The organism is Microcoleus sp. SVA1B4 (genome assembly GCF_036700545.1).
GTDB lineage: Bacteria > Cyanobacteriota > Cyanobacteriia > Cyanobacteriales > Microcoleaceae > Microcoleus.
This window is the reverse complement of the sequence record NZ_JAUBPB010000018.1, coordinates 41,607-99,277: the sequence shown is the minus strand read 5'-3', so window position 1 is coordinate 99,277 and position 57,671 is coordinate 41,607. Positions and strand designations below refer to the sequence as shown.

Annotated in this window: 49 protein-coding genes (1 of these 49 only partly in view); 26 read left to right on the top strand and 23 right to left on the bottom strand. The window is 45.0% G+C overall.

The annotated features are described in order from the left end of the window. A protein-coding gene (locus QT987_RS11445) for an AAA family ATPase (RefSeq protein ID WP_333239883.1) crosses the window boundary here: on the bottom strand, nt 1-142 show its 5' portion. Its footprint begins 2,810 nt before the window's first position; only the first 142 of its 2,952 coding nucleotides appear in the window; the start codon lies at nt 140-142; the stop codon falls past the left edge of the window. Between the two features lie 405 nt (nt 143-547). Here QT987_RS11445 and QT987_RS11440 point away from each other — a divergent pair, with 405 nt between their 5' ends. From QT987_RS11440 to QT987_RS11430, 3 genes are all read left to right on the top strand, one after another. Further along, a complete protein-coding gene (locus tag QT987_RS11440) occupies nt 548-1,963 on the top strand; it encodes an MBOAT family O-acyltransferase (protein ID WP_333239881.1) in 1,416 nt (471 codons plus the stop codon). A 5-nt stretch (nt 1,964-1,968) separates the two neighbouring features. Then, a complete protein-coding gene (locus tag QT987_RS11435) occupies nt 1,969-2,958 on the top strand; it encodes a DUF459 domain-containing protein (protein WP_333239880.1) in 990 nt (329 codons plus the stop codon). A gap of 281 nt (nt 2,959-3,239) precedes the next feature. Then, complete coding sequence (locus QT987_RS11430) at nt 3,240-5,015, top strand: hypothetical protein (protein ID WP_333239878.1); 1,776 nt, start codon at nt 3,240-3,242, stop codon at nt 5,013-5,015. A 111-nt stretch (nt 5,016-5,126) separates the two neighbouring features. Here QT987_RS11430 and gloA read toward each other — a convergent pair whose 3' ends face one another. The 4 genes from gloA to QT987_RS11410 all read right to left on the bottom strand — a co-directional run bounded on the left by gloA (nt 5,127) and on the right by QT987_RS11410 (nt 8,684). Next, nucleotides 5,127-5,555: a lactoylglutathione lyase gene (gene gloA / locus QT987_RS11425; protein ID WP_333239876.1), complete on the bottom strand. Its 429-nt coding sequence runs from the start codon at nt 5,553-5,555 to the stop codon at nt 5,127-5,129. Nucleotides 5,556-5,665: 110 nt separating this feature from the next. After that, nucleotides 5,666-6,178 (bottom strand): cupredoxin domain-containing protein, encoded by a 513-nt coding sequence (locus tag QT987_RS11420; protein ID WP_333239874.1) that lies wholly within the window; start codon nt 6,176-6,178, stop codon nt 5,666-5,668. Nucleotides 6,179-6,197: 19 nt separating this feature from the next. Then, nucleotides 6,198-8,453 carry a heavy metal translocating P-type ATPase gene (locus QT987_RS11415; RefSeq protein WP_333239872.1) on the bottom strand — a complete coding sequence of 752 codons (2,256 nt, stop codon included), beginning with the start codon at nt 8,451-8,453 and terminating at the stop codon, nt 6,198-6,200. Nucleotides 8,454-8,489: 36 nt separating this feature from the next. Continuing rightward, nucleotides 8,490-8,684: a heavy-metal-associated domain-containing protein gene (locus tag QT987_RS11410; RefSeq protein WP_333072949.1), complete on the bottom strand. Its 195-nt coding sequence runs from the start codon at nt 8,682-8,684 to the stop codon at nt 8,490-8,492. Nucleotides 8,685-9,006: 322 nt separating this feature from the next. Between QT987_RS11410 and QT987_RS11405 the strand changes: the two genes are divergently transcribed. The 5 genes from QT987_RS11405 to QT987_RS11385 all read left to right on the top strand — a co-directional run bounded on the left by QT987_RS11405 (nt 9,007) and on the right by QT987_RS11385 (nt 16,085). Continuing rightward, nucleotides 9,007-9,738, top strand: a complete 732-nt coding sequence (locus QT987_RS11405) for a DUF305 domain-containing protein (RefSeq protein WP_333239870.1) — start codon at nt 9,007-9,009, stop codon at nt 9,736-9,738. Nucleotides 9,739-10,086: 348 nt separating this feature from the next. Then, complete coding sequence (locus QT987_RS11400; RefSeq protein ID WP_333239868.1) at nt 10,087-10,284, top strand: hypothetical protein; 198 nt, start codon at nt 10,087-10,089, stop codon at nt 10,282-10,284. Between the two features lie 193 nt (nt 10,285-10,477). After that, nucleotides 10,478-12,322, top strand: a complete 1,845-nt coding sequence (locus tag QT987_RS11395) for an efflux RND transporter periplasmic adaptor subunit (RefSeq protein ID WP_445300351.1) — start codon at nt 10,478-10,480, stop codon at nt 12,320-12,322. A 112-nt stretch (nt 12,323-12,434) separates the two neighbouring features. Further along, a complete protein-coding gene (locus QT987_RS11390) occupies nt 12,435-15,566 on the top strand; it encodes an efflux RND transporter permease subunit (protein ID WP_333239866.1) in 3,132 nt (1,043 codons plus the stop codon). A 39-nt stretch (nt 15,567-15,605) separates the two neighbouring features. Then, entirely contained in the window at nt 15,606-16,085 is a 480-nt protein-coding gene (locus QT987_RS11385) for a hypothetical protein (RefSeq protein WP_333239864.1), read from the top strand. A gap of 106 nt (nt 16,086-16,191) precedes the next feature. On the opposite strand, the gene QT987_RS11380 is transcribed toward QT987_RS11385, so the two are convergent. From QT987_RS11380 to QT987_RS11370, 3 genes are all read right to left on the bottom strand, one after another. Next, nucleotides 16,192-17,145 carry an FTR1 family protein gene (locus QT987_RS11380; RefSeq protein ID WP_333239862.1) on the bottom strand — a complete coding sequence of 318 codons (954 nt, stop codon included), beginning with the start codon at nt 17,143-17,145 and terminating at the stop codon, nt 16,192-16,194. Between the two features lie 87 nt (nt 17,146-17,232). Next, nucleotides 17,233-18,510, bottom strand: a complete 1,278-nt coding sequence (locus QT987_RS11375; protein ID WP_333239859.1) for a helix-hairpin-helix domain-containing protein — start codon at nt 18,508-18,510, stop codon at nt 17,233-17,235. Between the two features lie 160 nt (nt 18,511-18,670). Then, nucleotides 18,671-19,675 (bottom strand): multicopper oxidase domain-containing protein, encoded by a 1,005-nt coding sequence (locus QT987_RS11370; protein WP_333239857.1) that lies wholly within the window; start codon nt 19,673-19,675, stop codon nt 18,671-18,673. A 206-nt stretch (nt 19,676-19,881) separates the two neighbouring features. On the opposite strand from QT987_RS11370, the gene rppA reads away from it, so the two are divergent. From rppA to rpmB, 4 genes are all read left to right on the top strand, one after another. Next, nucleotides 19,882-20,571 carry a two-component system response regulator RppA gene (rppA, locus tag QT987_RS11365; protein ID WP_333239855.1) on the top strand — a complete coding sequence of 230 codons (690 nt, stop codon included), beginning with the start codon at nt 19,882-19,884 and terminating at the stop codon, nt 20,569-20,571. A 162-nt stretch (nt 20,572-20,733) separates the two neighbouring features. Beyond that, nucleotides 20,734-22,071 (top strand): two-component system sensor histidine kinase RppB, encoded by a 1,338-nt coding sequence (rppB, locus tag QT987_RS11360; protein ID WP_333239853.1) that lies wholly within the window; start codon nt 20,734-20,736, stop codon nt 22,069-22,071. Nucleotides 22,072-22,332: 261 nt separating this feature from the next. Then, nucleotides 22,333-24,321: a molecular chaperone HtpG gene (htpG, locus tag QT987_RS11355; RefSeq protein WP_333239851.1), complete on the top strand. Its 1,989-nt coding sequence runs from the start codon at nt 22,333-22,335 to the stop codon at nt 24,319-24,321. A 335-nt stretch (nt 24,322-24,656) separates the two neighbouring features. Then, entirely contained in the window at nt 24,657-24,893 is a 237-nt protein-coding gene (gene rpmB / locus QT987_RS11350) for a 50S ribosomal protein L28 (protein WP_333065932.1), read from the top strand. A gap of 76 nt (nt 24,894-24,969) precedes the next feature. Here the strand turns inward: rpmB and QT987_RS11345 are convergent, their stop codons facing one another. From QT987_RS11345 to proS, 3 genes are all read right to left on the bottom strand, one after another. Beyond that, a complete protein-coding gene (locus QT987_RS11345) occupies nt 24,970-27,033 on the bottom strand; it encodes an adenylate/guanylate cyclase domain-containing protein (RefSeq protein ID WP_333239849.1) in 2,064 nt (687 codons plus the stop codon). A gap of 139 nt (nt 27,034-27,172) precedes the next feature. Next, on the bottom strand, nt 27,173-30,145 hold the full coding sequence (locus QT987_RS11340) for an adenylate/guanylate cyclase domain-containing protein (protein ID WP_333239847.1): 2,973 nt from the start codon (nt 30,143-30,145) through the stop codon (nt 27,173-27,175). A gap of 321 nt (nt 30,146-30,466) precedes the next feature. After that, entirely contained in the window at nt 30,467-32,272 is a 1,806-nt protein-coding gene (proS, locus tag QT987_RS11335) for a proline--tRNA ligase (RefSeq protein WP_333239845.1), read from the bottom strand. 85 nt (nt 32,273-32,357) lie between these two features. Between proS and QT987_RS11330 the strand changes: the two genes are divergently transcribed. From QT987_RS11330 to QT987_RS11315, 4 genes are all read left to right on the top strand, one after another. Beyond that, nucleotides 32,358-32,663: a hypothetical protein gene (locus tag QT987_RS11330; protein WP_333239843.1), complete on the top strand. Its 306-nt coding sequence runs from the start codon at nt 32,358-32,360 to the stop codon at nt 32,661-32,663. Between the two features lie 299 nt (nt 32,664-32,962). After that, entirely contained in the window at nt 32,963-33,892 is a 930-nt protein-coding gene (locus QT987_RS11325) for a hypothetical protein (protein WP_333239841.1), read from the top strand. An 80-nt stretch (nt 33,893-33,972) separates the two neighbouring features. Beyond that, entirely contained in the window at nt 33,973-34,302 is a 330-nt protein-coding gene (locus QT987_RS11320) for a hypothetical protein (RefSeq protein WP_333239840.1), read from the top strand. A 368-nt stretch (nt 34,303-34,670) separates the two neighbouring features. Beyond that, nucleotides 34,671-37,802: an MFS transporter gene (locus QT987_RS11315; protein ID WP_333239838.1), complete on the top strand. Its 3,132-nt coding sequence runs from the start codon at nt 34,671-34,673 to the stop codon at nt 37,800-37,802. 86 nt (nt 37,803-37,888) lie between these two features. Here the strand turns inward: QT987_RS11315 and QT987_RS11310 are convergent, their stop codons facing one another. Beyond that, a complete protein-coding gene (locus QT987_RS11310) occupies nt 37,889-38,476 on the bottom strand; it encodes a Uma2 family endonuclease (protein WP_333239835.1) in 588 nt (195 codons plus the stop codon). 288 nt (nt 38,477-38,764) lie between these two features. On the opposite strand from QT987_RS11310, the gene QT987_RS11305 reads away from it, so the two are divergent. Then, nucleotides 38,765-39,244, top strand: coding sequence for an orange carotenoid protein N-terminal domain-containing protein (locus QT987_RS11305; protein ID WP_333239833.1), 480 nt, complete (start codon nt 38,765-38,767; stop codon nt 39,242-39,244). Nucleotides 39,245-39,571: 327 nt separating this feature from the next. Here QT987_RS11305 and QT987_RS11300 read toward each other — a convergent pair whose 3' ends face one another. The 4 genes from QT987_RS11300 to QT987_RS11285 all read right to left on the bottom strand — a co-directional run bounded on the left by QT987_RS11300 (nt 39,572) and on the right by QT987_RS11285 (nt 43,988). Further along, the gene (locus tag QT987_RS11300; protein ID WP_333239831.1) at nt 39,572-40,246 is read right to left on the bottom strand and encodes an acetoacetate decarboxylase family protein; all 675 of its coding nucleotides are present in this window, start codon (nt 40,244-40,246) and stop codon (nt 39,572-39,574) included. Nucleotides 40,247-40,664: 418 nt separating this feature from the next. Next, nucleotides 40,665-42,146: an S-layer homology domain-containing protein gene (locus QT987_RS11295; RefSeq protein ID WP_333239828.1), complete on the bottom strand. Its 1,482-nt coding sequence runs from the start codon at nt 42,144-42,146 to the stop codon at nt 40,665-40,667. A 161-nt stretch (nt 42,147-42,307) separates the two neighbouring features. After that, nucleotides 42,308-43,294, bottom strand: a complete 987-nt coding sequence (locus QT987_RS11290; RefSeq protein ID WP_333239826.1) for a DUF6263 family protein — start codon at nt 43,292-43,294, stop codon at nt 42,308-42,310. Between the two features lie 4 nt (nt 43,295-43,298). Then, the gene (locus QT987_RS11285; RefSeq protein ID WP_333239824.1) at nt 43,299-43,988 is read right to left on the bottom strand and encodes a polysaccharide deacetylase family protein; all 690 of its coding nucleotides are present in this window, start codon (nt 43,986-43,988) and stop codon (nt 43,299-43,301) included. 79 nt (nt 43,989-44,067) lie between these two features. Between QT987_RS11285 and QT987_RS11280 the strand changes: the two genes are divergently transcribed. The 7 genes from QT987_RS11280 (at nt 44,068) to QT987_RS11250 (ending at nt 49,176) form a co-directional block, all read left to right on the top strand. Next, the gene (locus QT987_RS11280) at nt 44,068-44,361 is read left to right on the top strand and encodes a DUF433 domain-containing protein (RefSeq protein WP_333239823.1); all 294 of its coding nucleotides are present in this window, start codon (nt 44,068-44,070) and stop codon (nt 44,359-44,361) included. Beyond that, the gene (locus QT987_RS11275) at nt 44,358-44,729 is read left to right on the top strand and encodes a DUF5615 family PIN-like protein (protein ID WP_333239821.1); all 372 of its coding nucleotides are present in this window, start codon (nt 44,358-44,360) and stop codon (nt 44,727-44,729) included. The genes QT987_RS11280 and QT987_RS11275 overlap by 4 nt, the downstream gene beginning before the upstream one ends. A 175-nt stretch (nt 44,730-44,904) precedes the next feature. After that, the gene (locus QT987_RS11270) at nt 44,905-45,672 is read left to right on the top strand and encodes a ChaB family protein (protein ID WP_333239819.1); all 768 of its coding nucleotides are present in this window, start codon (nt 44,905-44,907) and stop codon (nt 45,670-45,672) included. A 331-nt stretch (nt 45,673-46,003) separates the two neighbouring features. Continuing rightward, the gene (gene rd / locus QT987_RS11265) at nt 46,004-46,162 is read left to right on the top strand and encodes a rubredoxin (RefSeq protein WP_333223887.1); all 159 of its coding nucleotides are present in this window, start codon (nt 46,004-46,006) and stop codon (nt 46,160-46,162) included. Between the two features lie 25 nt (nt 46,163-46,187). Next, the gene (locus tag QT987_RS11260; RefSeq protein WP_333239889.1) at nt 46,188-47,444 is read left to right on the top strand and encodes an NAD(P)/FAD-dependent oxidoreductase; all 1,257 of its coding nucleotides are present in this window, start codon (nt 46,188-46,190) and stop codon (nt 47,442-47,444) included. 179 nt (nt 47,445-47,623) lie between these two features. Beyond that, a complete protein-coding gene (locus QT987_RS11255; protein WP_333239817.1) occupies nt 47,624-48,295 on the top strand; it encodes a hypothetical protein in 672 nt (223 codons plus the stop codon). A gap of 107 nt (nt 48,296-48,402) precedes the next feature. Beyond that, nucleotides 48,403-49,176 carry a class II aldolase/adducin family protein gene (locus QT987_RS11250; protein ID WP_333157165.1) on the top strand — a complete coding sequence of 258 codons (774 nt, stop codon included), beginning with the start codon at nt 48,403-48,405 and terminating at the stop codon, nt 49,174-49,176. Nucleotides 49,177-49,286: 110 nt separating this feature from the next. Here the strand turns inward: QT987_RS11250 and QT987_RS11245 are convergent, their stop codons facing one another. The 6 genes from QT987_RS11245 to QT987_RS11220 all read right to left on the bottom strand — a co-directional run bounded on the left by QT987_RS11245 (nt 49,287) and on the right by QT987_RS11220 (nt 54,228). Next, nucleotides 49,287-50,210, bottom strand: a complete 924-nt coding sequence (locus QT987_RS11245) for an Rpn family recombination-promoting nuclease/putative transposase (protein WP_333214018.1) — start codon at nt 50,208-50,210, stop codon at nt 49,287-49,289. Between the two features lie 41 nt (nt 50,211-50,251). Further along, nucleotides 50,252-50,998: a HEAT repeat domain-containing protein gene (locus tag QT987_RS11240; protein WP_333239815.1), complete on the bottom strand. Its 747-nt coding sequence runs from the start codon at nt 50,996-50,998 to the stop codon at nt 50,252-50,254. Between the two features lie 349 nt (nt 50,999-51,347). Next, nucleotides 51,348-51,671, bottom strand: a complete 324-nt coding sequence (locus QT987_RS11235) for a GNAT family N-acetyltransferase (RefSeq protein ID WP_333239813.1) — start codon at nt 51,669-51,671, stop codon at nt 51,348-51,350. Between the two features lie 42 nt (nt 51,672-51,713). Continuing rightward, the gene (locus QT987_RS11230) at nt 51,714-53,291 is read right to left on the bottom strand and encodes a reverse transcriptase domain-containing protein (protein WP_333239811.1); all 1,578 of its coding nucleotides are present in this window, start codon (nt 53,289-53,291) and stop codon (nt 51,714-51,716) included. A 507-nt stretch (nt 53,292-53,798) separates the two neighbouring features. Next, nucleotides 53,799-54,020 carry a hypothetical protein gene (locus QT987_RS11225; RefSeq protein WP_445299585.1) on the bottom strand — a complete coding sequence of 74 codons (222 nt, stop codon included), beginning with the start codon at nt 54,018-54,020 and terminating at the stop codon, nt 53,799-53,801. Between the two features lie 4 nt (nt 54,021-54,024). Next, nucleotides 54,025-54,228, bottom strand: a complete 204-nt coding sequence (locus QT987_RS11220) for a hypothetical protein (protein WP_333239809.1) — start codon at nt 54,226-54,228, stop codon at nt 54,025-54,027. A gap of 135 nt (nt 54,229-54,363) precedes the next feature. Here QT987_RS11220 and QT987_RS11215 point away from each other — a divergent pair, with 135 nt between their 5' ends. Together QT987_RS11215 and QT987_RS11210 are read left to right on the top strand one after the other, a co-directional pair. Then, nucleotides 54,364-55,725 (top strand): calcium-binding protein, encoded by a 1,362-nt coding sequence (locus QT987_RS11215; RefSeq protein WP_333239807.1) that lies wholly within the window; start codon nt 54,364-54,366, stop codon nt 55,723-55,725. A 213-nt stretch (nt 55,726-55,938) separates the two neighbouring features. Further along, a complete protein-coding gene (locus QT987_RS11210; protein ID WP_333239805.1) occupies nt 55,939-57,297 on the top strand; it encodes a calcium-binding protein in 1,359 nt (452 codons plus the stop codon). A 110-nt stretch (nt 57,298-57,407) separates the two neighbouring features. Here the strand turns inward: QT987_RS11210 and QT987_RS11205 are convergent. Further along, on the bottom strand, nt 57,408-57,671 hold a 264-nt coding region (locus QT987_RS11205), incomplete at its 5' end, for a hypothetical protein (protein WP_333239803.1).

Sequence of the window (57,671 nt, the reverse complement as noted above, 5' to 3'; positions counted from 1 at the left end):
CTAAGCCAAGCTGTTCGAGAAGGGCGATGGCTAAATGTTCAACCTCTAGCTGCTGATTGGCAAAGCGGCGGGCTACATCCTGGGATTTGACAATGGCTTCCCAGGCTTGATCTGTAAATTTGCTAGGGTCTGTTGGCTGCACGTTGGTTCCTCGCAATCAAGGGGATTCCTGTTGTTATCAGTTAATACATCGTCTCATAACCATCATAATCTTTAAACAGGATTATGAATTTATGAGTGCGGTTAACTAAGGCGGAAGTTGTGAAATAATTGACAAGATTGAAAAAGCTTACAGTCCGTAATCCACCCCGAAATTTGCTGCGGTGAGACTCACATCTTGCGCGATTCTCCAGAACGGGCAAGATGCCCGTTCCACAAAAGATAAATTTTCTTGTGGAACAGGCATCTTGCCTGTTCATAAAAGGCTAACTGACAATGGTGCAACATATGAGTTCAGACCGACTAGGGCGATTTCCTTCGGGATAGGTTCGCTGGCCGTACTTATAAAAATATTGCCAGAAACAAGATTTTTTATCGGCTGAGATTTATGCTATTTCCCACTTACCAATTTTTAGTATTTTTCCTAGTTATTTTTAGCCTGATCGTCTCTGTGAAACCCCAAGTCGATTTGTATAAAATTGTCTTGTTAGTTTCCAGTTTATTATTTTATTCCTTTTGGAGTTTTGACTTTCTCTTGCTCCTGATTTTCTCTACAGTCTACAATTATATCATTCTCCGGGTGCTCTGCAAGAGTAAATATAAAAAATTTGCTTTAATCTCCGGTCTAATTTTCAACATTGGCTATCTCGGCATCTTTAAATATTACAACTTCTTTGTAACTTCCTTATTTGAGGTACTGAATCAGCTACAAATTCCCGCCGACTTTCCAGTTTTGCAAATAATCGCCCCCGTCGGCGTGTCTTTCTACACTTTTAGAATAATTTCCCATTTAATCGACTGCTACCAGCAAAAAATCCCTTGTCCGAATTTTGTAGACTATGCCGCCTACATTACCTATTTTCCGCAAATTGCCTCCGGGCCAATCTCGCGAGCTCGCGAATTTTACTGGCAGCTAAATTCACCGGAAAAATACGACTATAAAATTGAAGAAGTTATAGTTTTGATTTTGTCTGGACTCTTCAAAAAATATACTTTATCGAGCTTTTTGTTTAACTTCACTGACTTGCCATTCAAAGTCCCGCAGCAGTACAGCAGCATCGATTTAATCCTCGCGGCAATTTCCTATTCCTGTTTGATTTACGTAGATTTCAGCGGCTACTCGGATTTAGCCAACGGCATCTCCTGTTTGCTGGGTTTCAAACCCATTGCCAATTTTAATATGCCATACCGATCGCTCAGCCTGCAAGAATTTTGGAAAAGGTGGCACATCAGTCTTTCCGAGTGGCTGAGGGATTACGTTTACTTTCCCTTTGGCGGCAACAAATACGGCAAGTTGAGGAAGTACGTAAATCTACTGATGACAATGGCGATCGGTGGATTGTGGCACGGCGCAGGTTTAAACTTTATTTTCTGGGGAGCAATTCACGGTTTAGGATTAATTGTCAACCATTTATGTAAAGATATCCCCCAAGCTATCCACTTTAAATTAGACTATGCCTTTCCCAGATTTGCTAAATTTTGCAGTTGGTTGTTAACATTTACTTTTGTTACTTGTAGCTGGGTATTTTTTGGCACTCCCAACTGGGAAACTGCGGTGAGCTTTTTTGAAGGAATTATCCATCCTGTCGTCGCAACTTTTCAATTTAACTTCTGGCAATTGTATTTAGTAATTGCAGTCATTGGCGCGCTCAACTTGTGGGGCGATCGCATCTCCCAACTATTGCAAACCGTATTGTCATTAAAAAACATTTTCTTCCGGGTTGTCTTAGTTTCGCTGCTCGTCTATACTATCTTGATGTTGGGGCCGAGTACCGTTCCGCCTTTTATTTACTTTAATTTCTAAGACATATGAAAGACCGGGAAATTTTGCTGATTGTTACTTCTGTAATTCTCACTTTAATCTTTTCAAACTTATCATTATTTCTCAAAAGCTTTGCTTCAACTCCTTTCGCAAGTCCAGAAATTAAACAAGCCGCGCGCCAGATAAAAATAGACGGTTTCCGAAAATCCGAACAAGATTTTTGGAGCAAAATTAAAGATATCAACTTCGATAACCTCCCCAAAGAATCAGAACTTCCTCCTGTCCAAACCGAAACAAAAACTGCCGTTCAACCCCCTAAGCCTGCCACTGCTAAAAAACCAACTCAAGGGAAAAAAACAACCCCAGCTAAACCCAAACTGACCATACCTTATCGCAGATTTTTATTTATTGGAGATTCCGTAATGTTCGACTTAGGAATTCAACTCCAGTACACTCTTAAGAAAAAATACAATATCGCCGATACCAAAATAGACTACAAGGTCTCGACTGGATTAAATCGGATAGATTATTATGACTGGTATGCCAGAACTAGACAAAATCTTAATAATTACCAGCCGGATGTAGTGATAGTTTTGTTTGGAGCCAATGACCGTCAAAATATTATAGATTCTCAAGGAAAAGCCCGGGCTGTTATGAGCAAAGAATGGCAAAAAACTTATCAAGAAAGAGTTGAAAAATATGCCAATTTACTGGATTCGTCATCCGTGAGAAAAGTGTATTGGGTCGGTCAATCGATGCCCAACAAATCTTCCTATCTCAAAGCTTTTCCCATCATGAACAATATTTATAAGACTGCCAGTAAATCTTCATCAAAAATCGAATTTATTTCTACTTGGGAGACATTTGGACAAGGCGGAAAATTTGTTCCAGTAGTTGCTAATAAATCGGGTAAGCGAGGCTATGTAAAAAATAATGACGGCTTGCACTTTACCTCCCACGGAGCTCAAATTATCAGCGACTTAATCGTTGACAAAATGGTGAGCGACAAAATCTTAAAAGCTCCGACCAAGAAATGACGAGAGTAGGTTGGTTTTTGTGACTCAACTCAACCAAATTTTTTGACATTTCACCGATTAATGCAAGATAATATATTTAGTTTGGGACGCACATTGGTCTCGATCAACTAGGTTTATAGGGAAAATCTAGGATTGAGTTATAATAAATTTACTCATGAAACCGGGTTTATAACTCCCTATGCGTCCAGGACTAATATTGACAAAAAGCCACAGTAAATGTAATGCTGAATTCAGCATCCAACAACGGCCTCCATATCTAGCAATTGTCATGGCGACAAATTATGACGAGCAATATGTGGAAACTCGATCGCACTAACATCCCTGAGTCAATGGGGTGCAGTGGCACAGCGCTAATCTTCACTCTCACTAAATATACTCAACCTTGGCAAAGAATAAACCTAGTTGAAAAAATCCTGCAACAGTGCGGCATCGAGCCTTTTGCTGAAGTTTTGGGCGTACCCAACAGCGGAATATTCAGAGAAAATATACCGGAATCCGTCAGAAAACCGCATCCGAATTTGCTGTTTCGCGCTTTGGCAATTCAAGCATTGGGGAAGGTGCGAGAGGGGCTGATATCAAGTGAGAGAACGGCTAGAGCAAGTAATTTTAACAAAAATCTGCTGGCGGCGTTAGAACAGGAAGCACGAGGGGGCTCGACTCCTTTAATTCGGTGGTCTGCTGCTGTTAGTATTAAGTCAATGTGGTTGGATGAAGTAGGCCAACAACAAGGCAAGGAAGGTGCTGTCAATTCCACAATCAATGCAGGGGAAATTGAGCGGCTGGTTGTAGAAGAGCAAATTCAACTATTAGCAAGCAACAAATTTGCTTTGGACGACAGCAGCAGAAATGACAGCGGTAAGGAATATGAGAATTGTCTCGATTTTTGGGTGTACGGCCCTAGCTGGCTGCTGCCGAGCCTGCCAATGGATTGCGAGGAATATCTGTTTTGGATCGATCGAGTATTTGCTGCGATCGCACTTAGGGGCCCGTACAAATTGAAGGCCGACAACGATGCAGCGGTAACAAACTTTTTGGAAGTTGCGGAAAAGAATTTTAATGACTTAGAATTCTCCCAAATAATTGCCAAAATTTTTGATTTCCTGCACCACCCGGAAGCGAAAGTCAAAAATCTAGCTGCCATTATTTTAGCACCCTACAAAGACAAGCTGGAGCAAAAATCGGCGCAGATTCTGACAGCGATCCTATATAAATTTCAGGTAAAATATAAGCCTTTACAATCCCTGACTCTTCCCGAAATTGAGGAGTACAAAGCGTCACTGTATTTCGGTAAAATGGAAATTGACGACTTGTATTGTGAGGCTTTGGCGCTGTGCGGCGAGCGGGATGTCGAACTCGCAAGTTTCTTGTCAGCTAAACAGAGGGAATACCAAAATACTGTAGATGAGCAGATCAACAATCTCAGCAAGTTAGTTAAGTCGATCGTAGATTGCCAGAGCTTGTTAGATGCAAATAGGGAACTTTTGTATTTGACTATAGAGCGGCTGCAAAAATGGGATTACACCCTAGGTCATAAACTGTCTGTGCACCGCAATAAACTCCAAAATCTCAGTTTTGACAAAAGCACATCCGAGCAGTGCATAAACCTCGACAACGAGCTAAATTCTCTCAGAGATTCTTTGCAATATACTTTGTATGAAGTCACATCCAAAATTAACAGCCTAATTAGAGATTTAGAACTTTCTGTGTCTAAAAATCACAAGACTGCAACAGATATCTTTAAATGGACATGGGTATTGTTCGGGGTGTGGTTTTCAGTAGGGCTGCTCTTGTATTTATCGGATTCAGTGATTAACTCGCTGTTTACCGTCAGCTACACAAGCGAATTTCTAGTTTGTTGGAATATTTTATTTAGTGTAATGCTGGTATTTTTGTTAGTATTAGCTATATTTTTTTCGGCGATCGCTGCTTTAGACAAGCGCCGAGAATCTAAATTAATTCCTAAATTTGATAGCTTAAGCCAAATAGGGAGCAGTTTTTCTGTCTTGTGGCAAAAAATATATTTGCAGCAGTTTGTACCGTCGGTGCGATCGCATTAAAAGTGTTAAAAACCCCCTAAATCCCCTCAGTAGGGTGCGTCAGAGAAAGAGTTTCAACTTAACTCAAAAAAATTGTTTCTGACGCACCCTACCAGGACTAGAGGACGAACTCTAAGATGCGGTTGTTGCTGCTACTTTCTGGGTGTTGCTACCTTGATTTTCCAGTTGAATTAATTCAACTTTATATCCATCTGGGTCTTGCACAAAAGCGATGACTGTTGAACCGTGCTTCATCGGGCCGGGTTCCCGACTAACTTTACCGCCACGAGCTTTGATTTCTTCGCAAGTACCGTAAATGTCGTCAACGCCGATCGCAATATGACCGTAAGCATCCCCTAAATTGTACTGTTCGACGCCCCAGTTGTATGTTAATTCCAAAACTGTAGTGTCGGATTCATCGCCGTAGCCCACAAAAGCCAGAGTAAATTTACCGTCTGGATAGTCCTTTTGCCGCAGCAATTTCATGCCCAGAACCTCAGTGTAAAATTTGAGGGACTCTTCCAGGTTGCCGACTCGGAGCATCGTGTGTAGTAGTTGCATTTAGCTCACTCCAAATTTTTTAAGCTTTAATCTATTTTAGCGATTTATTGCTGAAAAAACTCGCGCCTCAACCGTCGCAATTGCCGCAGGTTGACAACTGTCTATTTGATTTAGCTTTGTACTTCCACCACACCCCGAAACATATTCATGCCGCAAGTAAATAGGTATCGTCCAGGTTTTTGAGGGGTGAATTCAACAGCCGTTACCTGATTTAGAGGCAATTCTCGCACAATGTGAAAATCTGGTAACAACACTTTTTCAAGACAACTGTTGGGGTCGCGCCTCAAGAAATTGAGCCTGACTAATTGACCTGCTTTCACAACTACAGTGGCAGGATCATAACCCCCGTCTACAGTAATATTCAACTCTTGTATACCCTGAATAGATTCAGCTTGCTGCCCTTTAGATTTACTGAACAAAAACCACCACAATTCTAAACCTATTAATGTCAAACCACCTATTGTGACGCCAACTTTTAAACCTAGTGGCTGTTCAATGCTGCGGAATTGAGTCGTTGAAGTAGAATGCTGGACGGACATTTCTGAAGCTTGAACTCCCGATGCAATTCCTATCACAAGTCCTAAACTCGCGAGACTTCCCCAAATTTGACTAGGCTGTAACATTTTTCTAATTCCTCCAAATTTATGCACTAGATTTGGCGTGAAAATTCCGCAATCGCAAAGCATTAGTAACTACAGAGACTGAACTGAAAGCCATTGCTGCACCGGCGATAATTGGATTTAGCAGCCAGCCAAAAATGGGGTACAAAATGCCCGCCGCGATCGGGATTCCAGCGATGTTGTAAATAAACGCAAAAAACAGATTTTCGCGGATGTTCCGCATGGTGGCGCGGGAAAGTTTAATTGCTGTAACTATGCCTTGCAAATCGCCTGAAATTAAGGTAATGTCGCTGGCGGCGATCGCCACATCGGTGCCGGTGCCGATCGCAATTCCCACGTCTGCTAAGGCCAAAGCTGGTGCATCGTTAATCCCGTCTCCCACCATCGCGACAATTTTTCCTCCCCGTTGCAGGGCTTGAATTTGAGCTGCTTTTTGGTCGGGTCTAACTTCGGCAAAAACGCGAGTAATGCCCACGGATTGGGCGATCGACTCCGCAGTCGCGCGATTATCCCCAGTCAACATCGCCACCTCTAAACCGAGTTTTTGAAGTGCTTTAACCGCCTGCGCGGACGATGGTTTGAGGGCATCAGCAATGCCCAGAATTGCCTCTATTTTGCCTGCTACAGCCATCCAAACAACCGTTTTGCTCGCAGCTTCCAAAGCTCTCGCGCGCAGTTCCAGATATTCAGTATCGCAGCCTAGTTCCTGCATCCACCTCAGCGTTCCCAGGGCGATCGACTTTCCGCCTACAACCCCGCGAACACCACTCCCCGCGATCGCCTCAAAATCCTTAACATCCGTCAAATTAACCTCTTGAGATTGAGCATACCTCACAACAGCTTCCCCCAAAGGATGCTCCGAATTTCGCTCTACAGACGCCGCCAATTGCAGCAACTTTAACTCATTGCTGTTCGCCGTTCCTTTAATTGTCACAAAATCAGTTACAGTCGGCTTGCCTTCTGTGAGAGTTCCTGTTTTATCTAATACGATAATTTGGATTTTATGAGCCAATTCTAAACTCTCGGCTCCTTTAATTAAAATCCCATTTTCTGCACCTTTCCCAGTTCCCACCATCACAGCAGTCGGAGTCGCCAAACCCAAAGCGCAGGGACAGGCAATAATCAGCACTTCCACCATTGTCACTGTGGCTAGAGTGAAGTTTCCCGTCGCGTTAAACCAGATAATGAAAGTAGCTAAAGCGACGGCAATTACTACAGGAACAAACCAACCAGTCACTTGGTCTGCTAACTTTTGGATCGGTGCTTTTGACCCCTGTGCGTCCTGCACCATCTTGACAATTTGAGCTAAAAATGTATCTTTGCCAACTCTTGTCGCCCGAAACTTGAAGCTGCCAGTTTTATTAATTGTGGCTCCGATAACTTCGTCGCCAAGCTGCTTTTTGACAGCCAAACTTTCTCCCGTAACCATTGCTTCGTCTACCGTCGAAGCACCCTCAGTTACCTCTCCATCTACGGGGATTTGCTCGCCCGGCCGCACCTGCACGACATCGCCAATTTCCACTTGGGCGATCGGCACTTCCAACTCTTCCCCGTTGCGAATTATTCGAGCAGTTTTTGCTTGCAAACCCATGAGTTTGCGAATGGCTTCGGAAGTCTCTCCCTTCGCCCGATTTTCTATGGTTTTCCCCAACAAAATTAAGGCAATAACGCTGGCGGCAACTTCGTAGTAAACGCCAGAATTTAAACCTTGGGCTGTGAATAAACCTGGGAAAAATGTCACAAATACAGAATAAAAGTAAGCAGCACTTGTACCCAAGGCAATCAGAGTATCCATTGTCGCCACCCGCCGTTTTAGGGATTTCCAAGCTCCCACATAAAACGATTTCCCGCACCAAAATTGTACGGGGGATGTCAGGACTAATTGCAGCCAATAATTGTGCAGCCATGCGGGAATAAATGGCAGGTGCAAGCCGGTCATCGCTGGAATAGAACCCACCACTAGCAGGATGCTGATGATACCTGCTGTCCAGAGTTTCTGCTGCAAGGTTTGAGATTCAGATTTGCGATCGGCTTGTTCGGAATCATCCTCTGGTCCCGCCATTTCTTGAAGCGGCAAAGCTTCGTATCCCGCATCATCAACAGCAGATTGAATTGTTTCTAAGTCGGTTTGCTTGGAGTCGTATTGGATGGTTGCTTGTTCCATCCCAAAATTGACATGACACTCAATTACGCCGGGAACAGATTGGATTGCTTGTTCGATAGATGAAGCACAAGAAGCACAACTCATGCCCCGCAATTTAAGTGTGAGATTGTCCATAGATGCCCTCCTCAATGAGACATTTACCCTTTGTCTTTAAATAGTTGGATAGCCAGCAGATGCGATCGCTTTCCTAACTTCACTTTCTGACTTAGCGGTTTGAATCGTGACCAATTTTGTCTTGAGATCGGCCTCAACCGTTGAGGCTGAGTCAATAGCTTGGACTGCTTTTGTGATTGTAGTCGCACAAGCAGAACAAGCCATCTTAGGAACTTTTAGCTGTAAAGTCATAATTTGAACCTCAGCAGAAACTATTCTGCTCAATAAATGAATTAACTCCATTGTAAAGTCTCCAGTACACTGGAGAGTCAAGGGGAATTGCAAAATAAATCAGGAATTATGAAAAAAGTGGTTTGACACCCTACCCATAGGGGTAAGGCGCGGACTGTGTACCCTACATAATTAGGTTCAAGTGAGTTCTGTAAATCTTAACTTTGAGTGCGATCGACGGCACAGAAATAATTCTTTACAAGTTTGCAGCAAAAATTTCATCCTAATTTCATTTATATGTGAAAAACTGAAGAGAAATGGCCAGTTTAAGGATATAAGCTCTATGAAACCAATTTCATTGAAAACAGGCTTTGCAGCGCTGACGTTGACCGCCACAGCCGCTTTAACCAGTGGAGTGCTTGCAGCTTGTTCAAATGCCCCTTCCAGTGAAACTCCCGCCCCAAATGTTACGGCTGCAACCGAAGCAAACAACAAGCAAGACGTGGTACAAGGCGGTGGGATGGGTGGCATGAATCATGGCATGAATCATGGCATGAATCACGATATGTCAATGGATTTAGGCCCTGCTGATGCCGACTACGATTTGCGATTTATTGATGGCATGACAGTACACCATCAAGGTGCTGTAAACATGGCTCAAGATGTGCTTAAACAATCCAAACGCCCGGAAATGAAAAAACTTGCCACTGATATAATTGCTGCTCAAAACCGCGAAATAAATCAAATGAAAGAGTGGCGAAAAACTTGGTATCCCAAAGCCAGCAGTACGCCGATGGCTTATCACGCTCCCATGGGTCACATGATGGCAATGACTCCCGAACAAATGCAAAGCATGATGATGAGCATGGATTTAGGGGCCGCTGACGACCAATTTGACTTGCGATTTATCAATGCGATGATTCCTCACCACGAAGGAGCTTTAGTGATGGCTGAAGATGTTTTGAAGAAGTCGAAACGGCCGGAAATGAAGAAATTAGCTCAAGAAATTCTGACTTCGCAAAAGCAAGAAATTGAGCAAATGAAACAGTGGCGGCAAGCTTGGTACAAACAGTAATTTAGCTCACATCAACAAAACGTGACCCAACTCCAGAAAATGAGTGACATTAATCACAGTAGCTCAAGAGTTCCGAAAATACTTGCTTCACAAAAGCAAGTAATTGAACAAAGGAAAAAGTGGCGACAACCTTGGTAGACAAAGTAATATAGCTCGACTGTGGCTGTCAGCATTTGTCTGACTCCACCTCAGTTTCTTGAGAGTACCTACACATACTGTAGATAATGGAGCCGCCCTACCTCTAAAGTAGTAGAAACTTACGTAAGAATACTGTAGACAATTGCTCATCTCTACCTCTAAAGTAGTAGGTAAGTCAGTAAAAAGCTATATGGATAGAGAGGGTAGTGTATGATATTGAATAGCTTGGAATTAAACACCACTTATAAGTCAAATGCAGCCGTAGATGAGCTACTGAGCGCATTGACAAAAGAAATTGCAGCGCCAGCAGAGATAAAAAAACCTGAAAAAAATCTACAGCATAATCGCTTGTCATTAGGCAAAACTTATCTTCATATTTTAGAATCTGGTGGGCATCTGGGCTGCTGAGGCGAAATTTCATCCTAATTTCATTTGACCCTGAAATACTAGGTTGAGTAGAGCATTTCTAGCTCTTGGTCATTGCTTAGCGGTCGCTTCTTGGAAAATGCTAATAAGTAACTTTACTTAATGGGTATCACTTACTTACCTTGGCAAAATACCAACTGCTAAACCTGTGGCACTCAACCTGATTTCAAGGACAATGCCAACGATGATATTTCACAAATATGCTCAATCTCCGGCCATTATTAGCAGCTTTTCTGGAATTTTGTTCAGCCTAATTTTGCTAAGTTCTCCGGCTGTCGTTTTGGCACACGCGGGACACGGAGATGAATTTCACCAAAGCGGCGAAACAACTCAAACTCCTGCTGCTATTTCTGTCGATGCGGAAACATCGAAGCGGATCGGAATTAAAGTTGAGTCAGTGAAAGCTCAGCGATTGGCTGTGGGCATTAAAACTACCGGACAAATTGAGACTTTACCCAACCAAAAAGTTGAAGTTCGGGCTCCCGTCAGCGGCACAGCGGTTGAGTTGCTAGTCAAACCGGGTGACAAAGTATCAAAAGGTCAACCTGTTGCTGTTTTATCGAGTGCGGAATTAGGGCAATTGCGCGTGGAATCGATCGCAAAACGAGCTGAAGCAGAAGGCGATTTGCAGCAGGCGCAGGCTGACTTTAAGTTAGCTCAAGAAAATTACGATCGCCAAAGTCAAATATCCGCAGCAGAAATCGCCCAAGCCCAAACCCAATTGGCAGCGGTAACTAAGCAGTACCAGCAAGAACAAGAATTAGTAAATAATCGTTCCGTGGTGCAAGCCGCTCAAGAAAACTATCAGCGTCAAGTTGAAATAGCGCAAGCAGAAATAGCGCGGGCAGAAACTGAACTGACAGTGGCTAAAGAACAGTTCGATCGCGACAAAGAATTAGTGGCATCAGGGGCGATCGCGCGGCGCACAATGCTGGAATCGCAAGCCCACTTCGCCGAAGCACAAGCCGCTCTTGCTAAGGCAAAAAGCCGTCCTGAAGTTATCAAAGCCCAAACCGAAATTAAACAAGCCGAAGTAGACCTGCCGATGCGGGAATTGCGGGAATCTCAAGGCAGAGTAGCAGACGCAAAAGCTCAACTTACCAGAGCTCTGAGTCGCCGGGAAGTCCTAGAAGCCGAGAACCAACTCAAACGCGGCAAAACTGCCGTCGAAGTCGCTCAGTCGCGCATTCGCTTGGCTGATGCAGCCTATCAAGCGCGACTGCAACAATTAGGAACTGTTGCCAACGATCGAGGACTCGTTACCGTAGTTGCTCCGATTTCGGGGACGGTAGCCGATCGCGAAATCACCCCCGGAGAATCAGTAAACTCGGCGGAAAAACCGCTGATGAGTATCTTAAACGACAGCAGCGTTTTTGCCACAGCAAATATTTACGAAAAAGACCTGAATCAAATCCAGTCAGGTCAAAAAGTAATGGTAAAAATTGCTAGTTTCCCTAACCGCACTTTCACCGGAATAATTAACTTAATTGGCTCTGTGGTAGAAGGTGAAAACCGGGCTATTCCTGTCAAAGCGGAAATTGATAATAGTGATGGTGTCCTCAAACCGAATATGTTTGCCGAATTAGAAATATTAACCAGTCGAACTACAACACCAGTTCTGGCAATTCCTACCTCAGCCATTGTAGAAGCTAATGGGAAGCAGTTGGTTTACCTGCAAAATGGCAATGCTTTTCAAGCAGTTGAAGTTACTTTAGGTAATACTTCCGCGGATTTAATAGAGGTTAAAAGTGGTTTATTTGAGGGAGATTTAATAGTGACTCAACGCGCTCCTCAACTTTATGCTCAATCTTTGCGAGGTGATAGTAAACATTCAGAATCGGAGGAAAAAACGGCATTAACTCCAAATGGAATAGAGGCTAGTTTTAATAGTTTTCCAATGCCTCTATGGTTGGCGGGAGTAGCAGGAGGAACAATCTTATGTACTGTAGCTTTCTTAGTTGGGGTTGTGGCTGGTCGCCGCAAGAGCGATCGGAAAGTGGTGGGAACTAATAAAGTGTGACCATTAGCCTTAACTTTAATAAACATAGTTTCGGCGAATAATCCGCTTTTGATCCTAATTTTATATTCTGATTTCAAAGTAGCTCAAATAATAATTACCACTATTTCACTTCATGCTCAACTCAATCCTCAAATGGTCGATCGCTCAACGTTGGCTAGTTGTAATCGCTGCAATAATAGTCACTTTTTTGGGTAGTTATAATTTAACTATAATGCCCCTTGATGTTTTTCCTAATTTTGCCCCGCCTCAAGTAGAAATTCAAACAGAAGCTTCTGGATTGGCCCCTGAAGAAGTAGAGTCTTTAATCACTTTACCAATTGAGAGCGCAGTCAATGGAACTCCGGGGGTAGAAACCGTGCGCTCCTCTTCGGCGGTAGGTATTTCAGTTGTTCGAGTAATTTTCAAAGCCGATACAGATATTTATCAAGCGAGACAATTAGTTGCTGAACGTTTACAGCAAACCCGATCCAAGTTGCCTCAAGGTGTTGAAGAACCACAAATCTCTCCTGTATCTTCTCCGATTGCCACAATTTTAATGTATGCCTTCACCCTAAAAGCAGAAGGAAAGGAGCCAAATACTGATTTAATGGAAGTGCGACGGTTAGTCGATCGAGATGTCACTAACAGATTACTTGCTGTGCAGGGAATATCACAAGTCATTGCCTATGGAGGTGATGTTAGAGAGTATCAAGTTTTAGTCGATCCAGTCAAATTAACTGCATTTAATATCTCTTTAGAAGATGTGACCAAAGCGGCACAGCAATCAAATACCAATGCGTCTGGGGGATTTTTGATTACACCCGATCGCGAAGAAATTATTCGTGGCGTAGGTCGGATTGAAACCATTGAAGAATTGGCAGAATCAGTAGTAATATCTAGGGATGGAAAACCCATCAAATTACGCGATGTGGCAGAGGTAAAATTAGGAGCAGCACTAGCTAGAGGAGATGGTAGTGTTAATGGTGAGAGAGGAGTGGTTTTACTGGTAAACAAGCAGCCTCAAATTGATACTCCAACTGTGACCAGAGCAGTTGAAAAAGCAATGGAGGAAGTGCAAGCCGGATTACCCCAGGATGTGAAAGTACAAGTAACTTTTCGCCAAGAAAGTTTTATTGATTCTGCTATTGAAAATGTGCGCGATTCCCTACGAGATGGCATCATTATTGTTTCAATAATCATGCTGATGTTTTTGATGAATTGGCGCACAACTCTCATCACTCTCAGCGCCATTCCCTTGTCGGTGCTGATAGGAATGTTGATTTTATCATGGTTTGGGGAAGGCATAAATACTATGACTCTTGGGGGATTGGCAGTAGCAATTGGTTCAGTTGTGGATGACTCAATTGTGGATATGGAAAACTGCTATCGGGGATTGCAGAAAAATCAAGTAGATGGCAAGCCTAAAGATGATTTTGAAATAGTTTATAGCACTTCGGTAGAGGTTCGCACCAGTGTAATTTTCTCTACCGTAATTATTGTTATTGTATTTGCGCCAATTTTTTCTTTAACAGGAGTAGAAGGGCGAATATTTACCCCAATGGGAGTGGCTTATTTAGTTTCTATTATGGCCTCTACTTTTGTAGCAATGACTCTTTCCCCTGCTCTTTGCGCTATCTTATTAGCAAATCGTCAATTGCCATCGGATGATACTTGGGTGTCGGCATTTAGCCAACGGCTTTATCGTCCTGCTTTGAATATGGCAATTAATCGTCCGAAATTCATCTTATTGCCAGCCATCGCTGCTTTTATTGCTTCATTAATTGTGCTTCCCTCACTAGGAAGAGTATTTTTACCGGAATTTCAAGAGCGATCTTTAGTTAATACAATGTTACTTTATCCTGGGAGTTCCCTGTCTGCTACTAATGATATGGGACTTTCAATGCAGAATGCTCTCAAAGATGACCCTCGATTTACAGCAGTACAATTGCGATCGGGACGTGCGCCCGGTGATGCTGATGCCGGAGGGGTAAATTTAGGACATTTGGATGTAGAACTGAGCGATATTGGCATTAAAAAGCGAGAAGAAAGTATTGCCAAAATTCGAGAGGAATTTAATAAATTACCGGGTGTGGCTACCAGCGTGGGAGGCTTTATTTCGCATCGTATGGATGAAGTGCTTTCAGGAGTGAGAAGTGCGATCGCAGTGAAAGTTTTTGGGCCTGATTTGACAGAATTAAGAGCGATTGGGAAGGAAGTGGAAACAGCTATGGGCGAGGTAAAAGGTATTGTTGATTTGCAGTTAGAACAACAAATTCCCATTCGTCAGTTACAGATTAAATTTGAGCGAGCTTCGGCTGCACGTTACGGACTTACCATTGGAAGTCTTACAGAAACTATAGAAACTGCCTTGAATGGGAAAGTAGTATCTCAAGTCCTTAAAGAACAGCAGTTATTTGATTTATTGGTGTGGTTGAAACCGGAAAGTCGCAGTAATCTTGATACTATTCGTAACTTATTAGTTGATACTCCTTCTGGGCAGAAGATCCCACTCGCACAAGTCGCAAAAATTGAATACGGTACTGGCCCTAATACCATCAACCGTGAAAATGTTTCCCGTTTATTGGTTGTGGCTGCGAATGTGTCAGGACGAGATTTACGCTCAGTTGTTAATGAAATTAAGACCAACGTACAACAGCAGGTAATCTTGCCTTCAGGTTATTTTATTCAGTATGGTGGACAATTTGAATCAGAAGAACGAGCTACCCAAAATATAATCCTATTTGGTAGCTTAGGAACAGTCATTATTGCGGTGCTGATGTACTTTGCTGTCCATTCTTTTGCAGGTGCGGTGATGATTATGATTAACTTACCCCTGGCATTAGTAGGAGGAATTTTCTCGATTGCGATCGGTGGTGGCATTATTTCTGTAGCTTCACTTGTGGGTTTTATCACCTTATTTGGTGTAGCGGTTCGTAACGGTTTGCTTTTGGTGGATAATTTCAATCAAAAACTAAGCAAGGGAATGCCTTTCAAGCAAGTAATTAAAGAAGGTGCGATGGAAAGATTGGTGGCGATTTTGATGACAGCTTTTACCTCTGCTTTAGGCATGGTTCCCCTGGTAGTTGGTACAGGCGCAGGCAAAGAAATTTTGCAACCTCTGGCGGTTGTGGTGTTGGGTGGATTGTTTACTTCTACAGCCTTAACTTTGTTAGTTTTGCCAGCTTTGTATGCTCAATTTGGGCATTTTTTACGACCTCAAAAACCTCAGCCCGTTATTGAAGACGGGAAGGTAGCTAATGTGTGATATTTTCTAATTATTGTCAGTCAGCAAGGAGTCAAACAAATGAAATCGCTTAAGTCAAATTTAATTGTTCTAGGTAGTGTCGGATTGCTGTTTTTGGGAGCTTGCAGTAACGATAACCAAGCAAGCGATCCAAATACCACTCCAGCATCCCCTCCTGTCGCCTCTCAACCTGCGTCTTCGCCTCCCGCCACTGCTCCTGGAAAAGCAACTCAAGGGGGGCAAGTTGTGGAGTCTGGAGCTTACCATTTAGAGTTTGTACCTTACAAAGAAGCTACCGGAACTCATTTAGATGTTTTTTTGCAAAAAGGAGAGAAAAAGGAACCAGTTGCTAACGCGAAAGTGACGGCTCAAGTGCAGTTGCCGAGTGGAAAGCAGCAAACCCTAGCTCTCAAGTATGATGCTGAGGGCAAACATTACGCTGTGTTGTTTCCCGGCAATGAACCCGGTCAGTATCCAGTGAAAGTGACTGCGGATATTAACGGAGAAAAAGTTGACGGTCGTTTTACCTTCAATCAATAGATGGCTGATTTCCTAATGCGCTCTAACTTATGGGCGCATTAATTATTAGCAACAAACAACTGCCTCTTGCATTTCCGCTAAAAAGCCGATCGCGTTTCGATCGCACTTAATTTCCTATTTCGTTACCTGAGTTTTTTTTTAACGGGAAAAACACTCGACCTGTCAGACTTTGGAAGTAGATGCCACCGACGGTAATTAAAAAGACGAAATAGGCGATCGCCTGCACGACATAGAGCTTCTCCGTGTAGCCAAACAACGCACTCAACAGCAAACCGGGAAACTTGTCTTCTGGAACCAGTTTCGAGGTATTCCAGACCATTGGGCCGAGAATGCAAGAGTGGATTTTAGTAAATCTTTCGTAATAGAAACACAGCGCGGCTGACTCGCGATTTGTTTGCGATAAAATATTCACCGCGCTGTCAAAAAGTCCCAATGTAGATACCACTAAACCCGCTACAATAAATAGCAAAAAAATACCCATATATTTGAAAAACAGGCGGATATTAATTTTGATTCCCCATTTAAACAGCAGGACACCCAGTGCGGTGGCTGAGAGAATGCCCGCCAAAGCCCCGATCGCCGGAATAATGCCTTGTTGAAACTTGGCGACGACAAACAAAACAGTTTCAAACCCTTCGCGTAAAACGGCAATCAAAACTAAACTAAATACGCCCCAACCGGCATGAGAATTTTGCGTTAAGGCAGCACTCACAGCACCTTCAACTTCGGCTTTCATAAATCGCGCTTGCTTAGTCATCCAAATCAGCATCCAGCTCAGCATTGCGATCGCTAAAACTCCAAAGGTTGCCTCTAGCAGCGACTCCATAATCGGTGCAAAAGGCTGATTGGATGCGGACAAAATTTGAATTGTCCAGCCGAACATTACACCTATCAAAGCGCTGGCAATAATTCCCACGCCAACTCCGCCGAAAACCCAAGGACTTAAATAACTTTGTCCTGATTTTTTGAGGCAAGCGAGAACGATGCCGACAACTAAGGCGGCTTCGACTCCTTCGCGGAGAGTAATTACAAAGGTGGGCAATGCTTCGCCAAAATTCATTTTTTCATGGTGGGAATGGGACTGGTTAAGGAGCGAGGTAATTGGCAGATTATTTACCAATTACCGCTCTTGATGAGAGTGATATTTTTAAGATGCGGGTTTGAGAACTTTTTGGCTGTCGCTTTCGATCTTTTTAACTAGCTGGTTGACTTGTTCGGTTGTTTTAACTGGGGCGGGGGGTGCGATCGCAGTTGGCCAATTTGTCTTAAGTTCATTCATGTTGGCAACAATTGCTTTGTCAATTTCGGGGCTAGTTTTAGCCACTTGCTCGGCAATATCTTTGTACAGCATTTCCGCGTACATGACAAAACCCCGCGAATCTTGGTATTCAATAATTGCGGAAATTTTGCCGTTAGCAACTGCGGCTCCGTATTCGGAATTAGCTGTATCTAGCAAGCCGTTAATCACTTGCAGCACGAATTTCGGATCTTTGCGCTGCGTTTCGGGAAGGGCGGCAATTGCTCCGTCAACTGCTTGCATTGATGTGTCAAATTCCGCCTTCACTTGAGCCGGATCTTTTGCACCCGCTTTAACTAAATCCTGCAATTTAATTAAAGTAGTCTTAAATTCGGGAATTTTACGCTCGTTTAGCTGATCTTCCACATCGGCATAAATTTCTTCGACTGGATGGCCGATGTGCGGTTCGGCTTGGTCGGGTTTGCCTTGATCCAAGAGTTCTTTTGCTACGATAAGATGCCCTTTCATCAAGCCGAGTTTAGTCATGTAGTCTACATCTCTGGGTTCGCCCGTCAGCACCACATTTTCAATAGTTACCAAGTCTTTGATTTGGTCGAATTGGGCTTGAGTAATGACATTTTTTGAAACCAATTCTTCGACTTTTCCGTAAGGGCGGCTGGCTTGAATCTTGTTAGAAAGTGCCGGTACTCCTAACTTGGCTTCGAGTTTATCTAACTCTGAAAGAATGGCTGTATTGATGTTGATGCCGCCTTGGCCGCCGTGATTCCCGCTGTGACCGCTTGTGGAGGCGGGACTGGCTGTGGCAACGGGTGAGACTGTGCTGTCGGTGTTGCTGGCTGTGGGGGAAGCGCAACCAGCGAGAGCAACGAGGATGGCTGTAGCCGTGGCTGTGGGTAATAAACGATATCTTGCAACATTGGCAACAACCCTGCTACGGGCGGGCGAGACGCCCACCCCACAAGAAAAGTCATTGTTTGTGGAACAGGCATCTTGCCTGTTCTTGGGGACGCCCACCCCACAAGAAAAGTCATTGTTTGTGGAACAGGCACCTTGCCTGTTCTTGGGGACGCCCACCCCACAAGAAAAGTCATTGTTTGTGGAACAGGCATCTTGCCTGTTCTTAAGAATGGTGCAAGATGTGAGTAATAAACGAAATGTTGATAACATGGCTGTTGCTAATTTTTACGTTATGTGCATTTGGACTCACAAGTTATTAAGAAAGATTCTCAATTATTTGCGAGCTATTCATTCTACCTATTTGCGATCGAGCTTGTCAAATAATTTCATACTTTATTTGAATCGGCGCACCGTGGTAGCAGGATTTGGTTTAAGTGATGACTTCAAATACCCCCATGCAGCCTGCTTCGGCGATATCATCTTGATGGGGATGAAACATAAATTTTCCAGCGTAGCCGTAGGTAAATTCTAAAATATGTCTTTCAGCTACTCCCATTGTGATTACATCGGTTCTTTCACTGGGAGTCAAAGTCATTCCCGTGCGATATACGTCAAAAAAGTTGGCGTGCAGGTGAAAAGTCACTGCCGCTTCGTACTCAATTATGTTGAGAACGTAAAGCCGGATTAGCTGATTTCGGTAAATAGGGATCGGGTTGTTCATGTAATAATTGGGCAACCCGTTAAAAGCGTATAGTTCGTTTCTTTTGTCGTCGTTTACATCGTATCCTCCCATGATTAACAAGATTTCATCGGCGGGAGGGCGGGGTTTTGGCGGATCGATGATGAACATTCCATAGAGTCCTTTACCTATATGGCGAGTTACGGGCTCAATATGGCAGTGATATAGATGCACTCCGTAGGGATTGGCATCGAATTCATAAATAAATACCGAACCGTGTTTCACTGGTTTAACGCCATCCATTTCGCTGGTATGAACGCCGTGAAAGTGCAGCGAATGAGAATCTGCGGCTTTGTTATAAAAAATGACGCGGATACGATCGCCCTCAGTTGCCCTCAATGTCGGCCCCGGCACGCGATTGTTCACGTTCCAGGTGTTGAAAGCGACGGCGCTGTTAAGTTGGACGACCGAAGTATTAGCTTCTAGGCGAAATTCGCGTACCGTGCGCCCGTTTTCGCGCGTCACCGTGCCGTAATCAAAATCCCGCGCAATTTGCATCGGGTTGATATTGCTGACGGTGACTGCATCTGCGGGCATGGGCGGTATTCTCGCGACTGATGTCGGTTTGCGAGTCAAGTGTTGAAGTGCGATCGCGCCCCCCGCTACCCCAGCACCAGCTATTCCTAGCTGTAGCAGTTGGCGGCGACTCCAGCGCCCCGGCTTTTTCATGGCGGGACGATCGGATAAATCTGTCATAGTTATTGAAAAATATTCTCAAAAATTTGATTGCGTTTGAGTATAAGACATTTCCCGCTTGTTGTCAATAATTGTCAACAGTCATTTTTTTCTGCGAAATTAGAAAATTTCATGCTGATTTCATCTCAGTATGTGATGTTAGATGTTGGGGTAGATGCTGCCGATCGCTAACAATGTATAAAGATTTACCGCTATAAATTAGAGTTATGAGAGTTTTGCTAGTTGAAGATGAGCCCGATTTAGGGAAAGCGATCGAGCGAACCTTAAAGCAGGAAAAATATATAGTTGATTGGGCCCTCGATGGCAGTGAAGCTTGGGAATATTTAGACAGCCAGTGGACGCAATACACCCTCGCTATTTTTGACTGGTTGCTACCAGGATTGTCAGGATTGGAACTGCTGCGGAGATTGCGTGCTAAACATAGCGCCCTGCCCGTATTGATGCTGACAGCAAAAGACCGAATGGAAGATAAAGTTGCGGGACTAGATGCCGGGGCTGACGATTATTTAGTCAAGCCGTTTGGGATGGCGGAACTGTTAGCAAGATTGCGGGCTTTGCAAAGGCGATCGCCCCAAATTCAACCACAACAGAGACAGGTAGGGAATCTCGTTCTCGACTGCGGAAATCGCACTGCTTGTCATGTCGATACCCACGGCAAAAATCAGATAATTTCACTGACAAACAAAGAATTTCAACTGCTAGAATACTTTATGAAACATCCCAACCAAATTATCACCACTGACCAAATTCGGAATCAGCTATGGGAAGCGAGTGCAGATACCTTTAGCAATGTGGTAGCAGCTCAAGTGCGCTTGCTGCGACGCAAACTTGAGTCGGTTGGCGGCACGAATTTAATTGAAACTGTACACGGCGTCGGATACCGCATGAGAAATTAAAGTAAAACCGATAGTCCGGCAGGGAATGAATTCCCGGCCTCAAAGCTAAAGTCCTCTAAAGAGGACTAATGAGTTCTTTAGTCCTCTTTAGAGGACTTTAACTATTAGCCAGGGAATTCATTCCCTGGCGGACTGTTTGACTGACAGCTTAAGTTATGAAAAATGAATCAAAATAAACTATTTAACCGAACTCGCTGGCAATTAGCCATTTCCTATGCAGCAGTAATGGGTTTGATTTTAAGCTTGTTGGGATTTGGCGTATACAAGGCGATCGCCCACGCTCACTGGGTAGCCATAGACCGCGAATTAGAATCAGTAGCGGGGACGCTACACGACAGCCTAGAAACAAAATTGCAGCAGCCCGGACGCCTAGAACCAATAGTCAATGATCTTTTGCCCAACCTCCGCGTAATTGGAGTTAACGGCATTAAAGATAAACAACAGTTGCCCGATCGCCATATTTTAAGCGCTATAAACCAAAGCTTTTACTATATCCGTTTATTTGACAATTCAGGAAATTTGATTGCTACAGCAGGCGCTTATCCCGAAGAATTGCCACCGACATTTAACTCACAACATTGGCAAACAATCACTGACAGCCAAGGCAATATTTATCACCAAATTTCTGTATTGCTGCACACCAATAATCAGGAAGATTGGGGATATTTTCAAGTTGGGCGGAGCCTGCAAGACTTCAATGATTATCTCAGTACAGTGAAATGGGTTTTGAAATTAGGATTGCCTACAGCATTGATTTTGATAGGCTTTGCTAGTTGGTGGCTGGCAGGATTAGCCATGAAACCGATTTATGCTTCCTACCGACAAATCCAACAGTTTACAGCGGATGCTGCTCACGAATTGCGGACGCCTTTAGCGGCTTCGCAGGCGACTGTAGAATCGGCGCTGTTGACGCCTCAATTAGATGAAAAAGAAGCGCAGGAAATTTTGCGGACGATCGATCGCCAAAACCGACGACTGACTCAGTTAGTGGCTGATTTGCTGCTACTGGCTCGCATGGATAATCAAGTGATACGCGATCGCCCTCAATTGTGTTGTTTGAATGACCTTGTTAGCGATTTAGTAGAGGAATTGGCAGCTTTGGCGATCGCTTCTAAGGTAGCGCTAACATCCGAAGTGCGAGTGCAGCAGCAATTAAATGTTGTCGGCAATTCCGACCAACTTTATCGCCTAGTTGCTAATTTAATTGTTAATGCCATTCAATACACTCCGGCGGGCGGGAAAGTAACAGTTATTTTAGATTGCAATCACATCGAGGCGATCGTTCAGGTTCAAGATACCGGTATTGGGATAGCGGCGGCAGATTTAGAGCGAATATTCGATCGATTTTACCGAGTTAACAGCGATCGATCGCGCCATACAGGCGGTTCGGGACTGGGATTGGCGATCGCCCAAACCATTGCCCGGGCACATCGTGGCAGCCTCAGCGCCAGCAGCGAATTGGGGCAGGGCGCTACTTTCCTGCTGCGGTTGCCTTTGTAAGCTACTATGTGAGGGAAACTGACATCTTGCACCATGCTCAAGAACAGGCAAGATGCCTGTTCCACAAAGAGTGATTATTGTTGTGGGGAGTAGGGGTTGGGCATCCTGCCCGCCCGTCAAAGGCTGATTGAGAATTGTGCAAGATGTGGGGAAAACCGAATCATCTTTTTGTGGTAATCCCTTTTGCAGAAGAGAGCACGATCGCCGAAAATCATTAAATAGCTATTTCTCAGCAATTAGCAGTCATCACAGAGAAAAATTATGACAGTTTTAGAACAGGGAACAATCTCAATCCATACCGAAAATATTTTCCCGATTATCAAGAAGTCGCTATACACTGACCACGAAGTCTTCTTGCGGGAACTAATTTCTAACGCCGTCGATGCCATTGCCAAACTCAAAATGGTTTCTCGTTCCGGCGAATACAGCGGCGAGGTGGGCGAACCGCAAATCAACATAGCGATCGACAAAGAAAACAAAACCCTCTCAATTTCCGATAACGGCATCGGCATGACCGCCGACGAGGTAAAAAAATACATCAACCAAGTCGCTTTCTCCAGCGCAGAAGAATTTATTGAAAAATACCAAGGCAGCGGCGAAGACGCAATTATCGGTCACTTCGGTCTGGGTTTCTACTCTTCTTTCATGGTGGCGAAGAAAGTAGACATTGATACTCTTTCTTACCAGGAAGGCGCGCAAGCCGTACACTGGTCTTGCGACGGTTCTCCGGCTTTTGAACTATCAGAATCTTCCCGCACCGAACGCGGCACTACTATTACTCTTACTCTCCAAGATGAAGAACAAGAATATGTAGAACCCAGTCGCATTAAGCAGTTAATCAAAACTTACTGCGATTTCATGCCCGTTCCCATCAAATTTGAGGGAGAGGAACTCAACAAGCACAAAGCAATTTGGCGGGAATCAGCCAGCAATTTGCAAAAAGAAGATTACTTAGAACTGTACCGTTACCTTTACCCGTACCAAGACGAGCCTCTGCTGTGGGTACACCTGAATACAGATTATCCTTTTATTGTCAACGGGATTCTTTTCTTTCCCAAACTGCGGCCGGATGTCGATGTTACCCAAGGCAATATTAAGCTATTCTGCAACCAGGTTTTTGTCAGCGACCACTGCGAAGAAATTATCCCGAAATTCTTGATGCCGCTGCGGGGAGTTATTGACAGTACCGACATTCCCCTGAACGTTTCTCGCAGTTCTTTGCAAAGCAATCGCACTGTGCGGAGAATCGCTGATTATATTGCGAAAAAAGTGGGAGATCGCCTGAAAGAACTCTACCGCGACGACCGCAACGAATACATCCGCTGCTGGCAAGATATCGGCACTTTTGTCAAGTTTGGAACTCTCAACGATGACAAGTTCAAAAAGCAAGTCGAAGATATTTTAATCTACCGCAGCACCTACGAACCAACAGCGGACAAGCCAGAAACTGTAACGCCCGAAGTTCAGGTGCAAACTGAGGAAGGAGATTTGTGGCAAGATGTAACTCCGAAGTCGGAAAATTCGGCTTCAACGCAGCCTTACACGACGCTGAAAGAGTATTTGGAACGCAATCAAAAACGCCACGAAAATCGGGTGTTTTATTGTACAGATCCGGCGTCTCAAGCAACTTACGTTGCTATGCACAAAAGCCAAGGTTTAGAAGTGCTGTTTATGGATTCTTTCATAGACACGCACTTTATCAGCTTCTTGGAACGAGAACACTCAGATGTCAAATTCTCGCGGGTTGATTCCGACATCGATGAAACGCTAATTGACAAAGAGAAAGAAGCGGAAATTGTCGATCCGGCGACGAATAAAACTCGCAGCGAACAAGTTAAAGAAATGTTCCAAAAAGCTCTCAATAAGCCGAAAGTGAACATTCGCACAGAAGCTTTGAAGTCTGACTCTGCGGAGGCGACGCCACCTGCGATCGTACTTTTGCCGGAAGCTTTGCGCCGGATGCGCGACATGACGGCGCTGTTGCAGCAGCAAGCGGCCGAATTCCCCGAAGACCACGTTTTGCTGGTGAATACGTCTCACCCGCTGATTCAAAATCTGGCGAGTTTGAGTCAGGGTGCGATTATTCAAGGTGGCGGCGAGTCTCCGTCGGCTGAGTTGGCGAGTATGATTTGTCACCACGTTTACGACTTGGCTTTGATGGCCCAGAAGGGTTTCGATGCTGAAGGGATGAAGGATTTTGTCGAGCGATCGAATCAAGTCTTGACAAAATTGACTGAACGTGCCATGTAATTACCCCCCCCAACCCCCCCTTGCTAAGGGGGGGAGTAAGAGTTTATTTCCCTTGCTGAGCCGGCGATCGGGTGTTTTTTGTCCCCCCCTTAACAAGGGGGGCTAGGGGGGTTCTGCGCTGTTGCTATATAATGAAGCGATCGAATCAAGTCTTGACAAAATTGACTGAACGTGCCATGTAATTACCCCCCCAACCCCCCCTTGCTAAAGGGGGGAGCAAGAGTCTATTTCTATGGGTAAAGGGATAAGTCAAGCCTTCTTCCTTCTTTCTTCTTCCTTCTTCCTTGGGCTATAATGAAATGCTGCACGCAAAAAACGGTAATCTGGAGGGAAGTATGTCACGGAAATGTCAGCTAACGGGGAAGAAGGCGAATAACGGTTTTGCAGTTTCTCACTCGCACCACCGCACTCACAAGTTGCAAGAGGCAAATTTGCAGTGGAAGCGGGTTTGGTGGCCGCAGGAGAAGCGCTGGGTAAGATTGCACCTTTCTACAAAAGCGATTAAAACCTTGCAAAACAAGGGTTTGGAAATCATGGCGAAGGAAGCTGGAATTAACCTGTACAAGCTTTAAAAAACTTGGCTAATTGAGAAAAGGGCGATCGCACATTTGAGAGTGCGATCGCCCTTATTTTAGAGAAAAACCTTTACTAAAGCCACTTTCTGCATTTGAGTAAATAAGTAGTCATCTCGCCTTTGCCTTTAACTTCGATCGCGCCGCGACTTTCAAAGGAATACTTTTCTCGCAACTGCTGATAAGTTGTCTCTGTTACCTGAATACACCCCGGCAAGCCGTGAGATTCCATGCGGGAAGCGGTGTTAACGGTGTCTCCCCACAAATCGTAAATAAATTTTTTAATACCGATGACTCCGGCGACAACCGGGCCGCTGTTGATGCCGATTCTGATGCTGAAATCTTGATTGTGGATATTGCTGAAGTCAGTAATTGCCTGCTGCATATCGATGGCCATTTCTGCGATCGCTTCTGCGTGATCCGGGCGAGGAATGGGCAGGCCTCCAACTACCATGTAAGCGTCGCCAATCGTCTTAATTTTTTCCAAACCGTGCCTTTCTGCTAGGTTGTCAAATGTCGAAAAGATGTCATTCAGCAAGGCTACTAATTGCGTTGGAGAAACTCGCGAGCTCAATTGAGTAAAGCCTACTATGTCCGCAAACAAGACAGTAACGTCAGCAAAGGTGTCTGCGATCGTACTGTCTCCTCGCTTCAACCGATTTGCTATTTCTTCAGGCAAAATATTCAACAACAAGCGTTCTGATTGTTCCTGTTGAACTCGCAGTGCACTTAAAGTATCATTCAGAGCATTAGTTCGTTCTTTCACTCGAAATTCTAACTCTTCATTCAGCTTGTAAAGCGCCATTTCAGCCCGCCTGCGGTCTGTGATATCCGTACCGATTGCCAGCATTCCCGCGAACTTTCCTGCCGCGTCAAACAGCGGTTTATTTGCCCAGGATACCCAAACGCGATCGCCGCTGCGCCGGATACTTTCATTTTCATTTCGCGTATATTGTTCTGGGTTTTGCAAAATATCTCTCAACTTTGCTGCCAAATCATTTCCTGTTGTATCTGTCTTGGGAATAATTGTTCCCACGGCGTTTTTGCCAATTATCTCTTTTTCATCGTAACCAAAAAACTTCTGTGCAAATTCGTTAAAAAAAGTAATATTTCCTGCCCTATCTATTTTTAAAATAATGCTGTTAGCATTTTCCACTAATTCCCGATACTTAATTTCGCTTTGCCGCAGCGAATCCTCTGCTGAGGCGCGTTCGGCTACTGTCGCCGCCAACAGCAGCGATGTAACTACAATTACGCTCATAAAAGCCTGCAAAAATAAGATTGCCTGATTGATATTTTCCGCTTTGGCAATAAAAGGCCCGCCTCCCTGAGAACCGCCCCAAATGGCGATACTGGATACAATAAAAGATGCTAAAACCGCCCCTACCTGACCGAATTGAATGGTTGCCCAAATTACTAAGGGAAATGGCAAGTATTCGAGGGGATAACCGGAGAGATTACTTTCACTTTTTGAGTTGTAGATTAGCCAACTGACTGTTACTAATAACAGCAGGCATATTCCGGCACCGATGCGATTGAGAATTGTTTGAGAAGCTGTATTTGGTGAAGGGCGGGGCGCTGGTTTGTGGTTGTATATAATCAACAGCAGGGGAGTAAAAATTAACACTCCTAATGTATCTCCGAGATACCAATTCCATCGAATATGCCAATATTCGCTCCAGTCAACTAAACCCGTTAAACACAGGCGTAACGTGCCGAGAGTGCAGTTAATTTGAGTCGCAACTAGAGCGCCGCCCCAGACTAAATTGACTACATCTATGAGCCGAGATAGTGATGAGCGAAAGTTGAGTTTTCGCAACAAAGCAAATGCAAAAAAAGCTTGCAAGCAAGCACTGAACGCAGCTAACAATGCACTAAAAAATGACATTTTGTTGATAGTCTCGAACAAAAATACGCCTAAAGCTATTCCCGGCCAAACTCGCCGACCCAATAATAAAAGTGCAGCTTGTGCAATTCCTGCCGGCGGCCAGACGCAGCTAGCTAATGTATTGACGCCTGGGATTGAAATTGCTATTTTTCCTCCCAAAGCGTAAGTAAAAGCAATGGCAGCTACTTTTGCTAAGTATTGCGAATTTCTAGATTGAGTAAATCGCAGAAACTGATTTTTGTTGGGGTTCATACTGAGTATTATATGTTTAACTAACTATAGCAACCGCGACCGAATATTAGGACGTTCTTAATTGCTGAAACATGAGTTGTTATATTGCTTCTTCCTTCTTTTTCTGCTGAGCGAAGTCGAAGGGCTTTTTTCCTTACTGCTATAACTTGATGCCTGTAAGAAAGTAAGTGTTCATCTCGCCTTTGCCTTTAACTTCGATCGCGCCGCGACTTTCAAATACATACTTGTCCTGCAATATATCATAAATTGCAGACGTGACTTGAATGCACCCCGGCAAGCCGTGGGATTCCATGCGGGAAGCGGTGTTAACGGTGTCTCCCCACAAATCGTAAATAAATTTTTTAATACCGATTACTCCGGCGACAACCGGGCCGGTGTTAATGCCAATTCTGATGCTAAAATCTTGATTGTGCAGATTGCTGAAGTCAGTAATTGCCTGCTGCATATCGAGGGCCATTTCTGCGATCGCCTCTGCATGATCGCTGCGGGGCATGGGCAGCCCTCCTACTACCATGTAAGCGTCGCCAATCGTCTTAATTTTTTCCAATCCGTGCTTTTCTGCTAGGCGATCGAAGGTGGAAAAAATATCGTTAAGCAAGGAAACTAATTCCGGGGGAGAAATTTGGGAACTAATTTGGGTAAAACCGACTATATCTGCAAACAATACTGTTACTTCGGAAAAAGTATCGGCGATGATGCTTTGGTCTTGTTTTAATCTATCGGCGATCGCTTGCGGTAAAACATTGAGCAGGAGACGGTCAGATTTTTCTTGTTCTAAGCGCAAAGCTGCCTCAGCTTGTTTGCGAGTTGTGATATCTTGAACAGTACCTTCGTAATAAAGCAAATTTCCATGCCTGTCGCAGACAGTATAAGCATTCTCCGCAATCCAAATTATACTGCCATCTTGGCGGTAAACTTGAGATTCAAAATCTGATACTTTGCCGTTTTTTCGCATTAAATTAATGACTTCGGCGCGGCGTTCTGGGCATACATATAGCTGGCGGTTAATATTAGTTAAAGTCCCCTTCAACTCTTCAAAGGAACTATAACCGTAAATACGAATTAAAGCAGGGTTGACGCTGAGATATTCCCCATCTGGAGTAGTTTGAAAGATGCCGACGATCGCATTTTCAAAAATGCTGCGGTATTTTGCCTCAGCTTGTCGCAGCGCTTCTTCAGCGCGCTGGCGTTCTCGCGCTTCCATTGCGAAAGTTACAGAGTCTGCTAGAGAAACAGCGAAACTTTGTTCTTCAATAGTCCAACGGCGGGGCATTCCTACGTGTTCTAAACAGAGAACTCCGGCTGTTTCTCCGCCTATTTGAATCGGCGTATCTAGCATGGAAGTGATGCCGAACGGAATTAGGTAAGATTCCGCAAATTCTCTAGTTCTAAAATCGTTTTGCGCGTCAAAGGCAGCAATCGCGCGTTCTTCTCGCAGTGCTTGGAAATAGACAGGATAGTCTGCTTCTGCTAATTGCAAACCGTCTGAGTGCTGGTTGACAGCGTGATCGAACAAATCCAGGCACTCGATCTTGGATTTAGTGCGATCGTACAGCCATACGCTCGATCGGGTAACTTCCAGAGTACGGCTAGCAGTTTCAGTTATTTCTTGAAGCGCTTTTGTTAAGTCGCCTTGATTCAGCGCTTTATTTTTGGCTAAATCAATTAATGCCGATTTCTGTTTCTGTAGCTGAAGTTCGCTTTGTTTCAGGGCATTTGTCCGCTCTTCAACTCGGATTTCCAGCTTTTCATTGAGCTTTTGCAGGGCTATTTCAGCTTTTCGGCGAGCGGTGATATCTGTGCCGATGCAGAGGATGCCCAGGATTTCTCCCGCTGAATTAACCAGCGGTTTATTTGCCCAAGATACCCAAACGCGATCGCCACGGCGTCGGAGGTTTTCATTTTCATAGCTGGTAAAGCGATCGGGATTTTGTAAAATTTCATTATAAACCAACTGTAAGTTATTCCCTTCGATGTCTGTCTGCGGAAGAATTGTTCCCATTGCATTTTTACCAATGACTTCTTCCTGAGTGTAGCCAAAGAATATTTCAGCAAATTCGTTAAAAAAAGTAATATTGCCGTCAGCATCCAATTTCAGAATAATGCTGCTTGCATTTTCCACCAATTCTCGATATTTAATTTCGCTTTCTCGCAGCGAATTTTCTGCCTCGGCGCGTTCAGCTACCGTCGCTGCCAATAACAGCGATGTAATTGTCACTACAGCCATAAAAGCTTGCAAAAATAAGATAGCCTGAGTGATATTTTCGGCTTTGGCTATGAACGGCCCCCCTCCCTGAGAACTGCCCATAATTGCGATGCTTGAGACAATGAACGATGCTAGGACAGCGGCTCGTTGACCGAATTGGAGCGCCGACCAAATTATGAAAGGAAACGGCAAATATTCCAGGGGATAACTAGAAATAGAAGCTTCTGTTTTCGACACAAAGACCAGCCAGCTCACCCCAATTAATAATAATAACCATACTGCCCGCCAAATTAAATATCTTTGCTGGCTGCCTGTTTGTCTTTTTAAACGATCTGCGGTTACTTTAGGGCGAAAAAATATTAGGATTAAGGGAGTTAAAATTAAAACTCCCATTGTGTCTCCCAACCACCAATCCCACCGAACCGACAAATATTCTGTCCAATCTACTTTGCCCGCTAAATATAGGGAAAACGCGCCAATCGTGCAACTGATTTGAGTAGAAATTAGACCGCCAAACAAGATTAAATTAACTACATCTTTCAAGCGATCGAGAGATGGACGAAACCCCATCCAGCGCAGGGCAGTTACTGCAAAAACAGCTTGCAGAATTGCCCCGGCGTTTCCTCCCAGCCAAACCGCAAATATCTGTTCATTTGGGTTAACAAAATTTAGCAGGAATGTACCCAAAACTATGGCAGGCCAGACTTTACTCCCAAACAACAAAAGTCCAGCTTGTGCAATTCCTGCGGGTGGCCACACCGAGGCAGCAAAGGGACTAACACCTTGAATTGAAATTGCTAGCCTCGCCCCCACGGCGTAAGCGACAGCAACGACAGTTACTTGGGCTAAGTACCGCCCAATTCGGGATTGAGGGAATCGCAGAAACTGATTTAGGTTCAGATTCATACCGAGTTTTAAGTTTTAGGGGATTTCACATCAGAAGGAAGAGGGAAGTTCGGCAACGAGCAATGTACGGGATGTAACGGATGTAATATCAATTCCGGTTGTATCGGAATGAGGAAACCGCAGAGGACACAGAGGATACAGAGAAAGGGAAGAGAGAGATGAATAATTCTGATGCCAACGGATTTGATATAACGGATGTAACGGATGTCAGGAAGAGGGAATAAGGAAGAGAAAGAGGGGAGCTAATGTAGGGTGTACACCGGGCACATTGCGAGCCTAAATGTAGGTGCGCGGTGCGCGCACCTTACCAATTATAAAGGCTTAGTTGATGGCGGCTTCAATCCACTGTTTTAAAGTAGAATTTACTTCATCAATGAGAATTTCATGTGATTGGTGATTTGCTCTTTCCACGACTTCAACTTTGCCTGCTTTCAGCGAACGGCCCGGAACAATGCGATAGGGAATGCCGATTAAATCAGCATCTTTGAATTTAACTCCGGCTCGTTCGTCGCGGTCATCTAGCAAGGTTTCAATGCCAGATTGGTTGAGTTCTGCGTAGAGTTTTTCGGCGACTTCTACTTGTTGGGCGTCGGAAATATTGGGGATGCTAATGATGGCGTGATACGGCGCGATCGCCACTGGCCAAATTATCCCGTCTTTGTCGTAGGATTGTTCTACGGCCGATTGAGCTAGCCGCGACACGCCGACGCCGTAGCAGCCCATCACAAAGGGCATTTCTTCGCCTTGTTCGCTGGTGTAGGTGGCGCCCATTGCTTGGGAGTATTTTGTGCCTAATTGGAAGATGTGGCCGACTTCGATGCCTCTGGCGCTTTGCAAGGTTTGTTCGGGGTTGTGCACGGCCCGATCGCCCTTTTTGGCTGTTCTGACGCCTACAACCGTTGCTGGTAGAGGAAATTCTTTATCCCAATTAGCCCCGACAACGTGGTATCCTGATTCGTTTGAACCAGTGACAAAGTTTGTCAGCTCAACTGCGGTGCGATCGACCAAACGCAAAAACTTAGAGTTTACCTCCTTACTCCCAGCGATATAATCATCAGCAACATCGGGAGCCATATAACCGAGAGGTAAAGATTTAGCCGCCCATTTCCGCTGAGCTTCGGCATCGGGAACAGTCAAAAATAAAACAGTTTTAGCTTGATAATTGCCCGCTAACTTCGTCAACTCATTCAGCAACTTTACCTGATTCACATCTTGGTCGCCGCGAATGCTTACCAATACCAAAACAGTCATGCCATTGTCGTAAACTGCCTGGTAAAGCACATTTTTGACAACTTGCGTCGGAGAACATTTCAAAAACTTGCAAAGTTTATCAATTGTTTCAGTTCCCGGCGTTTCCCGCTTTTCAAAGGTTGCAAAGGGCGACGGTTCGGCATCAGCAGGCATCGATACAGCCTTTTCCACATTAGCTGCATACTGACCATCTTCAGTATAAAGAACTTCATCTTCTCCCGCTTCTGCCAGCACCATAAACTCTTGAGAACCAGAGCCACCAATTGCTCCAGAATCAGCATCTACTGCTCGGAATTGCAAGCCCGATCGGCGCAGCATATTGCTATAAGCTTGAGCCATATCCTGATAAGTTTTTTTCAAACTTTCTTCGTTTGTATGGAAAGAATAGCCATCTTTCATAATGAATTCGCGACCGCGCATCAACCCAAAACGCGGGCGAATTTCATCGCGAAACTTAGTTTGAATTTGATAAAGATGTAAAGGCAATTGCCGATAGGAACGAATCATATCTTTAGCAATTGTAGTAATTACTTCTTCGTGAGTTGGGCCCAGTCCCAATTCTCGCTGCTGCCTATCTGTCATGGCAAACATAATACCTTCAGCTTGAGTGTAGGTGTCCCAGCGGCCGGATTCCCGCCACAAATCGGCCGGTTGCAATTGCGGGAGGAGGCATTCTTGAGCGCCGGTAGCGTCCATTTCTTCGCGCACAATTTGAGATACTTTTTTGAGAACTCGCCACATTAAAGGTAGATAAGCGTAAATTCCGCTACCGATGCGCCGGATGTATCCGGCACGGAGTAATAGTTTGTGGCTGGGAATTTCTGCTTCTGCCGGGTCTTCGCGCAGGGTAACAAAAAGCATTTGAGAGAGTCGCATAGCTGATTTCCTTAAAATACCGGATGAGTGTAATTTTAGATCAACTTCTGATATTATCAGAACTAAGCCCGATTTGATTAAATATATGAATAAAATTTGGCAAAACTACGAAAAAGGTATGGCAGTCTTTGATAATTGTCACTCTCCTACTGTGCAATCTCAGTGGCTTGCCTTAAAAGATGAAATAGGAGAATTTGTTCGAGAACCTAATTTAAGTGAAATTTGGGATATTGTTCATGCTGCTGGTCGATTGCTTTACAAAATAATCGGAATTCCCTTATATTTACTGGCCTATCCTACTGTTCGCAAACACAGTCAACGTTTCGAGGAGTACGGATGTATTCGCAGCATTCGCAACTGTGAGGGTAAATGCTGCGGCAAAAAATCGTAGGGTACGCTGCGGCGCACCTGATATCATGTTTGTTGAATGACCCGCAATTACATTCTAATGACCCCACAGATAAATCTGGGAGCTTGAACTAGGGTCTAAAAAGTTTATTTTCCACGACTCCTGTACGTGGCAGCGTATCCGTTTTGGGCTGGGTCCATGCTTCAATTCTAAAATCTAAAATCTAAAATCTAAAATCGATTGACCTGATTCAAAAAACAATGCAACTTGAGGCAAGTGCCAAACCCCTATCCAGTAACTAATTCCCAATCTAAAATCTAAAATCTAAAATCTAAAATCGCATGACCAGATTTATTCACGACCAATTTGCCAAACAGTATCTGAAAGAACTATTAACCCCTCTCGGTAATGTAGAAACCAGCCGGGATGTCGCTGGAGAAGTAAGGCAGGTTGACGTTTTATTTTCCCCGAAAGCAGAACCGGAAGTTGAAGCAACAGCCCTCGGCATTCTGGGTCAAATCGCAGCAAAACCCGCTGTATTTGAACCCTTCCGCAGCCCAGTCCAAATCGGAGAAATTCGCAGTTGTCTGGGCAAACTCTTCGATATCCACGGCGAATTTGAACGCGCCGCAGTTAGAGAAAATACCCGGATTGCAGAGGCAGACTTGCCCCAACTCTGGATACTGTCGCCGACTGTTTCCGACACGATATTAGCTGGATTTCGAGCCCTTCCCGAACCGGAAAATTGGGTAAATGGAGTTTATTTTCTGGGCCCATCTCTGAAAGCAGCGATTATTGCCATTCACCAACTGCCCCGCACTCCAGAAACGCTGTGGCTGAGAGTTTTGGGGAAGGGAAACGTGCAGAAGCAAGCGGTTGCCGAATTGAGAGAATTACCCTCAGATAATGTCTTTCGGTTGAATGCGTTAGAATTGTTGTACAACTTGCGAACTATTTTAGAAGTCCGCCAAGACATAGATCGAGAAGATCGGGAGTTAATTATGGAACTGTCACCCCTCTACTTGCAACGGCTGGAAGATGCAACTCAGCGCGGTATCCAGCAAGGTATTCAGCAAGGTATGCAGCGCGCTCAACGCCTGATGGTTGAGAATCTGCTACAAGTAAAATTTAGTGAGATTGATGAAGAATTAGCCCAAATAATCGAGCCTTTGATTCAACTAGATCCCCTCGATCGCACGCGGCTGATTATGCTGCTCGATCGCTCTGAATTGCTAGCTCATTTTGAACAAAAAAATCAACCGGAATCCTGAGTCAGCAGCGCACTCTACAATCGGTAGGGTGCGCTAAATATCACTTTACTATTTATTATCGAGAAAATCGGGAGTTAATTATGGAACTATCACCCCTCTATTTACAACGGCTTGAAGAAGCAATTCAGCGAGGTATCGAGCAAGGTATTCCGCTAGGTATTCAGCAAGGTATTCAGCTAGGTATCGAGCAATGTATTCAGCAAGGTATCGAGCAAGGTATTCAGCAAAGTAAACGCGAGATTGTTGAGAGTATGTTACAAGTGTATTTTGGCGAGATTGATCAAGAATTATCCCAACTAATCGAGCCTTTGATTCAACTAGAACCCATCGAGATCGCGCGACTGATTATGCAGCTCGATCGATCGCAATTACTCGCTCGTTTTGAGCCTGAAAATCCAACGGAATCCTAACTCGCTAGCGCACTCTACGATATGTAGACTGCATCACATCGCCCTTTACTACTATTGATAATTGGTGGGGATCGCCCCAGCCTCAAACTTGCTATTTTTATGCGAACTCTGCTGCTACCAATCGCTTAAAAAGTAATTTCTGACTTTAGACGGATTTATTTTTTAGCTTCCAGAGCCATAATAAGCAGTAAGGATGAGATCACTATAGAACTGATTTACCACTCATCCCAATTTCACTAATAAGGGCTTCCGTAAGATAAAGCCGAACCCAAACAAAACCTCATCTAAAGATTACAAACACCCCTAGAAAAAAGTTGGGGGGAATTTTCGCTATGCCGAGTTAGGCATAAAAATTAAGGAGGTAAATTATGTTTCAAAGCGAGTTATTAATGTCGCTGTACAGTCCAAAATTCAATATTGCCCAAATGCCAGTAGAAATAGATGTGCCATTTGACCACCCCGATATCGGAGGGCTGATGTTTTTAAGCCCGCAGTTTTTTGTGGCATTAATCGCCGGAGTCATTATGGCTTTCGGCTTCCAATTCCTGTTAACAAATTTCTCGATCGCTGCCAAAATCTCAAATTGGGACGAGGCTTTACCCGACGATGACGATGATGATGAATCCGAAAGTATAGGCCGTAAAGTTCGGAAAATCGAAGGTTTAGTCGGGGGTTGGATTTTAGTCACCGTTAACCTGGCTTTATTTTTGGCTTGTTTTCTGGCAGTCAAACTAACTTCAATTGCCTCGGTAGACGGAGCGGCAATTATTGGTGTGGTAATCTGGGCTGCGTACTTTTTAACGCTGGTGTGGCTCGGTTCTAGCGCTGTCGGTTCGATGATCGGTTCCTTGATAAAAACAGCTTTTTCAGGCGTTCAAGGCGTCATGGGTACTGCCGGTGCTGCGATCGGCGGCAAGATGGCTAGCGACCAAATGGTCAATACTGTAGAGGCATCTGTTGCCGCTGTCCGCCGCGAGTTGAGTTCGGCTGTAGACCCGGATAGCATTCGCGAAACACTGCAAGATTATGTGGGTTCTTTGCAGTTACCGAAACTAGATGTTAAGGAAATTCGCGGTCAATTTGAAAAGTTGCTGGGCGATGCAGATATCAAATCTCTTGCGGGAAGCGACGTTCTGAAGAATGTTAACCGCCAGACTTTTGTGGATTTAGTTAAGAGTCGCACAGACTTTTCTCAAGAGGAAATAACTCAAGTTGCCGACCAACTCGAAGGCGTTTGGAAGCAAACTTTCGGCAAGCAGCAAGAGCAAAAAGACCCGAATTTAGAGTTGGTTGATTTTCTCAAGTTTGCGGCTCCCGATTTGCTGAAGTCTGACGAACTCAACGCCAAGCTGTCTCAAATTCTGGAAAGTAGGGAAAACAAATCGGAATCCAGCAGCGGCATGAAGCGAGCGATGCAGTTGGGTGTGGAAGCTCTGGTGGGCACTGTTTTGTCGCGGACGGATTTGTCTGATTTGGATGTTGAAAAAATCTCTGGTCAGTTGCAACAACTGACAGCACAAGGGACTCAAAAAGCTAAATCTTTTGCTTCTCAGGTGGGCGACAAAGTGCCTGCGCTGCCGTTCAATACAGCTAAGGCTGATGTGGAAAATTATTTGCTGAATGCCCAACCTTGGCATCTCAACCGGGAGACAATCAAGCAGGAATTTAGGGATGTTATTTACGACCCGGAAGCTTCTCCGGGGGCGGTTTTGCGCCAGTTAGAAATGTTTAATCCCGATTATTTTGTAGGGATTCTGGGCCGCCGTGAGGGGTTTGCTCCTGAACAGGTGACGGAAATTGCCGAACAGCTTGAAGGTGTCCGACAAGAAGTGTTGGAAATTGTGCAAGCTGCTGCTGGTGAAGAACAGTCTCAAGATTTGCGGAGCCGGATTGAGAATTATTTGCGATCGACCGGCAAGGAAGAATTGAATCCTGAAGGTATCGAGCGGGATTTCCAAGCGCTTTTGGACGATCGCGATGCTGGTTTTGAAGCTTTGCGCGATCGCCTGTCTCAGTTTAACCGCGATACTTTGGTGCAGTTGCTGGGTCAGCGGGAAGATTTCAGTCCAGAGGAAGCCGATCAGTTAATCGGGCGGCTCGAAAGTTCGCGCGATCGCGTGATTTCTAAAGCTCAAGAATTGCAAGAGCAAGCGCAATCGAAAGCGCAAGAATTGCGACAAAAGGTAGAAGACTATCTCCGCAATACTAATAAGGAAGAGCTCAATCCTGAAGCGATCGAGCGCGAGTTTCAAACGCTGTTAAGTGACCCCGAAGCCGGATTTAAAGCGCTGAGAGAACGCTTATCTCAATTCGATCGCGATACGCTGGTGCAGTTGCTGTCACAGCGCCAAGACCTCAGCGAAGAACAGATCAATCAGACGATCGACCGGATCGAATCTGTGCGCGACAACATTATCCACGCGCCGCAAATAGTGGCAGATAGAGCTAAGCAACAGTACGAGGAAGTTACTGCAAAAATTGGCGAGTACCTGCGGAATACAAACCTGGAAGAACTCGATCCAGAAGCCATCAATCGGGATTTGACTAAATTGTTTGAAAATCCGAAAGAGGGTGCTTTGGCACTTCGGGAAAGACTTTCTCACGTTGATCGCGAAACTTTAGTTAAGTTGCTGTCGCAGCGGGAAGATTTGAGCGAAGAACAGATCAATCGGACGATCGATCGCGTGCAAGATTCGATTCGCAGCATCGTGAAATCGCCCCGCCGCTTGGCCTCTCGCGCTCAAAAAACAGTCCGGGATTTCCAAGGAAGTTTGGAAAATTACTTGCGGAATACGGACAAGGAAGAACTCAATCCTGAAAGCATCAAACGCGATTTGCAGTTGCTGTTTAGCGAGCCGGGTATGGGGATGCAAAGTTTGGGCGATCGCCTGAAGCACTTCGATCGATCGACTCTGGTAGCATTGCTGTCGCAGCGGGAAGACATCTCGGAAGAGGAAGCTAACAAAATTGCCGACCAAATTGAATCTGTCCGCAACCAAATTGTCGAACAAGTTCAAATGGTTCAGGACAAGTTTCAGTCAGCAATGGATGGTATTTTCGGGAAAATCCGGGATTACCTCAATTCGCTCGATCGACCAGAACTCAACTACGAGGGAATCAAGCGGGACTTACGCAAAGTGTTTGATGACCCGCAGGCAGGATTTGATGCGATTAAAGATCGTTTAGGTGAGTTCGATCGCGATACTTTAGTTGCCCTGCTGAGTTCTCGTTCCGATATTTCCGAGACTGACGCTCACCGAATTGTTGACCAAATGGAAGGAGCCAGGGACAGCGTTTTATTGCGATCGGAACGCCTGCAAAATGAAACCAAAAAACGCATCAAACAGCTCAAGAACAAGGCCAAGCAGCAAGCAGAAGATGCGCGCGAAGCGGCAGCCGCCGCAGCTTGGTGGCTGTTCGGTACGGCTCTGACTTCTGTGGTTGTTTCGGCTTTGGCTGGAGCAATAGCAGTCAACGGGATTTCGGGTTTGTTTAGCTAGATTTTCAACGAGTTTGAAATAAAGTTCTCCTGATTCTAGGCTGGCGGTTTGCCAGCCTATTTTCTTTGGAATAATATCAGAGTCCTTCAGGATTCTATAGTTGGCGGAAATACTCTCGATAAATCGAGCGCCAAGTCGTGAAAATAAGGCAGATTAACAGACTCGTTGGGCAGAAAAATCAGCGTCCTGCGATAACCAAATTGGCCAGGGGCATTCTGATACGGCTCGCTGTAACATTCCAAGCAAGTTTGTAATAAATTAAATATCCAATAGTTCGAGATTCCGGCTTCAGCATAAAGGGGGAGCTTAACCTGTTTGTCGTAACTCAAAGAAGAATCTGCAATCTCAATCAGCAACAGTATATCCCCTGGACAGGGGTGAGAGGATAGATAGTCGTCAGGGCGATTTTGTACGATCGCACGATCGGGTTCTGGTTCGCTGTCATCAGGCAGAATAATAGGTTGTTGTCCCCGCAGTGTCGCCCTTTCTCCCAGCAGCTTAAATAACTCGCGTTCCAAGCGTGTCTCGCAAACCGAGTGAGCGGTACCTTTAGCTGCCATTTTCACAAGTTCTCCCTTGATTAACTCAACTCGATCGTCCTCACCAAAGAACCCCAGTTCTGTGAGGCGATGATATTCCGCTATGGTGAAGCGTTTTGCAGTTGCGATCGACATAACAGCCACCTCAATACAGGTCTGTTGCGATTATAGGCGATCGTCGATCGGCTAAACAATGCTAATCATGAGCTTCGCTAACAACAATCTTGTCAAATTTTCCTCATCCTTTGGTTGCAAATTTTCCCAATTTTGGTTAATTTACTCGCCGAACTTATGTCCGGGATCATATCTGCCTTAAGCAAGATTCTAGCATCACTATTTATTAGGTACTTTAACTTAAGTAGCAAACAAAAGTTTTCTCACCAATAAGAAAACTGAGCAATACATATTATTTTGGAGGCTTGAATGACATTTACTACTGCCGGTGCTTACGACCAAGGAAAAGCAGATATTCAGAGCTTGAGTGTAGACGACCAATTAGGTTTGCTGTGGTTTGTTTATACCGAAATGGGCAAGTCAATAACACCAGCGGCTCCCGGTGCTTCCGGTTCCGAAATCGCTCAGGGTTTGTTCGATCAAGTCAAACCGCTGCCCCACGAAGAACAACTACAAGTAATGCGCGACATTGCCTCAAAAGCCAATACTGAAATCAGCCGGATGTACGGCTCAATGAGTCCTGAAACCAAGCTGGCTTTTTGGTATTTCCTAGCAGTAGGAATGGACGAAGGAACTATTATTCCTATGCCTCCCGACTATCAACTTCCCGAAGCAGGAAAAGCTTTATTAGGAAAGGTTCAGGGCATGGACTTTCAGCAACAAATTGATTTCCTTCGCGGTACAGTTTTAGTAATGGGTGCTGAAGCCGCTCCGGGGGCTGGCATTTAAAAATAGGACTTACGAAAATAAACCCGGTTTCTCTGAGAATATCGGGCGTGGCAACGACGCACTTAGGAAGAAACCGGGTTTTTAGCCGTTTGATGCGTAAGCTGTTGTGCATTTAAATTGTATGTTGAGGGCGGGCTTTCCGGCCCACCCCACAAGAGTGAAAATTTCTTTTACCATGCAATTTAAATGCGGATTAGCTTAAGTTCTCAACAAGATTAGTAAGTAGCTCAAACTAATACGCCACGCCAGAAACCCGGCTTCTTCAAGAAACCGGGTTTCTGGCTGTTGTGTTTTTTTAGGTTTACGGCGAAGATCCGCACTTTACAGCTAATAACTGAATTCAACGGCTCTGTTTCCCACAACTTCCGGCGCAGCGACTGTTAAACGCATATCTTCGCAGGCAAATGTTAGCAAGGGCTGACCTAAGTTTAAACTGGCAAAAGGGCTTTCTTCTGGCACATCTAACTCGCCTTTAATCAAACCGATGCGAGACTGTAATCCTCCTTTAAATAACAGCAAATTGCTGCTGTCAGCGCTGAAAACATTTCCGCTAAAAGGCACCGGTAAGGCTAAGCTTTGCTGGCTGTAATTGAGGCTGCACAGTTGACGGTTTCCTTGGCTAACTGTGACGCGGTAGCCTAGCGGTGCTGCCTTTACCGCATCGCTACCTTCCCAACTAAATTGAGCTAATTCTTTAGGAAGTCCCCAAATTTCGCGCCCGCCGGCTACCGAGTTAGGATTGTCTACGTAAATATGGGAAATCCAAGCGCCCCATTTTCCTGCATAATTGGCGATCGCGCTAACTACAATTAACTCATTGTACTCCATCACCGAACCCAATCCGTAGGAGGATATATAAATGCCACCTAGGGTTTTTCCTGGCAATAAAGAGACAATTTCTAACTCAGAGGGAACCAAGGGGCGCACTCGTGCCACATCTACTAATTGTAAAGTCTCAACAGCATAACCTTGCAGATGCCAAGGTGCAGGTGGATATACCATTTTCAGTGATTAAATTTATGAGATTTTATCTTTATTTTAGCTTGGCGCTTCAAAAAGCAACAATTTTTGGTATTTGTTCACAAGTTGTTAGTAACTGAGATGTTGCACTATTCTCAATAAGCTTTTTATGAACAGGCTTTCCGGCCTGTTCCACAAGAAAATTCACTCTTTGTGGAACACGCATCTTGCCTGTTCTGGAGAATGGGGCAAGATGTGAGTAGTAATTTACTTTATTTAAACAAATTAATATGTGACGGTAAATTTGATGAATAGTTGACTTGGGTTATCTGTTGTATGGGGCGGGTTTAGTAATATTGTTAGTAGGAATTAGATATTATTCGTAAAACCCGCCCCTACAGATTTTATCAGCGTTAATCCGCCTTAATCCGCTTTAATCTGCGGTTAAAAACCTCCAAATCTACTTACTAGCATAGCCCGTACTCACCAAAAACTCCCGCAACTTCCCGAAGAATTGAGTGCGATCGCGTCCTTGATAAACCCTCTCCAACAATTGCCAACCTTCCGCCTCCTGGCCCATGACATACTTGTTCGCCATGAAGGCCGCCAAAACCCCCTTCACCTCCCCATCTTCACTCAGACGCTTGTTAGATTCCAGCCAAAGCTCAGCAGAATTCGTGTATACTTCCACCGGATACTGTTTGCTAACATCTTGCATTTTACCTTGGCGGTACTGCCAAATTTGCAGCGGAAAGCGAGAATCAGCGTAATTTGTAAAAGCCTCGGAAAATCTTCCGTCCAGACTCTTGAACTCTGGGATATCATTTTTGCCAAAATCGACTATTTCGTAACTCACATTGCCCCAGAAATGCTTGAGATGAGTGTATTTGTTAGCTGCCGAGTCGTAGCGGTAAATAAACGAATAATTGCAGCAGCGGACGCCGCTTTTGGTTGACACTAAATCTGCCAGCACTTCCGGTTCCTTGTCGCCGTCTAAATCACGGATTCGTAGCGATAAAAAACGTCCTTCTGATATTTCTTCGCTGGCTCTTTGGTCGGGGTTATCAACTAGAGAACGAGTCGGAATCAGCACTGGTTCTTCTAATAAAGTTTTACCGTCGCGGATAATTCTGATGCGGAGGTCTTTAGCATTTTCTGCTTCTTTTACGAAAGAAACTTCCGCCCGAACTTTCCCCGCTTCCGAGGTTTCTGTTGTTCTCGGCGGGCCGATATTCGGCGGAACTTGGGCGATATATTCCGAAGGAATTAAGGCAGTTTGGCCGGGTTTGGCGATCGCCTGACAGAAAAAACTTGCTACTTCGGCGCGAGTAGCATTCCGAGTAGGTTCTAGCTGTTTAACAGCCGGATAATTGACTACAAGTTGTTTTTCTGTGGCGGCGGCGATCGCACTTCTAGCCAGTTCGGGAATGTCCCGCGCATCTTCAAAAGTCGCATCCAAAATCTCAGCCGCCGGCCCTGCAGGTGTATATTTTAAGCCGCTGGTTAAAGCTACCAAAACCTGCCAGCGGGTAACATTCAATGTCGGGTTAAAAATACTGCCGCTGTAACCGGACATAAAACCCGTCTGATAAGCTTCTCGAATTGCTTTAAAACCCCAGTAATTTGTGGGAATATCTGCAAAGCTGATCGGAGATCGGACGGTTTGGGCATCTGGAAAAGCCATGCGAACCATGGCCGCAAACTCAGCGCGGCTGACGGGGCGATTCGGGCGAAAAGTGCCGTCTTCGTAATAGCCACTGATAATTTTTTTCTGTGCTAACTCCTCAATGCAAGCTTGCGCCCAATGGTTGTTAACATCCGTAAATTTGGCTTGAGCAAATGCCGGTGCTACATTCATACCGGGAAACACTAAATTCCCGATGATTATCCCCAGGGCTACCAGTAAACCGATGATAGCTTGCCATCTGTGCGATCGAATCATAGAACAGACTCCTCTACTTACAAATTGGCGATCGAAACCGAAGCAAATTTTATAGAATACTAGGTATATTAACCCGATTTAATACCAGTTCTTAAAATTTTACCGACAACTAAGGACACGGCAATGCCATGCCCCTAATTTTTCGAGTTGTATAATAAAGCTTACTTCGACTCGAAAGTCATCTCCACGGCCATTGTTGTTGTGATTGTTAATTCTTCAGAACTGCCAGCATTTTTAGCACTCATTTCGCTATTTGAACTAACAGACGCAGTAGACCGAAAAGGGTTTAATCTATCCAAGCGCATTGTGATTGCTCCCCCACCCTCAGAAGTAAAAGATTTTAGGGTTAAGGTAGTTCCCGGAGGCAGTTGGGGAGAGGTAATATTTTGAGGGTTTGCTTGCTGCTCTATACTTACATTCAGAGAGGCAACTCCATCTTGCCAGCTAGCCAATTCATAGGTAGAAATGACATTCATATTCATGCCACTGAAATCAGAGGAAGAAGAAACGCGCCATTTGGCTCCTTTTCCGACTGCTTCGGCAGGCAGCGGCGAGGCAAGTTGCTCTAGAGATTTAGACGTTTGTCTAACCATTTGTTTGAGGTTGTTGTCAGCTCCTTCGGGCAAAATAAAGTTACCTCCTTTATTAAAACCGCGATTGTCCATGATGAAAGAGCCTTTCATTCCGACCATGCTTTTGAGTGCGGAACGCATGGCATCTAGGGCTGCTGGCGGGGTATTTCCAGTATCGCCGATGATATCTGCGTTAGTATAAGCAAACTCGTAGTGAATATCACCGTTGGGATCAATTTTAGTGACTTTTGTCTCGAAAGTCATCACCGATACTGGACTTTTAGCCGCAGGCGAAGAGCGACCCAATGCGGATATTTTCATATCCATTTTTAGGGTCATAACTGTCGTTTCTTTGACATCGATAGCTGGTTTTAAACGCAGTTGCTGTCGGGGTTCCACTCCCGGATTTAGCAGTTCCACTTGCGGGGTTTTTGAGTTGGTGGCAGGCGCGGATACGCCAGGGGATGGCTGCTGAACTAGAAGTGGAGTTTCAGCACTTAGGGAAGCAGGAGAAAGCTCGATCGCCCATCCGGCACTTACCAAACAAAGAGATGCAATAAACTGTCTTTTTTTCATGGACTTAATTTCCTGTTATTTGAATGTTGTTCTGTTGCCACAGTCGATCGACTGTCACGAATTTGTAACCTTTGTACAAAAGCAATGGAATTATTTTATCCGCCGAAGCTGCAACATCTTCACCACCGCAAAAGCCGTCGTGCAGTACAATAATTGATCCGTTTTCTGTTTGCTGCACGATGCGACTAATAACTTTCCTCACCCCCGGCCGCACCCAATCTTCCGGGACGACACTCCACATTACAGGACGATATTCCCACTGTTGCAATAACTCTAATGTTCGCGGCGTAAAAATGCCGTTGGGCGGCCGCACGTCCAGGATGAATTCTGGGTCTAAATCGCAAGCTTTGGCAATTGCTTTCTGCGTGTCCTCTAAACTTTGTTTGAGTTCGTGGGTTTTGAGTTTAGGAAACGATATATGCTGATAGCCGTGGAGGCCGATCCAGTGTCCGCGATCGTACACTTCTTTAGCCGTTTCTGGATGCCTGTCCACGCAAAAACCTAGCCAGAAAAAACTAGCTTTGATGTCGTATTTATCTAAAATTTTTAACAGTTGAGGTGTGTGCTGACGGTGTGGACCGTCGTCAAATGTGAGGGCAATCTCTCGGCTTTTGATATCTCCCGTCCACAGACATCTGGGAAAAGCAGATTTGAGGATGGGATGAACGACAGGAAACAGGGGTGCTAATGGCATTGATTAATGTTGTTTAGGGCGATCGGGTAGAAATGAAGCTGCGTTACAATAGAATAAAGTTAACTCAATCGAGGTAAATATGACAACTGCCGTTGATATAGGAACGCTAATTGTCCGCACGCCCGGAACTTGCGGCGGCCGCCCGCGAATTGCAGGAACTAGAATTACGGTAGAGAACATTGCTATTGATTTTAATGCGGGATGGACTCCTGAAGTAATTGTTCAAAAGAGAACGCACTTGAATTTAGCACAGGTTTATGCAGCCTTAGCTTACTATTATGCGAACAAAAAGCAAATTGACGCGGAAATAGCAGCAGAAAATGCTGAGTGGGAGCGCTTGGAAGCAGACTCTATGGCAGGTAAGCTATCGTGAGTAAGATTCGTTTATATCTTGATGAGGATATTCAGGAACAAGCTCTAATCTTAGCTCTGCGAAATTCGGGTGTAGATGTGATAACAACCTCGGAGGCTAACAGGCTGAGTTTTTCAGATGAAGAACAGCTCACTTGGGCAACCGAGCAAAGGCGAGTCGTTTACAGTTTTAATAGGAGAGATTTCAGCCGTTTACACAATATCTGTATTGCAGAAGAGAGAAGTCATGCTGGAATCATTCTTGCACAACAGCAGCGGTATTCAGTGGGCGCACAGTTGCGGGGACTTTTGAATTTGATTGCTGCTAAGTCAGCAGAGGAAATGATCGACCAACTGGAGTATCTTGGAACTTATATAAGAGATGAATAAAAATATGAAATAAACTTGAGTGAGTGCCGAATACTTAATGGTTTAACTCTTTTGATATAGACTAAATCTAGCCACAGTCTATCGACCTCTATCTCGCGGTTGATGCGATCGCCCTACAGTGTCTTCCTATACTAAAAACTAGCACAAGTAATCTACCTACCATCAAGGAGGAACAATGACCGAGGAATATTTAGCCGAACGAACAGTTTCAGCCGTATTTAAGGAAGAAGAACAATTAGACGGCGTAATTCGGCGGTTGCTCGATCGCGGAGTTTCCCGCGACCACATCTCAGTAATGGGAAAAAACTTTCAATCTAAAACTAAAATTGCCGGCTTTATTACTAAAAAAGATGTGATATTAGGCGGTCTGCGAAGCGGGGCGATTTTTGGTTCCTTATTCGGTTCTTTTTTGGGTTTGCTAACAGGCGTCGGCGTGCTGTTTATTCCCTTTGTCGGTGCAGTAGTATCGGCGGGCCCGCTGGGTGCGGTACTGTTGGGTGCAGCTAGCGGCGCGATCGCAGGTTCAGCCGGTGCGGGTCTAGTTTCCGCTTTGGTCGCTTTGGGAATGCCCGAAGAAAAAGCAACTATCTATCAAACCCGCGTTGAAGCAGGCGAATTTCTCGTGATGGCAGAAGTTCCCGCAGATAAATCGGGCGAATTTCAACTCTTGCTAGAAAGTGCAGGTGGCGAAGAAGTTTCAGTTAGCGAGATGACGCTGCCGCGCGCCGTCAAAGGTCGCTGCAATAGTCCGGCAGATTTGTCTCCCGAAGTGCGATCGCACCTGTCGGAAGCAGCTCAAAAAACCTTTATGGAATCCTACAACGCCGCATTTGATGAAAGCAACGACTCGATACAAGCGGAACACACCGCTTGGAGCGCCATTCACCAGCAGTACGAAGAAGATGAAAACGGCGTTTGGACTAAGCCTTTAGCGAAAGTCTAGTCTTGCAATCGCAGTAAACTAATAAAAAATACAATCAAGCCTCTCGAACTTTGATTCTAGAGGCTTTGACGATTTTAGATTTTAGATTTTAGATTGAAAAATGGTGCACAACTTAATTCGTAAAGACTTGGAAATTACCGAAAGTCTCATTACTTTTTGAAAGTGATATAGCAATCCTAAATCATTTGTGAATTTCTTACTCCCTCCCCTTGGTAAGGGGAGGGTTGGGGTGGGGTAAAAAAATTACGACTAATTTAGGATTGCTATATTGCACTAGGTTGCGTTGTCAAGTACAATCTATAAGCTTGCAATATAAAATTGAGTTAAGCAAATGCAAAAATACGTTTGTACAGTTTGCAATTACGTCTACGATCCAGAACTAGGCGACCCCGACGGAGGCATAGCTCCCGGTACTGCCTTTGAAGATATCCCCGACGATTGGGTTTGTCCCACTTGCGGGGCGGCAAAATCCGATTTTGAACCAGAATAAGCGAGAAAAAAATTTGTCCGATCGAATCCTCAAAATTACAGTCATTGGCGGCGGTGCTGCAGGTTTTTTTAGTGCAATTACCTGTGCCAAAACCTACCCGCAGGCCCGCGTCACTTTACTAGAAGCTGGCCGGCAACTCCTGGCAAAAGTTCGCATCTCTGGCGGCGGGCGCTGCAACGTGACTCACGCTTGTTTTGACCCCGGTGTTTTAGTGCAGAATTACCCCAGAGGAGGGAAAGCTCTGCGCGGTGCTTTTACTCGATTTCAACCCCGCGATACTGTAGAATGGTTTGCAGGTCACGGTGTGAAGTTGAAAACAGAAGAAGACGGGCGAATGTTTCCGATCACAGACGATTCGGCGACAATTGTTAACTGTTTGATTCGGGCTGCTGAGGATGCAGGCGTAAACATTCGCACGGGCGATGCAGTAGTTTCTGTAAAGAAATTAACATTGGAGGGCGGGCACGGGGGCACCGCCCCTACATTTGAAATTGAGTTGAAATCTGGGGAGAGATTTAAGTGCGATCGCATTCTTCTCGCTACAGGCAGCAATCCTTCCGGTTATAAGTGGGCAAAAGAGTTAGGTAATACTGTAGAACTGCCCGTTCCTTCTCTATTTACTTTTAATATTTCCGACAGCAGAATCAAAGATTTAGCCGGAATTTCTGTTCCTAATGCTAAGGTCAAATTGCCGGGAGCTAAATTAGAACAAAGCGGGCCTTTGCTAATTACTCACTGGGGTTTAAGCGGGCCTGCTGTACTCAAACTTTCGGCTTGGGGTGCGAGATTTTTGCACGATCGCCATTATAAAACCTCTGTGCTGATTAATTGGCTTCCCCAGTACAATGCGGAAGTTTTGCGGCAGCAACTGCTAGCGGTGAAGTCGCAGTTGTCGCACCGATTGATTGTCTCTAGCTGTCCGTTTCCGGTGCCGCGCCGCCTCTGGGAACGTTTGACAAGTTCGATCGGCATTGACGAGCAAAAACGCTGGGCAGACTTATCTAACAAAACCCTCGATCGCCTCCTGCAAGAACTCGTTCAAGGCGAATATCAGATTGCCGGAAAAGGGGCATTTAAAGAAGAATTCGTCACCTGCGGCGGTGTCAACCTCAAAGAAGTCGATTTTAAGACAATGGAAAGCCGCCGCTGTCCCGGACTTTTCTTTGCGGGCGAAATCTTGGATATCGACGGCGTGACGGGCGGTTTCAACTTCCAAAGTGCCTGGACTACAGCGTGGTTGGCCGGGAACGCGATCGGCAAACCATCCGATTGTAGATTGTAGATTTTAGATTTTAGATTGCGGAATACTTGCTTTGTAAAGGTTTAGGAGTTGCGATCGGGCGATCGGCTCGCCTATATTAAATTTTGTGTTATTTTTGAATTAAGGCGCACCAAATGTGTGTCCACTTCAGCTTGTAGACAAAATTCGCCGTTTGGCGGACTTAACATCGGGTGAGATAAATGAAAAACTTGAATCTAAAAACCCTAAAGTTCGATCGCAACCTTGAGGGCCATGTTGACTCACCTTTCATCGAAAAAAATGGCTTGCTGGAATTCAACCCCAAATTTATCAGTCCCGAATTTTTAACAGCCTGGACGTTTGAAACACACCTGTACGACGAACAAGTTGCGATCGACCACTTTGTCCTCACATTCCCTAGCCGCACCGAACTAGAAAACTACGCCAAATCTTTTTACCCCTTCGGTGCCAAAACAGTTGAAGGCCCCGACTTGTTCCCGATTAACTTTTGTTCAACAAACATTAACGTTCCCTCCGATTTGTGGCTGCATTTAATGACCTTATTAATGCCAGCGGGCGGCTTAGTAGTATTAGATGCGCCCCACGCAGCCGGCGACCAAAAAAACCGCTTTCAGCAAGAAAGAGGATTAGAAGCAGTTCACCACGTCGCGATTCGAGTCGAAAACGTGCAGAATGCTGCTAAAATATGGCAAAATAAAAACTTTAAACCGCTATCAGAGCGTCCTCTAGACTACGGCTCATTAACTCAGTGGTTTCTGCAAAACCCCGCCGGACAAATCATCGAATTAATCGATCGCCACCCCGGCAACAACGCCACCTTTGACTGCCAAAATATATCTGGTTTGCGCCTTAGTGAAGTCGCCAGTCAATAGGGCAGGCAAGATGCCTGTCCCACAATTCCAAATTATCTCGTTCCCAGTCTCTGACTGGGAATGCCGATTCGGAGGCTCTGCCTCCTGTCTTTTCACTAATAAAATATATGGTTGCAATAAAAATCCCCAAAGTCACCATTCAACCCCCAACATTCAACTCAGTTGAAGAAGAACGCCGCCACCGCAAACAGCGTTTAGCCGCCGCATTTCGATTATTTGCCCGCTTCGGATTCAGCGAAGGAATTGCCGGACACATCACCGTCCGCGACCCCGAACACCTCGACCATTTCTGGGTCAATTCTTTTGGAATGCACTTTAGTTTAATTCGAGTCAGCGACCTAATTTTAGTCAACCACAAAGGCGAAGTTGTTGAAGGAAATAAACCCGTCAACGAAGCAGCATTTGCCATTCATTCCCAAGTGCACAGCGCCCGCCCCGACGTAATCGCAGCAGCCCACGCTCATTCTCCTTACGGCAAAAGTTGGTCGAGTTTGGGCCGCCTGCTTGACCCGCTGACGCAAGATGCTTGTTCTTTTTATGAAGACCAAGCTTTATTTGACGATTACACCGGAGTTGTTTTGGAAATCGAAGAAGCTAAACGCATCGCCAAAACTTTAGGTGAGAAAAAAGCCATTATCTTACAAAATCACGGACTGTTAACAGTAGGTCAAACAGTAGATGAAGCGGCTTGGTGGTTTATTGCAATGGAACGTTCTTGTCAAGCGCAGTTAATGGCCGAAGCAGCGGGAAAACCAATTCTCATCAAGCCAGAATGTGCGCGTTTAACACAGCAGCAAGTAGGGTCTCACCGCATGGGATGGTTTAGCTTTCAACCGCTTTATGACATGATTGTGCGTCGGGAACCTGACTTATTAGATTAGGAACTAGGCGGTTGAAACCGCTACTACACAAACACAGTCCGCCTGCGGCGAATCAAGAATGAAGGGGTATTAAAGCCGGATTTAGTATCAGAAGTGAAAAATTTATAAATTCATGCTGACACGGATTCCAGCCAAGCTATCAAATCCTCTTGACTGGTAAAATCTAACAAGATTTCTCCTAAATCATCTAATTGTTCGAGAGATAACTGCTGGATGCGAGTTTGAACTTCTGGTGGGATTTCGCCAGTGCGCCGCGCGATTTGACGCAGAATTAATGCTGTTTGCCCCTCAATTAGACCTTCTTGGCGACCTTCTTGGCGACCTTCTTGCATCCCCTTAATAACAGCACCGCGTTGGTCTTCAAAGAACATTTCCCGCTTTTCTAATGATGCTAACTCGTCAAGGTTTAAGGTAGACCTGTTAGCAATGTTAAAAGCTGTTTGAATTTCGGGTACTGAGGCCAATTTATCCGGTATTTCCTCCAGTTCAGGAGCATTTTTTATAAAATAAATCCAGCTTTGAATCAGATTTTCCACTTGTTCTAATTTTTTGTTAAACTTTGGTAGTTCAACAAAAACTAACTCTATTTCTCTATAATACTCGAAGTTTTCTTCGACTTCTTTAAATACAAAATGTGAGAGAAACTTTTCGGTATTTTCAAACAGGATAAAATCCGTAATTGTGAGAGCGATGAGAGGATTTAATTTTGAGTAGCCTTCTCTGCGTTTGAGTTGAGTGGCGTAGGTTTTGGCTGCATTATATATGACGCGCTTAGTAAAAGCTTCTACATTGATGACCTGCATTTCGATAATTACAGTTTTGTTGCCCGTAATTTTTGCTTTGACATCCAGGTAAGTGTCTTTTAACCCAGTAATGCTCGGTGCGGCGTAGGGATCGATGATTTCTAAGTCTGTAATTGTCGGCTCTGCGTTGTAGAGCATAGCATTGAGGAAGCTAATCAAAACTTCTTTGCTCTGGGGCGAAGCAAAGATTTTTTTGAAACCAAAATCTGTCTTAGGGTTGATGAAATTCATAATTGATAATTAGTAAATGGTGTTTTAATGTGATAATTATATCACAAAATTCCTTCCATTTCTAAATCTTCAATTATCTGCAATCCGCGCGGGTCGCCGACTCGCAAAAGTGAAGATTTAGCATCTTCCCTCACGCCCATATCTTCATCTTCTTCTAAAGCTTCAATCAAACCGTCGATCGCCCCAGCGTACACTATATTATTCGGCAATTCGCGGGCCAGTTGCCCGATCGCCCAAGCGCAGTTGCTCCGCACAGCAGATACAGAATCTCCCCGCAGCGTTTGAATCAACGGCGGAATCGCCGCAATCACCACATAGTAACCAACTTTTGCCATTTGACCCAGAGAACTCGCCGCCCACAAACGCACCGCCGAAATATCAGTTCTCAGAGCATCAATTAAAGATGGCAAAGCGCGGTGATCCCTGCAATTTCCCAAGGCCCAAACTACCCCTTTGCGAACGTAACCATTCCAGTCGCGGTTAAGCTGAAGAATCAGCGGTTCCACAGCATCGGGACTCGGATTTCGCCCCAAAGCATAAGCCGCGCTTACCCGCACCAAGGGGCAACCGTCTCTCAATAAATTAATTAAATGCGAAATTGCTCGATCGTCCTGCAGTTCGCAAAAAGCCCGCGCCGCAATCATCCGGTGCTGAGGTTCCGGGGATGCAAGCATTGGCAGCATTTCATCGGGATCTGGCAGCGGGGGTTCGGATTCGTCAAAATGATCCAAAGGGCTTTCCAGTTCCGTGTCAGTATCAAGGGCGTTGGGGTAGTCGTTATTGTTCATAAAAAAACTTTACCGCACAGAGGATGCTCCTAAGCAACTCAGTCAGCAGTCAGCACTCAGCAGTCAATAATTGTAGGGGGCGCTTGTCAGCAACAGGCTTTCCGGCCTGTTCCACAACAGATAAATTTTCTTGTGGAACAGGCCGGAAAGCCTGTTCCTAAAAGGCTAATTGAGAATGGTGCAACATATGACTTACAACAAACAAATTCCTCTGCTGTCACCTAAGTTTGTAGTGAGGACTTCAGTCCTCATAATTGCTGTCACCTAAGTTTGTAGTGAGGACTTCAGTCCTCATAATTGGCATGAATCAGGACTTTAGCCCTGATTCCAAACCAGTAGAATTTATATTTCAAAGGGATTTGAGCATCGACAGGGAATGAGTTTGATAGCCTAATTTTTGATATAGATTCACCGCAGGCTGATTGCTCAGAAATACTTGCAAACCAATTTGCCGATCGCCCCTTTCCCGCGCCCAATTTTCAGCATGAATAACTAAAGCTGCACCGACTCCCAGACGGCGATGTTCCGGTGCTACGTACAGCAAAAAAATGTGAGCATAGCGTTCTCCGGTGGTTTGGTCGATCGCATTTCCCAACCACAAACATCCCACAACCGATGTCAGATTTTGCGCCTGAGATTGGGGATTGAGATACTGCGAGGGAAGCGTCGGCAAAATTTCTGCCTCTTCCGGGGTGGTTTGAGTCGATGGGAGGTATTATCCTCCGCACCTCTCGGTTAGATCTGGGCGTGCGACTTTCACCGCACCCAGCTCCCGATGTTCTTGGCTTGCGCCTTTGCTCATGTGGATATAATCGTGGCAGCTTTCGTGAACCGCTAAGAGGTTATTAGTTTTCGAGTTACTATGGTTTCCATCTAAATGGTGTAGATGTACCTTTTCATCGCCTAGCATTTTTAAGCCACATTTCCCACATTTATGGTTTTGCCGTTTTAAAGCTTTAGAGGTTGCGCCGTCATAGAGCTTGCTGTAACGCTCGCTCCAGTAGGCTATATCTCCGTCGTAGGGAGATTTCTCTCCTTTGACATTGACAAATTTGTTTTCGGAGTAAGGAACCGATGGGAATGCTTTATCAAGCAATTTCTTGCTGGTGTCGCGAGATTGTTTCGATTCCTTGTTGAATACCTTGAAGGCTCTATTTTGGACGAACCACAGTGATAGCCGTGACCCATCCAATTTACAGTAGCGGTGGTAATTTCTCCAGCCTCTAACCACAGGGGCTAATTTCTTAGCCTTGACCGTAGCACCATAATTCGAGTTGTTAACGATGTGTTTTACCTTCTGACGGAACGCTTTAAAATTGTCCGCTGATGGAACGCATCTAAATTTCCCGTTGTTTTGCACTTTGAAATGCCAACCGAGGAAGTCAAATCCATCTGTCGTAGCTGTTAGTTTAGTTTTCTTTTCACTAACCTTCATTCCTCGTTCTGCCAGAAATTCGCTGACTTTATCAAGTATTGCCTCCGCATCATCTTTAGGTTTCAGAATTATTACCATGTCATCCGCGTAACGGACTGATTGATGTATTTCCTCAATCCCATTGAGAGCTATGTTGGCTAGTAATGGACTTACCACGCCCCCTTGCGGGGTTCCTTGTTCTGGAAATTCTGGATTGACTCCTGCTTTTAGACAGCGGAATATTCCGGTCTTGATACCCTTTGGGGCGATGAGTCGTTCCATTATGCTGGTGTGGCTTATCCTGTCGAAGCATTTTTCGATATCGAGTTCGATAACCCGTTTTTCTATTCCGTGGGCGTTTGAGCGTAGATTCTGGAACAGAAATTTCTGCGCGTCATGCGCCGACCTTCCGGTTCTGAATCCATAACTCCGGGCGTGGAAGGTTGCTTCGTGTGCTGGCTCTAGCGCGTATTTTGCGAGGCATTGCCACGCTCTATCGGCGATAGTCGGTATCTTAAGGAGGCGGGTACTCCCATCCTTTTTGGGGATTGGTATTGAACGTAACTTCTGATGATTCCAGTTGTTACTTTTGGCTCTGAGTTCTTCACTCAGTGCAAGCCTTTCCTCAAATGTGAGTGAGGCTCTTCCATCGATTCCCGCAGTCTTTTTGCCAGCATTCAGTTGTGTTACTTGACGTATTGCCAACATTCTTGCAGCCCGAGATTTCAGAATTAGCTTTTGAAGGGACTTCGCTTTCCGCTTGTCTCCAACCTGAATCGCTTTATACACGCGCTTTTGTAGGCGGAATAAATCACGGCGGAATTTCTTCCACGATAACGTTTTCCAAGATTCACTAACATTGCTGTCGTGCCTAATCATGCTCTGCTCTAGTTTGTGTACTCTGAACACCTCAGACCAATTACGGTCTGTCCTACCCGAACTAAGGGGGTTCCGCTGCTCGTCTAGCCTACGAAAGGGTTCGACTTCCCCTTGACCCTCAGTTCGTTTTTCTTCGTTCCCTCGGTTAGATTGATTGTTCCTTTAGGTGGAGCCAGCTTTAACTACTGGATTCCCTGGACTCTTGCCGATATTGAAAAAGGATTCGGCGGGAATAAGCTCCAGTGGAGTCGGGAGTTTTAGTCTGTGTCCCGTTCGTGCCTGAGTTACTTTTTTAGGCTCTGTTTTCACCATCGGAACTCCCCATTAACGCCAGTGTCACCTCACATTAGATGTCTGATTGCGTCCTGTTCCCAGCTTCACTCTCCAAGAATCGAGCTTGGTCGGTGTGGGCAGATAGGGAGTCATACCTGAGTCTGGCAGAAGGGACTTGCACCCTTATCAAACCGAGAGTTCAGCCTTGTGGCTGGAAACGCTATGTACGGGCTTTTACCGTGGTTTACGCTTCAACGAATCGCACTTTTTCTGGCACTCTACCCACCAAACCGGCGTCTGGTTAGAAAAATACTGCTCGACAGTTTGAGCCAAATGTCCCAATTCGCCATTGGGGTAAAGCTCTTGGTATGTCCGGTGCATAAACTTTACCAGTTTTGCTCGATCGAGTCCCGATCCCGATCGCAGCCCGTAGCCCGGTATTAGTTGAGCAGACATCAGCTCAGCGGACATCGAAAGCGGAATAATTTAGTCCCAAGAAAATTGGATTCACTACTGCCGCTTGCTTTTGGGGGATCGCTTCCTCAATCGGTGCCGGGGCAGCCATGTCACCAGGCAAAAAGATGCGAGCACTGACTGCTACCAGAGCCGCGAAAAATACTAATACCGCTATCAATGGAGCAATGTATTGACGAATAATACCCATAACCGCAAAAACTTAATTCTTGAGTTGATATTATCAAGTGTACCATAAAATCTTGTCAGCTATAATGGCTACCATTGGACAATTAGCTCAAGAAGAGAGCGATCGCAAATCCCAACAAACAGAAAATATAATATTATGAGTGCCTCGCCTGCTGTTTATGAAGCTCTGGCTAAATCAATTGTTTTTTTGAATCAAAAGCCGAGCGCGGCAAATGAAGTTTCGCGTTTCCTCGATACTAATGGCTACTATATCGATCGCATATTCGACGACCCAGAAACCAACTTTTATGCGATCGGGTTCGGTTCATCCAATCCCGAAAACCCGCCCGCCCTCGTATTTAAAGGTACAGATTTCATCGACGGCGACGCTATCTTTTCCGACTCGCGGGACATTGGTTTACCTGAATTTGAAAAGAACAAAGATAATATCCAAAATTGGCTCACAGAAATCGGTCAAAATACTGGTAAAAACCCCAGCAAATTATTGCCCGATGTCATCGGACACAGTTGGGGCGGAGCAGTCGCTCAAATTGTAGCAACAGAATACACAACTCTGACCGGCGATATCTTTACTTTCAACTCTCCGGGAGTGTCAGCGAGTACATTCAACACTTTTCGGAGAAATCTCGGCAGAGTCGGCAACAAAAATGTCACTCACTACATTGTCAGCGGAGATTTCGTCAGCTTGTTTGGGGAAGCATTTATCCCAGGTAAAGTATTTATCCAAAGTTTTACAGATCCGAGTATTAATCCCTTAACTGTTTTGGCAAAACATCGAACTGAAAATTTGTTAACTACTCCGCCCGTGGGTTTTTTGCAGAGGCAAATTTCCGTAGAACAATTAAACAGTCCTGAATTTACTTATAACAACGATTCAGATTTTAACGAGTTTATCGGTGCGATGAATTTTGCCCTGCCCAATGTGTCAGTCGCCATCAGAAGCAGAGGCGGTGCAGAGAGTGTGAGAACCGCACCAGAATTTTCTTTTGTGCAGTTGATCAGACAAATGCAATACGGTTTAGCTCCCTTACAACCGAATTATTTATTAGGGGACGATCGCAACAATACTGCTACGGGGGGCCCTGGAGAGGATACAGTTATCGGCAATCGCGGTAACGATACTCTCAGAGGCAATCGAGGTAATGACAGCATCATCGGTGGCGATGGCGATGACTTCTTGTACGGCGGCAGAGATAACGATTATTTGGAGGGTGGCGACGGAAATGATTTGGTTTCCGGCGAGTTTGGCAACGATTTTTTAATTGGTGGTGCGGGGCGCGATCGCTTTGTATTGGAACCCGGTGGCGGAGCAGATGTGATTGTAGATTTTCAAGATGGTGAAGATTTAATTTTACTGTCGCGCGGTCTAACTTTTCCTCAAGTTACAGTAACCCAAGGTGTTGACGGAGCTTTAATTAGTATCCCGATTACTGGGGAAATTCTTGCTACTCTCAGAGGCGTAGTTGCCAGCGATATTAGTCGGGTAGATTTTGTATAGTTTTAGGGTGAGCAAAATTTGTATTTGTGGTGGCGAGAAACCCGCATGGGTTTTGTATCGAGAGGTTTTTTTTGTTAAAAAATCTCAATTAATTTGCCCCTAAAAAGCCACTAAAAATGACCCATTAATATGGTTAATAAACGAAGTTTATAGTAAACTGAGTTAAGTAGCTTAAAAACTAATTCCCCATCAAACGACAGGAAATAAAAAAATATGCCCTCCTCCCCCGCCGCTTACGAAACTATAGCCAAGCAACTTGTTTACATAGATGACCAGCCCCAGTTTCAAACTTTAGTTCAAACAGGTTTGAGTGCTGCTGGCTACCAAATCGATCGCACCTTTGACGATCCCGGAACTGGATTTCACGCGATCGGCTTAATTTCCACCACCCCAGACAAACCGCCTGTTTTGGTAGTTCGCGGCACTGACTCGCCCGTAGACGATATTGCCAACGCAGACCCGCGGGGCGCCGGTTTCAACCAATTTGAAGCCAACAAACAAGCATTAGGAAATTGGCTGACACAAATCAGTCAAGATACAGCCAAAAACCCCAGCGGCTTGCCACCAGATGTTCTCGGACACAGCTTAGGCGGCGCCATAACGCAACTAGCCGCCACCGAATTTACATCTACTATCGGAGATGTTGTCACCTTCAATTCTCCCGGAGTTGCTCAGAGTACAGTCAATACATTCAAGCAGAAAGTCGGCCCAGGAAAAAATGTAACTCACTACATAGTTAGCGGCGATTTTGTGAGTTTGGGAGGAGAAGCTTTCCTACCGGGAAAAGTAGTTCTTCAAACATTTACTAACCCGATTATCAACCCGCTACTTGTCTTGGAAAAGCACACCCAAAACGGTTTGTTAACTTCTCCTCCTCCCGGCTTGACTCAGACAGAAATCTCTGTAGACCAGTTGGACCGCCCTGATTTCACTTTCACAGATTCAGATTATTTAGAGCTGTTAGCTGGCTTAGACTTTGCACTGCCAACCTTAGCAACATCGCTGGAATCGCGCAGCAGTTTAGAACAATTAAGAACCACTCCGGGAAGCTCCTTTTTAACAAACGTTGTGGCAATGCAAACTGCTCTCGATGTCTCCAAAATTAACAATTTAGTAGGCGACGATGCCAACAATACAGCATCAGGTTTTGCAGGGGAGGATATTATCACTGGCAATGGGGGAAACGACACTCTCAGCGGCAACAAAGGCAACGATATTATCAGCGGTGGCAGCGGCAACGACCTACTATTAGGCGGCAAAGGGGATGACAATTTGAGCGGTGGAGAAGGAGACGATACACTCATTGGCGCAATGGGTGCGGATCTCTTAATTGGTGGCACTGGACGCGACGTATTGGTGTTAGGAGCAGGTGCCGGTACAGATACATTTTTAGACTTTCAAAAAGGTGAAGATTTAATCGGTTTGAGCGGAGGTTTGACCTTCAACCAATTGAGAGTTACTCCAGGCGATTTTATAACGACGATCGAAATTGCCAGTAACGGCGAAGTTCTTGCCAGTATTCCTGGCATTCCAAGTAGTCCGCTAACAGCTAGCGATTTTATTGCGATTTAGTTGGCGGCTGACAATACAGATCTTCGGTAGGGACACAACATTGTTGTGTCCTTATTTTGTCTTATGAACGCAAGCGCACAGAATTTATACTCGTTCGATAATTAAAAACATCAATATTCCAGCAGGGGCAGGTTCACCGAAATCTCGAAAAAAAAGTGCAGACATTGGTAAACCGGCGTTGCATAATTGCGGGATGATTTTGATTGCTTTGTGGGATGGGCGTCCCGCCCGTCCAGTGTATTTTCACAGCAGGCGGGACACCCCACAAGAATCATTCTCAAATTGTTGTGCAACGCGGGCGTTGCATAATTGCGGGATGATTTTGATTGCTTTGTGGGATGGGCGTCCCGCCCGTCCAGTGTATTTTCACAGCA

Coding starts and splice junctions, on each gene's coding strand:
- htpG (WP_333239851.1), top strand. CDS start 22,333: ATGACAGTTTTAGAACAGGGAACAATCTCAATCCATACCGAAAATATT.
- QT987_RS11395 (WP_445300351.1), top strand. CDS start 10,478: ATGCCAACGATGATATTTCACAAATATGCTCAATCTCCGGCCATTATT.
- rd (WP_333223887.1), top strand. CDS start 46,004: ATGCAAAAATACGTTTGTACAGTTTGCAATTACGTCTACGATCCAGAA.
- QT987_RS11315 (WP_333239838.1), top strand. CDS start 34,671: ATGTTTCAAAGCGAGTTATTAATGTCGCTGTACAGTCCAAAATTCAAT.
- QT987_RS11295 (WP_333239828.1), bottom strand. CDS start 42,146: ATGATTCGATCGCACAGATGGCAAGCTATCATCGGTTTACTGGTAGCC.
- QT987_RS11325 (WP_333239841.1), top strand. CDS start 32,963: ATGACCAGATTTATTCACGACCAATTTGCCAAACAGTATCTGAAAGAA.
- QT987_RS11440 (WP_333239881.1), top strand. CDS start 548: ATGCTATTTCCCACTTACCAATTTTTAGTATTTTTCCTAGTTATTTTT.
- rppB (WP_333239853.1), top strand. CDS start 20,734: ATGAATCAAAATAAACTATTTAACCGAACTCGCTGGCAATTAGCCATT.
- QT987_RS11435 (WP_333239880.1), top strand. CDS start 1,969: ATGAAAGACCGGGAAATTTTGCTGATTGTTACTTCTGTAATTCTCACT.
- QT987_RS11400 (WP_333239868.1), top strand. CDS start 10,087: ATGATATTGAATAGCTTGGAATTAAACACCACTTATAAGTCAAATGCA.
- QT987_RS11210 (WP_333239805.1), top strand. CDS start 55,939: ATGCCCTCCTCCCCCGCCGCTTACGAAACTATAGCCAAGCAACTTGTT.
- QT987_RS11270 (WP_333239819.1), top strand. CDS start 44,905: ATGACCGAGGAATATTTAGCCGAACGAACAGTTTCAGCCGTATTTAAG.
- QT987_RS11375 (WP_333239859.1), bottom strand. CDS start 18,510: ATGTTATCAACATTTCGTTTATTACTCACATCTTGCACCATTCTTAAG.
- proS (WP_333239845.1), bottom strand. CDS start 32,272: ATGCGACTCTCTCAAATGCTTTTTGTTACCCTGCGCGAAGACCCGGCA.
- QT987_RS11215 (WP_333239807.1), top strand. CDS start 54,364: ATGAGTGCCTCGCCTGCTGTTTATGAAGCTCTGGCTAAATCAATTGTT.
- QT987_RS11345 (WP_333239849.1), bottom strand. CDS start 27,033: ATGAACCCCAACAAAAATCAGTTTCTGCGATTTACTCAATCTAGAAAT.
- QT987_RS11280 (WP_333239823.1), top strand. CDS start 44,068: ATGACAACTGCCGTTGATATAGGAACGCTAATTGTCCGCACGCCCGGA.
- QT987_RS11380 (WP_333239862.1), bottom strand. CDS start 17,145: ATGAATTTTGGCGAAGCATTGCCCACCTTTGTAATTACTCTCCGCGAA.
- QT987_RS11405 (WP_333239870.1), top strand. CDS start 9,007: ATGAAACCAATTTCATTGAAAACAGGCTTTGCAGCGCTGACGTTGACC.
- QT987_RS11250 (WP_333157165.1), top strand. CDS start 48,403: ATGGTTGCAATAAAAATCCCCAAAGTCACCATTCAACCCCCAACATTC.
- QT987_RS11310 (WP_333239835.1), bottom strand. CDS start 38,476: ATGTCGATCGCAACTGCAAAACGCTTCACCATAGCGGAATATCATCGC.
- QT987_RS11330 (WP_333239843.1), top strand. CDS start 32,358: ATGAATAAAATTTGGCAAAACTACGAAAAAGGTATGGCAGTCTTTGAT.
- QT987_RS11420 (WP_333239874.1), bottom strand. CDS start 6,178: ATGTTACAGCCTAGTCAAATTTGGGGAAGTCTCGCGAGTTTAGGACTT.
- QT987_RS11255 (WP_333239817.1), top strand. CDS start 47,624: ATGAAAAACTTGAATCTAAAAACCCTAAAGTTCGATCGCAACCTTGAG.
- QT987_RS11225 (WP_445299585.1), bottom strand. CDS start 54,020: ATGTCTGCTCAACTAATACCGGGCTACGGGCTGCGATCGGGATCGGGA.
- QT987_RS11300 (WP_333239831.1), bottom strand. CDS start 40,246: ATGGTATATCCACCTGCACCTTGGCATCTGCAAGGTTATGCTGTTGAG.
- QT987_RS11220 (WP_333239809.1), bottom strand. CDS start 54,228: ATGGGTATTATTCGTCAATACATTGCTCCATTGATAGCGGTATTAGTA.
- rpmB (WP_333065932.1), top strand. CDS start 24,657: ATGTCACGGAAATGTCAGCTAACGGGGAAGAAGGCGAATAACGGTTTT.
- QT987_RS11340 (WP_333239847.1), bottom strand. CDS start 30,145: ATGAATCTGAACCTAAATCAGTTTCTGCGATTCCCTCAATCCCGAATT.
- rppA (WP_333239855.1), top strand. CDS start 19,882: ATGAGAGTTTTGCTAGTTGAAGATGAGCCCGATTTAGGGAAAGCGATC.
- QT987_RS11415 (WP_333239872.1), bottom strand. CDS start 8,453: ATGGACAATCTCACACTTAAATTGCGGGGCATGAGTTGTGCTTCTTGT.
- QT987_RS11285 (WP_333239824.1), bottom strand. CDS start 43,988: ATGCCATTAGCACCCCTGTTTCCTGTCGTTCATCCCATCCTCAAATCT.
- QT987_RS11370 (WP_333239857.1), bottom strand. CDS start 19,675: ATGACAGATTTATCCGATCGTCCCGCCATGAAAAAGCCGGGGCGCTGG.
- QT987_RS11320 (WP_333239840.1), top strand. CDS start 33,973: ATGGAACTATCACCCCTCTATTTACAACGGCTTGAAGAAGCAATTCAG.
- QT987_RS11245 (WP_333214018.1), bottom strand. CDS start 50,210: ATGAATTTCATCAACCCTAAGACAGATTTTGGTTTCAAAAAAATCTTT.
- QT987_RS11430 (WP_333239878.1), top strand. CDS start 3,240: ATGACGAGCAATATGTGGAAACTCGATCGCACTAACATCCCTGAGTCA.
- gloA (WP_333239876.1), bottom strand. CDS start 5,555: ATGCAACTACTACACACGATGCTCCGAGTCGGCAACCTGGAAGAGTCC.
- QT987_RS11410 (WP_333072949.1), bottom strand. CDS start 8,684: ATGACTTTACAGCTAAAAGTTCCTAAGATGGCTTGTTCTGCTTGTGCG.
- QT987_RS11290 (WP_333239826.1), bottom strand. CDS start 43,294: ATGAAAAAAAGACAGTTTATTGCATCTCTTTGTTTGGTAAGTGCCGGA.
- QT987_RS11390 (WP_333239866.1), top strand. CDS start 12,435: ATGCTCAACTCAATCCTCAAATGGTCGATCGCTCAACGTTGGCTAGTT.
- QT987_RS11385 (WP_333239864.1), top strand. CDS start 15,606: ATGAAATCGCTTAAGTCAAATTTAATTGTTCTAGGTAGTGTCGGATTG.
- QT987_RS11240 (WP_333239815.1), bottom strand. CDS start 50,998: ATGAACAATAACGACTACCCCAACGCCCTTGATACTGACACGGAACTG.
- QT987_RS11305 (WP_333239833.1), top strand. CDS start 38,765: ATGACATTTACTACTGCCGGTGCTTACGACCAAGGAAAAGCAGATATT.
- QT987_RS11230 (WP_333239811.1), bottom strand. CDS start 53,291: ATGATTAGGCACGACAGCAATGTTAGTGAATCTTGGAAAACGTTATCG.